Source organism: Faecalibacterium sp. An77 (assembly GCF_002161315.1).
Classification (GTDB): Bacteria; Bacillota; Clostridia; order Oscillospirales; family Ruminococcaceae; genus Faecalibacterium.
Genome location: NZ_NFHK01000005.1, coordinates 1 through 54,133, shown reverse-complemented (window position 1 = coordinate 54,133; position 54,133 = coordinate 1). Strand labels below are relative to the sequence as shown.

Below are 54,133 nucleotides of genomic sequence, written 5' to 3'. Positions count from 1 at the left end.
ACGGAAGCACACACGGCACACGCCGTACTTGCGCAGCACCGAGTGGGGCCGGCCGCAGATGCGGCAGCGGGTGTATGCGCGGGTGGAGAACTTAGCAGGGCGGGCCTGCTTGAGCTTCATAGACAGCTTTGCCATTGGTTAATCTCCTCCCTTAGTTGTTCTCGAAGGGAGCGCCCAGAGCCTTCAGCAGCTCCTTGCCCTCTTCATCGGTCTTAGCGGTGGTGACGAAGCAGACATCCATGCCGCGGACGGCGTCGACCTTGTCGAAGTCGATCTCGGGGAAGATGATCTGCTCCTTGATGCCGCAGGCGAAGTTGCCACGGCCGTCGAATGCGTTGCCGTTGATGCCGCGGAAGTCACGGACACGGGGCAGAGCGACGTTGAAGAAGCGATCGACGAACTCGTACATACGGTCGCCGCGCAGGGTGACCTTGCAGCCGATGGGGGTGCCAGCGCGCAGCTTGAAGTTAGCAACGCTCTTCTTGGCGCGGCAGACAACAGCCTTCTGGCCGGTGATCTGAGCCAGGTCCTTCATGACGGCCTCGAGGATCTTCTCGTTCTCCTTGGCCTCGCCGCAAGCGACGTTGATGACGACCTTGTCCAGCTTGGGGATCTGCATGACGCTCTTGTAACCGAACTTCTTGTTCAGAGCAGGAGCAATCTCATTGACATACTGTTCTTTCAAACGAGCCATTGTTTCCTACTCCTCTCTTACAGCTCAGCGCCGCACTTCTTGCAGACGCGGACCATCTTGCCGTCCTTCTCAACATGGCCGACGCGGACAGCCTTGCCGCACTTGGGGCAGATGGGCATCACCTTGGAGGCGTACAGAGCGCCCTCAGCCTTGACGATGCCGCCCTGCTCGCCCTGACGGCGGGGCTTGACGTGCTTGGTAACCATGTTCTGGCCTTCAACAATGACCTTGCCTTCGGAGGGGCTGACCTGCAGAACCTTGCCGGTGTGGCCCTTGTCCTTGCCGCTGATGATCATAACGTTGTCGCCGGTTTTAACATGAAGATTATTCATAAGAAAACCTCCTTACAGCGATTCCGGAGCCAGGCTCAGGATCTTGGTGTAGCCGGCCTCACGCAGCTCACGGGCCACCGGTCCAAAGATACGGGTGCCCTTGGGGCTCTTGTCAGCCATGACGATAACGGCGGCGTTCTCATCAAAACGGATGTAGGACCCGTCGTCGCGGCGGACGCCGTGCTTGCTGCGCACGATGACAGCCTTCACAACGTCGCCCTTCTTCACGGTGCCGCCAGGGGCTGCCTTCTTGACAGAGCAGACCACGACGTCGCCAATATTTGCATATCTCTTGCGGGTACCGCCCAGCACGCGGAAGCACATCAGCTCTTTGGCACCGGTGTTGTCGGCAACTTTGAGATAAGTTTGCATCTGAATCATATCAGACTTCTCCTTTCAAACTGTTCAAAGCAGCGGAGTTGAGAAAAGCTTACTTTGCCTTCTCAACGATACGGACCAGGCGCCAGCGCACATCCTTGCTCAGGGGGCGGCACTCCATGATCTCCACACGGTCGCCGATGCCGCACTCGTTCTTCTCATCGTGAGCCTTGAACTTAGCGGTGCGCTTCAGGATCTTCTTGTACAGGGGGTGCTGCACGCTGTCCTTCACGGCAACCACGATGGTTTTGTCCATCTTGTCGGAAACGACCACGCCAACGCGGGTCTTGCGCAGATTACGTTCTTCCATCGTCTGACCTCCTTACTGCTTCTCAGCCAGAACGGTCATCACACGGGCGATGTCGCGCTTGACTGCTTCGATGCGGCCGGGGTTCTCCAGCTGGTTGATGGCATGCTGGAAACGCAGGTTAAACAGCTCGGCCTTCAGGTCTGCCAGCTTGCTGGTCAGCTCTGCGGGCTGCATTTCGCGGAGTTCATTAGCCTTCATTGGTGCCATCCTCCTTCACGGAGTCCTCGCGGACAACAAATTTGCACTTGATGGGCAGCTTGTGCATAGCCAGGCGCAGAGCCTCGCGTGCGGTAGCCTCATCGACGTCCGCCAGCTCGAACAGCACGCGGCCGGGCTTAACAACTGCCACCCAGTACTCGGGCGAGCCTTTACCGGAACCCATTCGGGTCTCAGCGGGCTTCTCAGTAACGGGCTTGTCGGGGAAGATCTTGATCCAGACCTTGCCGCCACGCTTGATATAACGGGTCATGGCGACACGGGCGGCCTCGATCTGCGCAGAGGTGATCCAGGCCGGCTCCAGGGCAACAAGGCCGTACTGGCCCTGGCACACCACGTTGCCGCGGGTGGCCTTGCCGGTCATGCGGCCGCGCTGAACGCGGCGGTACTTAACACGCTTAGGCAGTAACATTACTTGTTGCCTCCTTCCTTCTTAGGAGCGCTCTTAGCGTTCTTGGCGCTCTTGAGGACCTCGCCCTTGTAGATCCACACCTTGACGCCGATGCGGCCGTAGGTGGTGGCTGCCTCTGCGAAGCCGTAGTCGATGTCGGCGCGCAGGGTCTGCAGGGGGATGGTGCCCTCGTGATAGCTCTCGGTGCGGGCGATGTCAGCGCCAGCCAGACGGCCGGAGCACATAGCCTTGATACCCTTTGCAGGGACGGTGCTGCGGTCGCGGGGGCTCATGGCATTGCGGATGCACTGCTTCATGGCGCGACGGAAGGTGACGCGGTTCTCCAGCTGACGGGCGATGTCCTCAGCCACCAGCTGAGCGTTGGTGGAGGGGCTCTTGACCTCGATGACGTTGACCACGACGGTCTTGCCATACTCCTTGGTCAGCTTGTTCTGCAGAGCGACGCGCTCCTCACCGCCCTTACCGATGACCATACCGGGCTTAGCGCAGTAGACGTTCACGGTAACGCGGGGAGCGGAGGTGGAAGAATCCACAGTGCGCTCGATCTCGATCTTGGGGACACCGGCGTCCTTGAGCAGAGCCTTCAGCTCAGTGCGGATCTTGTGGTCCTCCACCAGATTATCGCTGAAGTCCTTCTTGGAAGCAAACCAGCGGCTGTCCCAGTCTTTAATAACGCCGACACGAAGTCCGTGCGGATTAACTTTCTGGCCCATTTGTTTACCTCCTCACTTACTCTTTCTCTTTCAGAACGACGGTCATGTGGCTGGTGCGCTTCAGGATGCGGTAGCCGCGGCCCTGGGCGCGGGGCATCATCCGCTTCAGCGTGGGGCCGGGGCAGACGTAGCACTCGGCCACATAGAGGTTGTTCTTATCCATATTGAAGTTGTTTTCTGCATTTGCAGCTGCAGACTTCACCAGCTTCAGAAGGGGCTCACAAGCGGCCTTCGGGGTGTACTGCAGGATTGCCATCGCTTCGTCCAGGGGCTTGTTGCGGATGAGGTCCATCACGATCGAAACCTTGCGAGGACTAATGCGGGCATAACGAAGAATTGCCCGAGCTTCCATGTTTGTGTTCCTCCTTCTTACTTCGAATTGCCGGTGTGGCCCTTGAAGGTGCGGGTGGGCACGAACTCACCCAGCTTGTGGCCAACCATATCCTCGGTGACGTACACAGGCACATGCTTGCGGCCGTCATGGACGGCGAAAGTGTGGCCCACGAACTCGGGGAAGATGGTGGAGGCCCGGCTCCAGGTCTTGATGACCTGCTTCTTGCCAGAAGCGTTCATCGCTTCCACGTGCTTCATAAGAGCAGGCTGGACGAAAGGTCCCTTTTTAATACTTCTACCCATGGTCTACACTCCTCTCTTACTTGCCGGCACGCTTCACGATCAGCTTGTCGGAGCGCTTGTGGTGCTTGCGGGTCTTGAGGCCCAGTGCGGGCTTGCCCCAGGGGGTCATAGGACCAGAGTGGCCGATGGGGGCGCGGCCCTCGCCACCGCCGTGGGGATGGTCATTGGGGTTCATGACAGAACCACGGCTGCCGGGACGGACGCCCATGTGGCGCTTGCGGCCAGCCTTGCCCAGGTTGACGTTCTCGTGGTCGATGTTGGAAACCTGGCCGATGACAGCAGTGCAGTTCAGAGGAACGTTGCGCATCTCGCCGGAGGGCAGACGGATCAGGGCGTAGCCATTCTCCTTAGCCATCAGCTGAGCCATGTTGCCGGCGGAGCGGACCAGCTGGGCGCCGCGGCCGGGGTACAGCTCGATGTTGTGCAGGATGGTACCGACGGGGATGTTCTCGAAGGGCAGGCAGTTGCCGGGCTTGATATCAGCAGTAGCGCCGCTGATAACGGTATCGCCGACCTTCAGGCCTTCGGGGCAGATGATATAGCTCTTGACGCCGTCGGTGTACTCGATCAGGCAGATGAAAGCGCTGCGGTTGGGATCATACTCAATGGTCTTCACGGTAGCGGGGACATCCAGCTTCTGACGCTTGAAGTCGATGACGCGGTACTTGGTGCGGTTGCCGCCGCCGTGATGACGGACGGTGATGCGGCCGGTGTTGTTGCGGCCGCTGTGCTTCTTCATGGGCTCCAGCAGGCTGCGCTCAGGGGCGACCTTGGACAGAACGCTGTAGTCCGTGACGGTCATGCCGCGGCGGCCCGGGGTAGTGGGGCCGTATTTCTTGATAGCCATGTGCTATTCTCCTTTAATTTATCTCATGAATTATTATCGGGGTCATATCCCCATAGAGGGGCCCTCGGCGGGCCCGGATCTTCATCAGACCATGCTGTTGAAGAATTCGATCTCCTTGGAGTCCTTGGTCAGGGTGACGATGGCCTTCTTGGAGGCGGCGGTGTAACCGCCGTGCAGGCCCTGGCGGCGGAAACGGCCGCGCACCGAAATGGTGTTCACCTTGGAGACCTTGGTGCCGGGGAACAGAGTCTCGACTGCCTGGGCAATCTCGATCTTGGTGGCGTCGGTAGCAACCTTGAAGGTGTACTTCTTATCAGCGATGCCAGCCATGGAGTTCTCGGTGATGACCGGCTTCAGGATGATATCATGTGCGGTTTTCATTAGCCAAGCACCTCCTCGAGCTTCTTCGCTGCGCCCTCGCTGATGATCAGCTTGTCGGCGTTCAGCACGTCATAGGTGTTCACGCTGCCGGCGAAGGTGGTCTTGACGCCCTGGATGTTGGCGGCGCTCTTGACGAACATGGGATCGACGGTCTCGTTGACCACCAGGTTCTTCTTGCCGGCGCCCACGGCGTTCAGCATAGCGACCACAGCCTTGGTCTTGTAAGCCTCAACGGCCAGGCTGTCGACCACGATCATGTTGCCGTTGGCAGCCTTGTCGCTCAGCACGCTCAGCAGAGCCAGGCGGCGGACCTTATTGTTGATGTGGTAGTTGTAGCTGCGGGGCTTGGGGCCCAGAGCAACGCCGCCGTGAGTCCACTGCGGAGCGCGGATGGAGCCCTGGCGTGCATGGCCGGTGCCCTTCTGGCGCCAAGGCTTCTTGCCGCCGCCGGAGACTTCCTTGCGGATCTTGGTGTTCTGGGTGCCCTGGCGCTGGTTGGCCAGGAAGTTCACAACTGCAATGTGAACAGCCTTCTCGTTCGGGGTGATGCCGAACACGGCGTCGGAAAGCTCGATCTCGCTGACCTTTTTGCCGTTCCGATCGACTACGTCAAATTTTGCCATTGTAGCTTTCCTCCTTAGGCCTTCACGCTGTTGGCCAGGGTGACGATGGTGCCCTTGGTACCGGGGACCGCACCCTTGACAGCGATCAGATTGTTCTCGGTGTCAACCTTGACGACCGTCAGGTTCTGCACGGTGACCCGCACAAAGCCCATGTGGCCGGGCAGGCGCTTGCCGGGGAAGACGCGGCTCGGGGTCGAAGTCGAGCCGTTGGAGCCGGCATGCCGTGCGACAGGGCCGGTGCCGTGGCTCTCGCGCAGGCGGTGCTGGCCGTAGCGCTTGATAACGCCCTGGTAGCCCTTGCCCTTGGAGATGCCGGCCACGTCGATCTTGTCGCCAGCGGCGAACACGTCAGCCTTGATGACATCGCCCACATTCAGGCCGGAGACATCCTCGAGACGGAACTCGCGGAGGGTCTTCTTGGGGGCCACATTAGCCTTCTTGAAGTGGCCCGCGGCTGCCTTGTTGACCTTCTTGGCGGAAACCTCGCCGAAGCCCAGCTGAACAGCCTGATAGCCGTCGCTCTCGACAGTCTTCTTCTGCACGACGGTGCAGGGGCCTGCCTCGATGACGGTCACAGGGATGACCTTGCCGTTCTCATCGAACAGCTGGGTCATACCGACCTTTTTGCCGATAATGCCTTTAACCATTTTCTTTTCCTCCTGTAAAGGTTATTGGTTGGCGGCGCACGTCACCGCCAACATGACCCCTCGGGAAACGAGGGCATCGATGAAGCCAAGCCTTACAGCTTGATCTCGATGTCCACGCCAGCGGGGAGCTGGAGGCTCATCAGAGCCTCGACCGTCTTGTTGGACGGCTTCAGAATGTCGATCAGACGCTTGTGGGTGCGGCTCTCGAACTGCTCGCGGCTGTCCTTGTACTTGTGGGTTGCACGCAGGACGGTGACCACTTCGCGGTCGGTGGGCAGGGGGATGGGGCCGGACACGCGGGCGCCGGTGCGCTTTGCGGTCTCAACGATCTTCTCTGCTGCTGCATCGATGAGCTGAACGTCGTAGCTCTGAAGACGGATTCTGATCTTTTCCTTGACTGCCATTTGGTTGTGCCTCCTGATAATGTGTAGTATGGGCAACTCGATCAATCACTGCACACTGTTCCGGGTGTCTCACGTCTTCGCATTAGAAAAGCCGGTAAACCGCCACGCAGTTTTCCCGGAAAGAAATCTAGCAAAGACAAGTGGACATTGGTCCGCGTCGCAGCCATGCTGCGGGGACATATCCCTTCACTGTCAGTAATTCTTTCGCCCGGTTCTTAGATCGGACATACTCCGCGGAAATAACCCGACTCGGCACCGCCGGCCGGCAACCTCCCGCATCATCGCATATCGTGGCCTGCACGACTTGTATCGCACAAGCCCTTTGCAGCCGTCAAGTATTTTACCATACTTAGACCTGTTTTGCAAGACCTTTTTTGAAAAAAATCAAACTTTTTTGCGAGGGATTTTTAACCCTCTGCCGTCAAAGTCCGGCCGCGGTCCCGCGCGGCGTCCTGCCTCCCTATGATACTATAAATTGCGTTCCAGCGCAAGAGGCAAACCCACAATTTCCACAAAAAACTTGCTTTATTTTTGGCGGGCCAGACAGTTTGGGCCGCCATCCCGTCTGAACAAGCTCTCCCCCGCCCTTCCGGACAGCACAAAACCCCGCCCTGAAACCAGGGCGGGGCGGATTTCCGTTACTTTTTGTGCAGTTTGTCCATCAGGGACGGGTCGGGGGTGATGTAGGCCGTCTCGTACTTTTCGTAGAGGACCATGCCGGGCTTCAGGTCGCCGGTCTTGCGGATGTTCTTCACCTCAGTGTAGTCCACCGCCACCTTGACTCCCTTGGCCTGGCTGGAATGGAGAACCGCCAGCTGGGCGGCCTCCTCCCGGGTGCGGTCGGGAATGTCCTGGCCGTTGCTCATCACCACCGTGTGGCTGCCGGGGGCGTTCTTGGTGTGGAACCACAGGTCCTTGCCCCGGGCGGTGTGGAGGGTGAGCCGCTCGTTCTGGATGTTGTTGCGGCCCACCAGAATCTCGAAGCCGTCGGAGGAGACGTACCGGTAGTAGTCGGCGGGCTTCTGCTTTTTGTCCCGCTGCTTGTAGTACTTGAGGTAGCCCTGGCTCTTGAGCTCGGCCCGAATCTCATTCAAAGCCGCCTCGCCCGGGGCGCTCTCCACCTCATAGAGGACGGTCTCCAGATAGGCGATCTCCTTCTCGCCCTCGGACAGCAGTTCCACCAGCATCCGGGCGGCGGTCTGCTTCTTCTTGTAGGCCTTGAAGAAGTTCTGGGCGTTCTGGCTGGGGGTGTAGCGGACATCCAGCGGGATGGTCACCTCTTTGCCCTCGTCGTACCAGTTGGGAACGGTGATGCTCTGCATCCCCTTCTCGGCCTGGTAGAGGTTGGCGGACAGGAGTTCGCCGTACAGCCGCAGCTGCTCGCTCTTTTCGCTGGCGGCCAGCTCCTCTTTCCGGGCGGCCTGCTTGCGGACGGCGCGCTCGTACATATTGTGGACCGCCTTGTGCAGCTCCTTGCTCTTGGTGCGCAGCCGCTCGGCCCGGTCCTTTTCGGCGTAGTAGCCCTCCAGCATCTCACAGAAGGACCCCCACTCCCGGATTTCATAGCCCGCGCCGTACTGCTGGGGCCGGAAGAAGGTAAATTCCAGCGGCTTGCCCTCAGGGCTCACCACGCTGCAGGGAGCGCCGCCGGCGGCGTGCTCGGCCTTCAGTTCCTCGATGGCGTCCAGCAGCCGGCGGCGCTGGCCTTCGTCCAGCTCGCAGGCGGTCAGCTCCTCCGGGCCAAAGGCCCGCCAGGCCACTTCCCGGCAGACCACCGGGCCCACCCCGGCCACCGTCCGGCTCAGGGCGCTGGCCACCGGCAGGTCCTTCTGGCAGGCCAGGGCCACCATGGAGGCAGCGCTGGCGGCCAGGAAGTCGGGCCGGGCCGGCTTGGGCGGAATGGTATAGGCCAGGCCGGGCAGCAGCTGCCGGATTTCGCTGTCCTCAAAGTCCACCCGCTTGAGGGCGTCGATGATCTTCCCGCTCTGGACCAGGACCAGGTTGGAGTAGCGGCCCATCAGCTCGGCGCAGAGGGTGTTGGTCACCAGGTCTCCCATCTCGTTGGTGCAGAGGAAGTCAAAGTAGACAATCCGGTCCCCCGGCTCCATCCGCACGGCGGTCAGCCGGCCGCCGGTAAGATGCTTCCGCATCAGCATGCAGAAGGAGGGCGGGGTCTCGGGGTTTTCAAAGCTCTCGTCGGTGAGGCAGACCCGGGCCGACCCGCTGCGGGCCGACAGGAGCAGGCTGTAGGTATCGGTGCGGGTGCGCAGGGTCAGAACCAGCTCGTCCCGCGTGGGCTCAAAAATCTTTGCAATTTTGGCGTCGGTCACCACGCGGCCCAACTCGGCCGCCGTCAGTGCCAGCGTTGCGGCATCCAGTGCCATGGTGTTCCCCCTCTCGTGTTCACGGAGTCCCCTTTACAAATAGGTAAAGGGGTCACGATTTTCCCGGCTGGCCACCGCCACCAGACCGGGTACTTCCTCCTGGAGGCGGGCCGCCAGGGCAGCGGCGGCCGGGTATTCGGTGGCGTAGTGTCCCGCCGCGATCAGTCCCAGGCCCAGCCGTTTGGCGTCGCAGGCGGCGTGGTGGCTGGCCTCGCCGGTCAGCAGGCAGTCGGCTCCCACCGCCAGGGCGTCCTCAAACATACTGCCCCCTGCCCCGCTGATGACCGCCAGCCGCCGGACCGGCCGGCCGTTGTCGGTGTACTTCACCTGGACCGCCGGCCCCTCCAGGGGCGGGACGCAGAAACATCCCAGACGGTCCTGGGCCAGAGCCGCCAGCTGGGGCACCGAAATGGGGTCAATCTCCCCCACCCGGCCACAGCCATTGGCGAAGGGCTCAGGGTCCCGCATGGCGAACAGCTCTGCCAGGATCTCATTGACGCCGCCCTCGGCGGCATCGTAATTGGTGTGCATGCAGATGGCCGAGATCCCCGCCTGCACCAACAGGAAGGGCACGTCCCGGCTGCTCAGCTTTTTCAGAGGCGAAAAGATCACCGGATGGTGGGAGACAATCATCTCGCAGCCCAGCCGGGCGGCTTCCTCCACCACCTCGGGGGTGATGTCCAGGGTGGTCAGGGCCCGGGTCACCGGCCGGCCGCAGTCCACCAGCAGGCCCACATTGTCCCAGCTCTCGGCCAGCTGGGGCGGGGCCAGCCGGGCCATGGCCTCATAAACCATTTGTACTGTGATCTCCATCGGTTCAGCCTCCTTGGATCAGTCGGTCCATCTCCTCTGCCTCGGGGGTGCCGTCCGGCACACCCCGCCGCAGTTTCACCAGTTTTTCCAGCTGCTTGGCGGCATAGCCTGCGGCCTCCGGCCACTGGCCGGTCTGGCCATAGAGGGCTTCGGCCAGGGTCAGGGTGCGGCGGACGCCGTCGTATTCGGCAGCCATCACCGCATACCACCGCCCCGCCGCCTCCACCGGGCGGTCACAGCAGAGCCGGAAGCCATGTTCCCCCAGCCAGCGGCGCAGTTCGTCGTGGCGGGTGGCGGGGATCAGCACCAGACGGGGCCCCTGGGGCGAAAACACCCAGGGGGCCGCCTCCAGCATTTCCCATGCGGTCTGGGCCGACACCCCCGCGATGACCACCGTCCCCACCTCGCCCGCAGACAACACAGAAAGACCGTCGCCCAGCCGAAGCTCGACGCGGTCTTGACAGTGTGCCGTCTCTACGGTCCGGCGGGCCTTGGCCAGAGGGCCAGGCCGCAGGTCGGAACCGATTACTTTGGGGTACAGGCCCGAACAGGCCAGCGCTGCGGTCAGCTTGCCGTGGTCACAGCCGATGTCCGCCACCGGCAGCCCCGGGCGCACCAGCGCCGCGGCCGCTGCCAGCCGTGCATCCAGGACCATCTCAGCCCTGGGCTTTGCCCGACAGATGGGCGTTCAGCTTCTGGAGCAGGGCGTCACAGTCCACGCCGTGGACGGCGCAGGCCTCCTCGATGCTCTCCCCACGGGAGGCAGGGCAGCCCAGGCAGTGCATGCCGATCTCCAGGAAGTAGGGAGCGGTGGTGCTGTCCATATCCAGAATGTCGCCGATGATGGTCTGGCGGGTCACCTGGAAGGGCTCATCGCTGTGGTTCTTGCGGACGGAATTGAAAATATCAAACATGACGCAGTTCCTTTCGTGCTGTCAGTGTGTCAATCGTGCTTCTATGATACCCCAAATGCCCCCGGCTTTGCAAGTAACCGGGTCACAATCACAAAAAGAGAGCTCCCGCTGTCCGGAGGCAGCAGGAGCCCTTCAGGGTTACAACTTAGTTCTGCTTGATGCGTGCGAAGCAGTCAGAGCAGTAGACGGGGCGGTCCTCGCGGGGCTGGAAGGGAACCTTGCAGGCCTTGCCGCAGGATGCGCAGACAGCGTCGTACATCTTGCGCTCGCCGGTGCTGGCGGGACGGACACCGTTCTTGCGGGCGTCACGGCAAGCCTTGCAGCGCTGGGGCTGGTTCTCAAAGCCGCGGGATGCATAGAACTCCTGCTCGCCAGCAGTCCAAACAAACTCCTTGCCGCAGTCCTTGCAAACTAAAGTCTTGTCTTCGAACATTGTAGTATCTCCTCTTGTTTTGTTCTTGCCCGCGGAAGGATTGGAACCACACCTTGGTTTTTGGGGACCATCGCGCCGATCGTAAGCTACCAGGGGCTTGAAGCATGATATCATCCTCGGGTCGAGGACTCCCTTATTGTACCCCGCTTTCCCCAATTTGTCAACCAAAAAACAGAGTCGTGCCGCGCAAATTCCATTTCCAGCCGGAGAAGCCGTACTTTTCATTTTGGCCGCAGGGCCGCCCGCATCAAAAAGGCCGCGCGCCCATACAGGCGTGCGGCCTTGGAATGTTCAAACAGGGGTCAGTACCCGGAAGGCTGGCCCGGCCTCAGCCGGAACAGCGGCTCAGTGCTGGTTTTCCAGAACTTCCTTGGTGTCGCGGGCGATCATCAGCTCCTCGTTGGTGGCGATGATGAGGGTGCGGACCTTGGAGCCCCAGGCAGTGATCTCGCAGACATCGCCCTGAGGATCGCGGTTCTTGTCGGTGTCGATGCGGATGCCCAGCCAATCCATGTGGTGGCAGATCTTGGCGCGGATGATGTCGTCATGCTCGCCGATGCCGCCGGTAAAGACGATGGCGTCCACGCCGCCCATGGAGGCAATGTAGCTGCCCACCACCTTCTTGATCTGGTAGGTCAGCATATCGATGGCCAGAGAAGCGCGGTTGTTGCCCTCGCGAGCAGCCTTCTCCACGTCGCGCATATCGCTGGAAACACCCGAGATGCCCAGCAGGCCCGACTTCTTGTTCAGGATCTCATCCAGCTCGTGGCCGGTGATGTCCAGGGTGTACTTCAGGTAGTTGACCACCGAGGGGTCCAGGTCGCCGCAGCGGGTGCCCATCATCAGGCCGGCCAGCGGGGTCATGCCCATGGAGGTATCCACCACGCGGCCCTGGTCCACAGCGGTGATGGAAGAACCATTGCCCAGGTGGCAGGTGATCAGCTTCAGGCGGCTGATGGGCTCCTCCAGGTAGTCGGCAGCCTTGTGGCTGACGTACTTGTGGCTGGTGCCGTGGAAGCCGTAGCGGCGGACGCCGTACTTGGTGTAGTAGTCGTAGGGGATGGCGTACATATAAGCCTTCGGGGGCATGGTGCTGTGGAAGGCGGTGTCGAACACAGCCACCTGGGGCACGTTGGTGCCGAAGACCTTGCGGGCGGTCTCGATGCCCAGGATGCCGGCGGGGTTGTGCAGAGGAGCCAGGGGGCTCAGCTCACGCAGGGTGGAGATGACCTCCTCGGTGATGAGGCAGCTGGACTGGAACTTCTCGCCGCCGTGGACCACGCGGTGGCCGATGGCGTCGATCTCCTCCACGCTCTCAATGCACTTGCCGGCGCCGGTGGTCATCTTCTTGATCACTTCGTTGAAGGCCTCAGTGTGGGTGGGGAAAATCGCGGGGGTGGTGGCCTTGTTCCCGTTGGCGTCATGGGTGATCATGCTGCTCTCCATGCCGATGCGCTCGCACAGACCCTTGCAGAGCACCTTCTCGCCGTCCATATCGATCAGCTGATATTTCAGGGAAGAAGAACCACAGTTGATAACCAGAATCTTCATCTTCGTGTAGCCTCCTGTTTCACATTGCGGTCAGCGGGGCGGCGCCCCCTGACAAAAATCCTTCCAAAGAAAAGCGCCAAGAGTCTGTTCCAACACGAAAAAGGCAGGGAATTTCCCTGACTGCCGCGCTTCGCAAACCATTGCGCTCTAATTATTTACATTATATAATAGAGCCAATGTCTTTTCAAGAGAAAAACACCAAAAAGGCAAAAACTTGTGTACAACATCCAGGAGGACCCATGGATTTTGCAGGCATCATAGCAGAATACGATCCCTTTCACAGCGGCCACGGCTGGCAGCTGGAGACCGCGCGGCAGATGGGAGCCCGTCATGTGGCGGTGGCCATGAGCTGCGGCATGACCCAGCGGGGCGCGCCGCCCCTTCTTCCCGAGCCGGTGCGTACCCAAGCCGCCCTGACGGCGGGGGCCAGCCTGGTGTTTGCCCTGCCGGCCCCCTGGGCCATGTCGGGGGCCGAGAGCTTTGCCCGGGCGGGGGTGTCTCTGCTGGCGGCGGCGGGGTGCGATACCCTGGTGTTTGGCGCCGAGACCCCCGACGCCGACCTGCTGACCCGGACCGCCCGGGTGCTGGCCTCCCTTGCGTACCGGGAAGCCCTGAAAGAGCAGCTGGCCGCCGGCGCCCGCAGCTTTGCCGCGGCCCGTCAGGCGGCGGTGGAACGGGTCTGCCCCGGGGCCGGGCTGGCCGACCTGCTGGACCGTCCCAACAACAACCTGGCGGTGGAGTACTGCAAGGCCATTCTGGAGCTGGATGCCCCTCTGACCCCGGCGCCCCTTCCCCGGCAGGGCGCCAACCACGGCCAGGCCCAGACCGCAGGCCGGTACGCCAGTGCCAGCGCCCTGCGGGCCCTCTGGGCGGAGCAGGGCCCCGAGGCACTGGCCCCCTATGTGCCGGCCTCTGCCCTGCATCTCTACCGGGAAGCCTATGCCGCCGGGCAGTACACCGACTTTTCGGCGGTGAGCCTGGCAGCCCTCTCCCGGCTGCGGGCCCGGCGGGATTTCGCCGGGGTGCGGGGCGCCAGCGAAGGGCTGGAACACCGCCTGCGGGAGAGCGTCCGCTCGGCGGTAACCCTGGAAGGGCTGTGGGACGCCCTGACTACCGTCCGCTATCCCCGAGCCCGGATGCGCCGTCTGGTGATGGATGCGGTTCTGGGCTACGGCACCCCCGGGGCCGGGCCCGGCTGGCTGGCCCTGCCCTCCCTGCCCCCTTATCTGCACTTGCTGGGCGCCCGGCGGGAGGCCACCGGCCTGCTGGCCCGGGCCAGCCTTCCCCTCTCCCCCTCTCTGGCCCGGCTGGCTCAGGAGAATCCCGACTGTGCCCGGACGGTGGAGGCCCAGACTGCCGCCTCCGACTTCACCGCCCTTTGCCGCCGCGCCCCCCAGCCCATGGGGACCGCCTACACCCAGCCCCTCATCAAGCTGTAAACAAAACAGCGGAGCCCTCTTTACAGAAGGCTCCGCTGTTGTTTTCAAGACAGAAGGTCGTCCCCGGGCAGCTGGTTCCACAGGCGGTAATAAATCCCCTGTTTTGCCAGCAGTTCCTCGTGGGTGCCGTCCTCCAGAATCCCCTCCGACCCCAGAACCAGAATCCGGTCGTAGTCCTTGATGGTGGTGAGGCGGTGGGCGATGGTCAGGGTGGTGCGGCCATGGGCCAGCTTTTCCAGGCTCTGGCCCACCAGGATTTCGCTCTCGTTGTCCAGGGCGCTGGTGGCCTCATCCAGAATCAGGATGGGCGGGTTTTTCAGGAACACCCGGGCGATGGACAGCCGCTGTTTCTGGCCGCCCGACAGCTTGACGCCCCGCTCGCCCACATAGGTGTCGTAGCCGTCTTTCAGGGCCAGGATGAACTTTTCCGCTCCGGCCAGACGGGCGGCCTGGGCGATTTCCTCCCGGGTGGCTCCCGGCTTGCCGTAGGCGATGTTCTCGGCCACCGTCCCGCTGAACAGGTAGACGTCCTGCTGGACGATGCCAATGGCGCCCCGGAGGCTTTCCAGGGTCACCTTGCGGATGTCCTGGTCGTCAATGAAAATCTTGCCGGCGGTCACGTCGTAGAACCGGGGAATCAGATTGCACAGGGTGGTCTTGCCGCCGCCGGAGGGGCCCACCAGGGCCAGCCGCTGGCCCGCCGGGATGTCAATGCTGACGTTCCGCAGGACCTTGTTGTGGTCGTCGGGGTACTCAAAGCTGACGTGCTCCAGACGGATCTGTCCGGGGCCCGGCTTCAGGGGACCGGCGCCGGGGGCGTCCTGGATATCCACCGGGGTGTCCAGAATCTCAAAGAACCGCTCGATGCCGGTCATTCCCCGCTGGAACTGCTCGGCAAACTCCACAATCCGGCGGATGGTGGCGATCAGGGTGGAGACGTACAGGGAATAGGCCACCAGGTCGCCGGGGGTAATCCAGCCCTTCACCACAAAGATGCCGCCGCCCAGGATGGTCACCAGATACATCAGGCCGTCGAACATCCGGGTGGAGGTCTGGAAGGCCGCCATCACCCGGTAGCTGTTCTTTTTCAGCCGCTGGAAGGTGCCGTTGCCGGCCTCGAACTTTTCGTTCTCGGTCTTTTCGGCGCAGAAGGCCTTGACCACCCGCTCGCCCAGCAGGCTCTCCTCGATCTGGGCGTTGAGCTCGCCCACCTGGACCCGCTGGGCCCGCTGGGTGGCCCGCAGCCGGGTATTCAGCTTGATGGACACCACCGCCATCAGGGGCAGGCAGAGGAACAGCAGGGCGGTCAGGCCCAAGCTGTACCGGCTCAGGATGATGAAGCTGGCCACAATCTTCACCGCCGCGATGAAGAACTCCTCGGGGCAGTGGTGGGCGAACTCGGTGACGTCAAACAGGTCGTTGGTGATCCGGCCCATGATCTGGCCAATCTTGTTGTTGGAGTAATAGGCCACGCTGAGCCGCTGCAGGTGGGCAAAGGCATCCCGCCGCATATCCGTCTCAATGTAGACGCCCATCACATGGCCCATGTCGGCCATATAGTAGGCCGCCAGGCCGTCGATCAGCCGCAGCACAAAGTAGACAAAGCCCAGCTTGAGCACCACCCCCACCGTCAGGGCCGCCAGGTCGTTGACGGCGGTGTTGGTGATATACCGCAGAATCAGGGGCAGCACCAGGTCGCAGATACAGGTCAGGGCCGCGCAGAACAGGTCAAAGACCATGGTCCGCCAGTACTTCCGCTCATAGGGCCAGAACCGCCCCAGCAGCCGGGCCGCCGACGTATGCCGGGCGTTGGGGTCCCCATACTTGGGTTTTTCCACATCTTTCAAATCCACCATGTTGTTTCTCCCGTCGGTTTTACAAACCGTTTTCCTTTCATCCCCTCAAATGCCCGGTTTCAGCGGGTGCCATAGTCCCGGGCGCCGTAGATGGCGGTGCCGATCCGCACCAGGGTAGCCCCTTCCCGGATGGCGTTCTCATAGTCGCCGCTCATCCCCATGGAGAGGGTTTCCATCTTTACGTTGTCATAGCCCCGCTCCCCGGCCCGGACGAACAGCTTATACACCTGCGCCAGCAGGGCGCGGTTGACGTCGTCGTCCTCGTTCACCGGGGGAATGGCCATCAGACCCTTGACCCGCAGATGGGGCTGGGCCGCCGCCGTATCCAGCAGGGCCCACAGGGCTTCGGGCGGGACGCCGGTCTTGCTGGCCTCCTCCCCGATGTTCACTTCCAGCAGGATATCCTGGACCAGGTCCAGCTTGGCGGCCTCCTTTTCCAGCGCCAGCACCAGCCGTTCACTGTCCACGCTCTGGATCAGAGAGGCCCGGCCCAGCACCTTCTTGATCTTATTGGTCTGCAGGTGGCCGATGAAGTGGGCCGGCTTGCCGCAGTAGGCCCCGGCGTCGTAGTTGACGCACAACTCCTGCACATGGTTTTCCCCAAACAGATCGATGGGCAGCTGGGCGCTCAGGGCGATGGTCTCAGGGGTATGGGTCTTGCAGGCGGCGCACAGCTGGACGCTGGCCGGGTCCCGCCCGGCCTGGCGGGCTGCGTCATCCATCCGGCGGCGAATCTCCGCCACCGCCTGGGCCATTTGTTCCAAATTCCGTTCCGGCATAGCTTGTCTCAGTCCTCCTCGGTGTATTTGGCCCGTTCCCCGCCGATCAGCTTGGGGCGGGTGCGGGCGCAGAGCAGAATGGCGCGGCCAATGTGGTCCAGCGACAGCCGCACCGGCACCGCCACTGCCCGCAGGTGCATCCCGATCAGGGTGCCGCCAATGTCCATGCCCGCGTGGGCCCGGATGGCTTCCACCGCCACCGGGTGTTCAAAGTGCTTCCAGCAGGTGGTGGCCCAGCTGCCGCCGGCATGGGGCCGGGGCACCACGCAGACTTCCTCCCAGCCGTGGGCCTCGGCGGCCTGCCGTTCCAGGATGATGGCCCGGTTCAGGTGTTCGCAGCACTGGGCTGCCAGCCAGACGCCCCGCTGGGCCAGCACCGGCGCAATGCCCTCGTAGACGGCGGCGGCCGCCTCCATGCTGCTGTCGTGGCCGATGTGGCCTCCCACAATCTCACTGGAGGAACAGCCCACCACAAACACGTCCCCCGGCCGGAGGTTGGCCTGAGCCAGCAATTCCTCCACAGCCTGCCGCGCCTGGGCGGTGATCTCCATCTTTTCTTGTTCCGTCATACAAAAACGCCTCTTTTCTCAAAACCGGAAGTAATAAACATCCCGGTCTGTACCAGACATATACAAGCGATTGCCGCTGGCGGCCGCCGCCCAGCCCGCCACGTCGTCGGAGGCATAGGCCGCCTCCAGATTTCCGTCGGCGTCAAAGCTCTGGGCCGCGGTGGCGCTGTCTCCAAACAGCCCCTGCTGAACCCCCCGGGGCAGGCGGGCAGCAATCCCCCGCAGGCCCGGGTCCTGGGCCCGGCTTTCCAGCCAGTCCGCCTGGTTCCAGCGATAGGCCGCATAGACGCTGCCGTCGGCGTCCGCCGTCAGGGCGGCGGGATAGCCGGGCAGGTCCCCCGCAAAGAGTGTGCAGCCCTTGCCGCCGGCGGTCAGGTCCCGGCTGGCGGGGTCCACCGCCCAGATGCAGCGGCTGGCCAGGTCGGCCACATAGAGGGTCTCGCCGTCGGGGGCCAGGGCCAGCCCGGCCGCGCCGGCCACTTCACCCAGCACCGGCTGCACCGTCCGGGCCGCCGGGTCATAGACATAGACCCAGCCGGTGGCGGTATGGCCGATCAGCTCAGCCCGCAGGGCTTCCTCCATGGTGCCGGCTTTGGGGGTCAGGCGGACCGCCTCGGTGAAATACACCTTGCCCGCCGCGTCCACCGTCACCGCCGCCGGGTAGGACAGGGCCCGGCCGTCGATCTGGTTCACCACCTGTTCGGTGGCGGCGCCCCAGTCGTCGTGGGACACCCGGCAGAGGGCTCCGCCCTCATCGGTGAGGCGGGTGTACCAGATATCCCCCTCCCCGTCAAAGGCAAAGGAGGTGACGACCCCTTTTTCGGTCAGCACCACCGTCAGGCCAGTGCCGTCCTCCCGCATCCGCAGCAGGGTGCTGCCCTGGCCCTCCTGGGGCCGGGCGGCCAGATAGATCCAGCCGTCCTCCACCTGGATGCAGTCGGGGGTCTGGTAGCCCTCCAGGGTCAGGGAGGCCGTCTCGGCCACCGATGCCCCGCCCTGGGGCGCCTGGGCGGCGGGCAGGGTGTAGCTATGGGGTTCGGCCTCAATGGGGCGGAACCCCAGCGTATACACCAGAGCCGCCGCCATCAGCAGGGCGAACACGGCAGCCGCCACCTGGAACCGGTGCAGGATGAAATCCCGCCGGGCCCGCCGGGCTTCCTCCCAGGCGGCACGGCGGCGCGCCTCCTCGGCGCGGCTGGCCTGGAACCGGCGGGAATACCGGGACAGCCAGGCGAAAAGCCCCGGCCCGAAAATCACCAGAACGATGAACAGGATCAATACAATTTCTGTCAGTCCCAAACGCATGGATGTGGTTCCTTTCTTTTGCCTTCCGGGCCGCGGGCGCGGCAGAAAGAGTAGTCGGCTTTAGTATACCGCATCTGGGCCCTCCGGCGCAAGTGCGGCCGGGATTTTGGATTGCGCCGTCCCCGGCGGCTGTGCTACAATGAAGACAGCTCATCTCATCTTTTCCAAAGGATTCACCCAAAGTTCACACTTCTTCACATTTTCCGTATTATTATGTAATTGTGATAAGATATTGTGAAATGGGTCCGGCCGCCCCGGCCGGGCATTTCAACATCAGAAATGGAGGACCCCCGCCCTATGGCTAAGATATTGATCGTCGACGACGAACCCCGCATCCGGGAACTGATCCGGGAGCACCTGCAGTACGCAGGCTACACCTGCGAAGAGGCCGCCGACGGCTCGGCCGCTCTGGCCCAGGTCACCAGCTCCAGCTACGACCTGGTGATTCTGGACCTGATGATGCCCTTTATGGACGGCATGACCTGCCTGCGGGAAATGCGCAGCCGCCACATCAACACCCCCGTCATCATCCTGACCGCCCGCGGCGAGGAATACGACAAGCTGGCCGGCCTGGAGGGCGGCGCGGACGACTATGTGGTCAAGCCCTTCTCCCCCCGGGAGCTGGTGGCCCGGGTCAAGGCGGTGCTCAACCGCACCCTGGCCCATCCCGACACCGCCGCCACCGTCATGACCTTTGGGGAGCTGTCCATCGACACCGCCAGCCACACCGTCAAGGTGGGCGGCGAGGAAGTCAGCCTCACCCCCAAGGAGTTTGACCTGCTGGTCTTTTTGGCCTCCAACAAGGGGATCGCCCTCTCCCGTGAGAAAATTCTGCAGAAGGTTTGGAACTACGACTATTTCGGCGAGGACCGCACCGTGGACACCCACGTCAAGATGCTGCGCGGGCATCTGGGGGCCTGCCGCAGTTACATTGTGACCGTCTGGGGCATCGGCTATAAGTTCGACCCCGACGCCCACCGGTAATCCATGCACCGCCTCAAACCGCCCCGGGCCGCCACCCCAGGCATCCGCGCCCAGCTGATGCTGTTCCTCGCCTTCATCTGCCTTCTGCTGCTGGGGCTGTACTGGTTTTTGTCCACCCAGCTGCTGGAGCCCCTCTACAACCGCCGCATTGAAAACCAGCTGGCCGACCAGGCCGACGAGATCGTCACCCTCATTCAGGATACCCAGGACGAGGGCGGCATCATTTCCAGCTGGGATTTCGGCATCCTGATGGTGGACAGCACCTTCCGCACCAAGCTGTATGAGAGCCTTTCGGCCAACACCCAGCTGACCAACTTCTGTGTGGACATCTCCGACTCCACCCTCCGCAGCGTCATCACCATCGAAAACCTCTACCCCTGCCTGCTCCACAACAGCACCCTGTCCTCCAAGTCGGACAGCAGCAGCTTTTCCTGGGACAAATCCACCGTCATTGAGATGCGCCGGGCCTGCCGTTCCAACGGCAGCTGGCTCCAGGTGCTGAACACCAGCGGCGGTTCCTCCCAGGTGGTGGTGGGCCGGATGAGCCTGGACGGGACCTATTCGGTGCTGGTTTCCACCAGCCTGGTCCATGTGGCCGAGGCCGGACAGGTGCTCAGCGACATGCTGCCCCTCATCGCCATCCTGGTGTTTGCCTTTGCCCTGGCGGCGGCCTGGCTGTTCAGCCAGTGGTTCACCCGCCCCCTGCGGGAACTGTCCGCCGCGGCCCGCCAGGTGGCCCAGGGAGACTATTCGGTCCATGTGGAGCCCAACCGGCGGGACGAGCTGGGCACCCTGGCCGAGGACTTCAACCACATGGCCCGGGAGGTCCAGCGGGCGGCCCAGATGCAGCGCGACCTGCTGGCCAACGTCTCCCACGACCTGCGCACCCCCCTCACCCTCATCAAGGGCTATGCCGAGACGGTGCGCGACATCACCGGCGACGACAAGCCCCATCGGGACGAGCAGCTGAACATCATTGTGGACGAGACCGACCGTCTAACCGCCCTGGTGTCCAGCGTCATGGAGCTGAGCAAGGTGACCAGCGGCGCCGACAAGTGCGAGATGGTCCGCTTTGACATGGGCCAGCTGTGCGACGAGGTCAGCGAGCGCTACGACGCCGTCTGCGCCCAGAACGGCTGGACCCTCCAGCTGGAGCTCCCTGACCAGCCCCTGGAAGTGTTCGCCGATCCCACCATGATCGAGCGGGCCCTCCACAACCTGCTGGGCAACGCCATGCACCACATCGGCCCCGACGGCGTCTTTGTGCTGCGGGCCATGCCCTGTGAGGAAGGGGTCCGGGTGGAGGTGGAGGACCACGGCCCCGGCATCTCGGCCGAGGACCTGCCCTATATCTTCGAGCGGTACTACCGCTCCCGCTCCGACGCCGGCAAGGCCGGCACCGGCCTGGGCCTGTCCATTACCAAGGCCATCTTTGAACAGCACGGCTTCCGCTTCGGGGTCCAGAGCACGCCGGGCAAGGGTTCCACCTTCTGGTTCATCATGAAGCCCCCCGCCGGCGAGCACTAAGCCTCTCCCCCGGACGTATTGCATTCTGCGGTCCGGTTGTTGTATACTATTGGCATTCGTACTCATCCCACATCACACAGAGGGCCCCGGCGTGTCCTGCGCCCGGGCCCGGGGAGGCTGACATGCTTACCATCACTGTTGCGCGGGACGGCAGCGGCGACTTTGCCACCATCGGCGAAGCCGTCCAGGCCGTACCCTATGATCTGCCCGCCGAAATTTTGATCGGGCCGGGCACCTACCGTGAAAAGCTGGTGTGCGAAAAACAGCAGATCACCCTCAGAGGCGCCGGCATGGGCAAAACCCGCTTGGTCTGGGGGGACGGCGGCAAGCTGCCCCACATGGACGGGCGGCCCACCCACACCTTCCGCAGCTGGACTGCCTTTTTCAGCGGCGGCCAGGTGACGGTGGAAGATCTGACCATCGAAAATGACGCGGGCCCCGGCGCACAGGCCGGTCAGGCCATCGCGGCCTATGTGGACAGCCAGCAGGCGGTGTTCCGCCGGGTGCGGCTGCTGGGCAACCAGGACACCCTGTTCTGCGCTCCCCTGCCCGAAAAAGAGCGGGAGAAGGACGGCTTCCTGGGGCCCCGGGTCTTTGCACCCCGCCGGCCCAGCGCCCAGTATTACCAGGGCTGCGAGATCGCCGGTGATATTGATTTCATCTTTGGCGGCGGAGACGCCCTCTTTGAACAGTGCACCCTCCGCTCGGTGGACAACGGCGAGGGCAGCTGCCGCGGCTACGTCACCGCCCCCTCCACCGCCCCCGACGGGCTGGGCTTTGTCTTCTGGGACTGTGACTTTGTGTCGGACTGCCCCGCCGGCAGCGTCTATCTGGGCCGGCCCTGGCGGCCCGCCGGCAAAACCGCCGTCCTGGAATGCCGTCTGGGCCAGCACATCGCCCCGGCCGGCTTCTGCGCCTGGAACGGCCGTTCCGACTGGGACAAATCCACCTTTGTGGAGGAGGGCAACACCGGCCCCGGCGCCGTGGAACGGACCGGCGGCCTGGTCCGCACCCTGGACGTCACCGAGGCCGGCCGCCTGCTGAATCAGGCCCGCCGCCGCTGCCGCCCCCAATGAGAAAGGAAGTCAAACCATGAACCATCTGCCCAACTGGATGAAATGGCTGATTGTGGTCGTCGTCTTTGGGGTGATGGCCGCCCTGATGCTGGCGGTCAACGACCGGGCTTCCCGGGTGGATATGCCCGAGCCCGACACAACCTTTGGTATTTACAAATCCGCCAGCGAAACCGCATAATCGAACCAAAAAGGACCTGTCCCGGAAGGGACAGGTCCTTTTGTGTCGGTTGGTTATTTCAGGACGATCTTGCCGTCCTCGGCGTCCACCGTCAGGCTGCCGCCGCTGGTGAGCAGGCCGTCGATGATGCGGGTGGCTGCCTCGTCCTCCACCTGCTTGCGGATGATCCGCCGCAGGTCCCGGGCGCCGAACCTGCCGCCCTCGCACTGGGCCACCAGAGCCTTGACGGCTGCCGGGGTATAGCTGTAGGCGATGCCCTTGGCCTCCATGCCGGGGCGGTACTCCTCCAGCATCAGGCCGGCGATCCCCTCCAGGGTCTCGTCGCTCAGGGACTTGAAGACCACGATTTCGTCCACACGGCCCAGGAACTCAGGGCGCAGGAACTGGCGCAGGGCCTTCATGGTCTTGTCCTTGTTCATCTCCTCGGCGCTCTTGTTGAAGCCCAGACCGCCGGTGCCCTGCTCGGAAGAGCCGGCGTTGGAGGTCATGCAGATGACGGTGTTGGAGAAATCCACCGTCCGGCCCTGGGCGTCGTTGATCTTGCCCTCGTCCAGAATCTGAAGCAGGATGTTCAGCACATCGGGGTGGGCCTTCTCGATCTCGTCAAAGAGAACCACGCTGTAGGGGCGGCGGCGGACCTTTTCGGTCAGCTGGCCGGCCTCTTCATAGCCCACATAGCCCGGAGGCGAGCCGATCATCCGGGAGACGGCGTACTTCTCCATATATTCGCTCATGTCCAGCCGGATCAGCGGGTCGGGACCGGCGAACAGCTGGCTGGCCAGCTGCTTCACCAGCTCGGTCTTGCCCACGCCGGTGGGGCCCACAAAGATGAAGCTGGCGGGACGGCGGCGGCCGGCCAGGTCGGCGCGGCTCCGCTTGACGGCCTGGGCCACCAGGTGGACAGCCTCGTCCTGGCCGATGATCTTCTTTTTCAGCTCGTCTTCCAGGCCGGCCAGGCGGACGTACTCGGTCTCCCGAATCTTCACCGCCGGAATGCCGGTCCACAGCTCGATGACCCGGGCCAGATCCTCCATCGACACGGCGATCTCGCTGGCTGCGGCCTGACGGGCCGGCAGATCGGCCTCCAGCTGGGCAATGCGGGTCTTGCGCTCGGCCACCCGCTCATAGTCGATGGCCTCGTCGGTGCCCGCCGACTCCATGTCGGCCTCCTCCTGCTTCAGGGTTTCCAGCTCCTTCTGGGCTTCCAGATAGGCGGAAATCTCAGGGTGAGCCAGGTTGCAGCAGGCGCAAGCCTCGTCCAGCAGGTCGATGGCCTTGTCGGGCAGATAGCGGTCGGTAATATACCGCTCCGACAGGGTGACGGCTGCGCTGACCACCGCGGCAGGAACCTGCACATGGTGATAGTTCTCATAATAGCGCTTGATGCCGTTCATGACGGCGATGGTGTCCGAAATGCTGGGCTCCTCCACCCGCACCGGCTGGAATCGGCGCTCCAGGGCCTGGTCCTTCTCGATATACTTGCGGTACTCGGCAAAGGTGGTGGCGCCGATGACCTGAATCTCCCCGCGGGAGAGGGCGGGCTTGAGGATATTGCCCGCATTCATGGCGCCCTCGCTCTCGCCGGCGGCGGTGATGGTGTGAATCTCGTCGATGAACAGGATCACATTGCCCGCCTGACGCACTTCGTTCAGCAGGCCCTTGACCCGCTGCTCAAACTGTCCGCGGAACTGGGTGCCCGCCACCAGGGCGGTCAGGTCCAGCAGATAGATTTCCTTGTCCTTCAGCTGGGCCGGCACCTGGCCCCGGGCGATCCGCTCGGCGATGCCCTCGGCGATGGCGGTCTTGCCCACGCCGGCCTCGCCGATCAGACAGGGGTTGTTCTTCTGGCGGCGGGACAGGATCTGAATGGTGCGGTAGATCTCCCGGTCCCGGCCGATGATATCATCCAGCCGGCCGTCCCGGGCCTTGGCGGTGAGGTTCTCGCAGTAGGTGTCCAGGAACTTGCGGCGGGGCGGCTTTTTGCCGCTCTTGTTGTTTTTGCCGCCGGCATTGCCGGAACCGTTCTGGTCATCCTGCCCGGTCATGCTCAGGGGGAAAGTCGCGTTGCCGCCCGGCACAAAGCCGTCGTCTCCGCCTTCCTCGCTGCCCTCGTCGGGGGACATGCCCATCATCATGGCCAGGGGGTTGGCCCCTTCGCCCATCTCTTCCATCAGGCTGTCCATCCGGTCTTCCATGCTGTCCATGTCCTGGTCGGACAGGCCCAGCCGCTTCATCATATCTTCCACCGGCTTGATGTGCATTTCACGGGCACAGCGGAGGCAATAGCCCTCCTGCTTCATCTGCCCGTTCTCCATCCGCTGGACGAAGATGATTGCCGGTCTCTTTTTGCATCGAACGCAAGTCATAGCGTCTCCTTCCATCGTGAAACCCTCCCCCTCCTGTAAACTATACAAACGGGTTGATCTGGTTGAAAAGTTGGTACCAGAGGCTCCCGCCCAGGGCAGCCTCGTTGAGGAGGGGCAGATTGCCCCCCGAAATAATCATCAGCGCCCAGACCACGCACATTCCCAGGAACACATCGGCGAGGCCTGCCAGGGCTCCCACCACCATGCCCAGGGTGCGGTTGACGGCGCCCAGCACCGGCAGATGATTCACCAGGCCCAGCACCGTGACCAGGAGGCTGATGAGCATCCGCAGGGCGGCAAAGCAAAGAAAAAACAACACCAGCGAGAAAACCGGCGTCAACAGCGGACGAATCACATCCTGAACGATGGTGTCCGCCACCACCAGGGCGTTGTCGGTCAAAAGGCCGTCCAGCGCCCGCTGGCAGGCCTCCACCACCTGGCGGCGGATGCTCTCGGGCAGAAAGCCCGCGTACTGCTGGGCGATCCGGTTGAGGTCCACGGCGCCGCCCTCCGACAGGCTGACGGCGATCCGCTCCCGAAAACTGCCGGCAAAGAACCGGTCGAACAGGGCGCCCGATCCCCAGGATGCCAGCTGATGGGCCCCGATCAGGCTCAGCAGGTTGCCGCCGATCTGAACCACGGCGGCCAACAGTCCTTTGCGGGCGTAGTGAATGGCAAGGCCCAACCAGACTGCCGTACAAATAATATCAAAAAGAAATGACGGATTCATGAACATAGACGAAATTCTTTATCAGACAAGGTGTCAGAGTGCCAAAAGGCACTCCAGCCGGCATACCCTCCTCCAATGTTTCCCCAAAGCAGCCCATTTACCCCGGCCGCCTCACGCCGCAGGGGCAGCCGATGCCTCCGACGAGGCCGCATCCCCGGAGGTGTCCGGCGGGGTGATCCGCTGGACCATGTTGTCGGTAAAGACATACAGCCCGCTGCTGTTTGCCAGCATGGCGTGGGGCCGGGCCGACAGCGGAACGCTCCACTGATAGGTGCCGTCCATCCCGAAGCATTCCACCGAGCTGTCGCAGAGCAGGTAGAAGGCGTCGGTGCCCCGGGCGATGCCGTGGGCGGTGGGGACGGTGCCCTCATACTGGATGTTGAGTCCGCTGTCCATCAGCACCACGCTGCTGGACTGTCCGCTGCCGAACAGCACCGCCAATCCGCCGTTGGCGGTGGACAGACCCGCCACCGCCGCGCCGCCGAAGTCCCGGCGGCCCTGGGCGCTGCCGTCCGAGCCATAGAGGGCCGCGTGGCTGTCATAGACCGCCAGCAGCCGGGCATTGGACTGCCATTCCAGTTCCAGCGGCATGCTGCCCGCCTCGGCGGCCAGCAGCTGGGGTTCACCCACCCGCAGGTTCAGCAGATACAGGTTGGACACCACCTGTCCATCCTGGGCGGTGACGGTGGCCACCGCCAGCTGGGTGCCGTCGGGCGAAAAGGCCATCCGCATGGGGATGCCCTCGGTGGTGGTGAGGCTCCAGGTCAGCATCTCATCCCGGGCGTTGTCGTAGACCGTCAGCAGGGCCAGCTTGCGGACGTCGTCGGTGACCACCGCCAGCTCGCCCCCGTTGCTGAGGGCGCAGAGGAAAATCCCCCCGCCGGTCTGGCGGGTGTACAGTTCCCGGGTGCGGCTCTCCACCCGCAGCTCACTGCCCGAGCGGTTGTACAGTACAAAGCTGTTTTTCCCTGCCGCCAGGGCCGGCCGGGCATAGCCGGTGCCGATGTTGTTGAGGCGGGCGCCGCTGTTGGAGTAGACGGCGCAGCCGTCCTCCCCCAGCACCACAAAGCTGCCTCCCAGGGCCTCCACCTGATACACCGCTCCGGTGCCGGTCTGCTGGGGGAACCCCCGCTCCGGCATCAGGGCAATCCGCACCGTGTCGGCGAAGTCCTCCAGCGCCATCACCGAGGTATTCACCACGCCGGTGAGGTAGATGACCATTGCCGCCACCAGAATCACCAGCAGGGCGGTGCGCCGCAAACGGCGGTTCCGCAGGCGCTGGCGGGCCGCCTCGATGTATTCGATCCGCCCCGCAGACATCTCCTCTCTGCGGGCGCTCCGGCCGGTCTTTCTCATCCCTCTGCTTCCTTTCCTTGCGGCTGTACTCAGTTACAGCACGCCATAATCCACATGGTGCAAAAACAACCCCTTAGCCGGCAGGGTAGGCCCGGCGTTTTTGCGGTCGCGGCTGGCCAGAATGGCCGGCACCGCGTCGGGGTCCATCCGGCCCGCTCCCACCTCGCAGAGGGTGCCGGCCAGAATCCGGACCATATTGTACAGGTAGCCGTCGGCGGTCACCGTGATGCTGACGGTATCCCCCTGCCGGGTCACCTGACAATCGGTGATGGTGCGGACGGTGTCCCCGTGGGCCGCCGCCGAGCTGTGGGCCGCACACAGGGCCAGAAAATCGTGTTTGCCCACGAAATGGGCCGCCGCCTGCTGCATCCGGCCCTCGTCCAGGCGGCCGGGCATCCGGCAATAGTACCGCTCCTCAAAGGGGGAGTCGATGGGACTGTTGTGGATGCGGTAGAGATAGGTTTTGGTGTGGGCGGCGTACCGGGCGTGGAAGCCGTCCGGCACCTGCCGGGCCTTCAAAACCCGGATATCCCGGGGCAGCCTGGTATTGAGGGCCAGGGGGAATTTTTCGGGCGGGATGCGCACATCCGCCTCAAAGCTGAGGGCGAAACCCAGCGCATGAACCCCCGCGTCGGTGCGGCTGCACCCCTTGATGTCGGGGCGGAAGCCGATCACCGCCTCCAGTCCGTCCTGAAAGGCAGCCGCCACGCTCTGCCCGTTGGGCTGAACCTGAAAGCCGCAGTATTCGGTGCCGTCAAAGGCCAGTGTCAACAGCCAGGTCACAGGCCGCGCCTCCTTTCAAACTATCACAAATGCGGGGCGAAAAGGGGGAGATTTGCTCCCCCGTCCAAAAACAGGGCCGCCGGGCAGGCCCGGGGCCCCGTAACGCTGCATCAATAGTTGGGGAACACCAGCCGGGAGGCCAGAATCACCCCAAAGCAGACCAGGCAGAACACCAGGTCCAGATAGTCCTGGCGGCAGCACCGCAGGACCTTCAGACGGGTACGGCCCTCGCCGCCCCGGTAGCACCGGCACTCCATGGCCATGGCCAGCTCGTCCGCCCGGCGGAAGGCCGAGATGAACAGCGGAATCAGCACCGGCACCAGGGCCTTGACCCGGTCGGTGAGCTTGCCGGTGTCCAGCATGGCGCCGCGGGCCTTCTGGGCGTTCATGATCTTGTCGGTCTCCTCAATCAGGGTGGGGATGAACCGCAAAGCAATGCTCATCATCATGGCCAGCTCATGCACCGGGAAGTGCAGTTTGGCCAGGGGCCGCAGCAGGGCCTCGATGGCATCGGTGAGGACGATGGGGCTGGTGGTGTAGGTCAGCAGGCTGGTGCCCGCAATCAGGGCCGCCACCCGGACGCCCATGACGATAGCATAGCGGACGCCCTCGGCGTAGATGGTCAGAAAGCCCATCTGGAACAGCGGGTCCCCCTCGCCGCTGACGAAAAAGACGTTCAGCACCGCGGTGAACAGGATGATGGGCAGGATGGGCTTGAGGCTCCGGCCAATCATCTTGAGGGGGATCTGGGCCACCAGGTACATGGCGGCCAGAAAGACCACCGACAGCGCCAGGCCCAGAGGGTTGGAGGCGGCAAACAGCACCGCAATATAGACGATGGTCAGCACCAGCTTCAGCCGGGGGTCAAAGCGATGAACCGGGCTGTTGCCGGGGAAGTGCTGGCCAATGGTAATATCCCGAATCATTCAGCACAGCCCCCTTTCTCGGCGGCATGGGGCGCGCGGGACAGAGTCAGGCTCTCCCCCGCGTCGCGGCGGGCCTTGGCCTCCACGATCTTCTTGACCGCATAGGGAATGGTGTAGACGTCCGCCGGGACGTCAATCCCCATTTCCCGCAGTTTCAGGAAAATCTTGGTGACCTGGGGCACCGACAGACCCAGGGCCAGCAGTTCCTGGGCCCGGGCAAAGACATTCTCCACCGTGTCGTACATGGCCACATGCTTCTGGGCCATCACCAGCACCTTGTCCGCATAGCGGGCAATGTCCTCCATGCTGTGGGACACCAGCAGAACGGTGGTGCCGGTCTTTTTGTGGTAGGCCTTGATGGCCGAGAGGATGGAATCCCGTCCCTCGGGGTCCAGGCCGGCGGCAGGCTCGTCCAGCACCAGGATGCGGGGCTCCATGGCCATGACGCCCGCCACCGCCACCCGGCGCTTCTGGCCGCCCGACAGCTCAAAGGGGCTGCGCTGGAGCAGGGCCTGGTCCAGCCCTACGAATTTGGCGGCCTCCTGCACCCGGCGGTCCACTTCTTTGTCGTCCAGGCCCATGTTTTTGGGACCAAAGGCGATGTCTTTATAGCAGGTCTCCTCAAACAGCTGGTACTCCGGATACTGGAACACCAGGCCGGTGAGGAAGCGGAAATCCCGGATTTTGGCGGGGTCCTCCCAGACGTCGCGGCCATCGATGATGATTTTGCCGCTGGTGGGACGGTTGAGGCCGTTCATGTGGCCGATCAGGGTGCTTTTGCCCGAACCGGTGGCCCCGATGATGCCCACGAAGTCCCCTTCTTCCACCTCGAAGCTGACGTCGTCCAGCGCGGTGACCTCGCCGGGCATCCCCTTGTTGTAGATATAGGAAAGGTGTTCCACCTTGATGATGCTTGCCATATTGCCCTCCCTCACTTCAGCAGCTCGTAGAGAGCCTGTGCACATTCGCCGGGGTCGATGATGCCCTCCGGCATGGGGATGCCGGCCTTCACCAGCTCGTCCCGCAGCTCGGCGGCCTGGGGCACGTCCAGGTGCAGGGCCCGGACTTCCTCGGTGCGGCTGAACACCTCTTTGGGGGTGCCCTCCATCACGATGTGGCCGCGGCTCATGACGATGACCCGGTCGGCCTGGGCGGCCTCCTCCATATAGTGGGTGATAGCCACCACGGTGATCCCCATATCCCGGTTCAGCCGGTGGATGGTCTGCATCACCTGTTCCCGGCCCCGGGGATCCAGCATGGCGGTGGCCTCGTCCAGCACGATGCAGTCGGGGCTCATGGCCACGATGCCCGCAATGGCCACCCGCTGTTTCTGGCCGCCCGACAGGTTGTGGGGAGCCCGGGTGCGCATCTCATAGATGCCGGTCATCTTCATGGCGTCGTCGATGCGGCGGCGCATTTCTTCGGTGGGGACGCCCAGGTTTTCCAGGGCGAAAGCCACGTCCTCCTCCACCACGGTGGCTACAATCTGGTTGTCCGGGTTCTGGAACACCATGCCCACCTTCTGGCGGATGTCGTACAGCTTGTCATCGTCGGCGGTATCCATCCCCTCCACCGTGACCGTGCCGGTCTCGGGCAGAAGAATGGCGTTGAAGTGCTTGGCCAGGGTGGATTTGCCGCAGCCGTTGGCCCCCAGCACCGCCACAAACTCGCCCCGCTTCACAGCGGCCGAAACGCCGTTCAGGGCGTAGCTGGCTCCCTCCGGGTCATACCGGAAGTGCAGGTCCTTGGCCTGCAGAATTGTTTCGTTCATTTGTCCTTCTCTTTTCTGGTGGCACGCCCGTCCGGCCCTTGGCCCCGGGCTGCGCCCCATGCTCAGGTTGGTGTGTTGATTTTCGTTCACAGCGACTCCCAGATCGCGGTGGAGCCGCAGGGCACCACGCCGCCGGTTTCCTTCACCGGCAGGCCGATCTCGTCGCAGCTGGTGGCGCCCCCGAACCGGGGCGTCAGGGTGGTCTTGAGGATATACTCCATCACCGCCGGGGACAGGCCCGCCGTGTAGCTGTTGACCGCAAAGAACAGCGGATGGTCGCTCAGCACGTCGGCGCACTGGCAGATCAGGTCATAGATGCAGTCCTCCAGCTTCCACACCTCGCCGCCGGGACCTCGGCCATAGCTGGGCGGGTCCATGATGATGGCGTCGTAGGTGTTGCCGCGGCGCTTTTCCCGGGCCACGAACTTGCTGCAGTCGTCCACCAGCCACCGGATGGGCCGGTCGGCCAGGCCGCTGGCCACAGCGTTTTCCTTGCCCCACTGGACCATGCCCTTGGATGCGTCCACATGGCAGACCGAGGCCCCCGCCGCAGCGCAGGCCAGGGTGGCGCCGCCGGTGTAGCCGAACAGGTTCAGCACCCGGATGGGGCGGCCGGCGGCCCGGATTTTCTGGTCATACCAGGCCCAGTTCACCGCCTGTTCCGGGAACACGCCGGTGTGCTTGAAGCCGGTGGGGCTGACGATCAGGGTCAGCCGCCCGGGGCCCTCTCCGCAGTGAATCTGCCAGCGCTCGGGCAGGGGGCGGCGATGTTCCCAGCTGCCGCCGCCCTGGTTGGAGCGGTGATAGATGGCGTCGGCCCGGGCCCACAGGGGGCTCTGGGGCGCACTTTTCCAGACCACCTGGGGGTCAGGCCGGACCAGAAGGGCTTCCCCCCACCGCTCCAGCCGGTTGCCCCCGGTGGCGTCCAATAATTCGTAATCCTTCCAGCTGTCGGCTGCTCTCATGGTCTTCCTCTTTCAGAAACGTCTTAAAAACAGGTTATCACTTTTTCAGAATGCGGCGGTTGATCCGCTCCACAATCCGCTCGGCGCAGGCCCGGATCTCCTCCAGGTTTTCGCCCTCCACCATGACGCGGATTTTGGGCTCGGTGCCCGACACGCGGACCAGAACCCGGCCCATCCCCATCAGCTTCTGCTGCTCGTTCTCGATGAAGCCAGCCAGCACCTCGTCCTCCTTGTAGGCGGCCTTCTGGGCGGCGTTGGCTTCCACATTGATGAGCACCTGGGGGAACTGGGCATAGATGCCGTTGAGCTCGCTCATCTTCTTGCCGCTCTCGGCCAGCAGGGTCAGCAGCTTGCCGGCGGTCAGCTCGCCGTCGCCGGTGGTGGCGTGGTGGAGCAGAATCACATGGCCGCTCTGCTCGCCGCCGATGGCATAGCCGTTCTCCCGCATATTCTCCAGCACGTACCGGTCGCCCACGGCGGTCTTTTCGGTGCGGATGCCCTGGCGCTCCATGAACTTCACAAAGCCCAGGTTGGACATGACCGTCACCACAGCGGTGTCGGCGTCCAGCTTGCCCTTGGCCTTCATCATCATGGACAGCAGGGCGATGATCTTGTCGCCGTCGATCTCCTGGCCCTTTTCGTCGCAGGCCAGGCAGCGGTCGGCGTCGCCGTCAAAGGCGATGCCGCAGTCATAGCCGCCGTCCACCACGGCTTTTTCCAGTTTTTCCAGATGGGTGCTGCCCACCCCATCGTTGATGTTCTTGCCGTCGGGGGTGACGCCCAGGAAGGTGCACTTGGCCCCCAGACGGGGGAACAGCTTCTGGGCCACCGCAGCGGCGGCGCCGTTGGCGCAGTCGATGCAGACATTCAGGCCGGTCAGGTCCCCTTCCACCGACTCATACAGGTGGTCCACATAATCCCGCAGGCCGTCGGTCCGGAAGGACACCTGGCCCACCCCGGCGCCAGTGGCCAGAGGGATATCCTTGCAGTCGTTGTCGATGTGGGCCTCGATCTGGGCCTCCACCTCGTCGGGCAGCTTGTAGCCGGTGGAGGCAAAGACCTTGATGCCGTTGAATTCCATGGGGTTGTGGGAGGCCGAAATCACCACGCCGGCGTCCGCCTTGTACTTGGTGACCAGGTAGGCCACCGCCGGGGTGGGCAGAACGCCCAGAGCCTCCACGTCGGCGCCCACGCTGCACAGGCCGGCGGTGAGGGCGGCCTCCAGCATATCGCCCGACTGGCGGGTGTCCTTGCCAATCAGAATGCGGGGCTTGCGGCCGGTGCTGTCGGTCAGGACCGCCGCCACGCCGCGGCCCAGCTTCATCGCCAGCTCACAGGTCAGGTCAACGCCGGCAATGCCCCGCACGCCGTCGGTTCCAAAATACTTTCCCATACCATCAGATCCCTTCTTGCAGGCCGCAGAGCGGCACTCTCTATAGACGTTTTTATGCGGCGGTCCTCAGAACATGCTCTGCTGGCCGCCGTCCTCGGCACAGTCGGTCTCGGGGGGACGCATGCCCAGATGCTCATAGGCCAGATGGGTCACGCACCGGCCCCGGGGGGTCCGGGTCAGAAAGCCCATCTGCATCAGATAGGGCTCGCACAAATCCTCCAGGGTGACGGCTTCCTCACCCAGGGCGGCGGCCAGGGTTTCCAGGCCCACCGGCCCGCCGCCGTACATCTCAATGATGGCCCGCAGCAAACTGCGGTCCAGCTCGTCCAGCCCCAGGGCGTCCACATCCATCCGGCGCAGGGCCATCAGGCAGACGTCCTGGTCGATGACGCCGTCCCCCAGCACGGTGGCAAAGTCCCGCACCCGCTTGAGGAAGCGGTTGGCCACGCGGGGGGTGCCCCGGCTGCGCTTGGCCAGCTCATAGGCACCCTCGGGGGTGATGGGCTGGTCCAGAATGCCGGCGCTGCGGCGGATGATCTTGGCCAGCTCGTCGGGGCTGTACAGCTCCAGCTTGAGCAGGACGCCGAACCGGTCCCGCAGGGGGCCGGTCAGCTGGCCGGCCCGGGTGGTGGCGCCCACCAGAGTGAAATGGGGCAGGTTGATCCGGATGCTCTGGGCGCTGGGGCCCTTGCCGATGATGATATCCAGGGCGTAGTCCTCCAGGGCCGGATACAGCACTTCCTCCACCTGGCGGGACAGCCGGTGGATCTCATCAATAAAGAGGACGTCCCCTTCCTGCAGGTTGGTGAGCAGGGCCGCCAGGTCTCCCGGCTTCTCGATGGCGGGGCCGCTGGTGATGCGGATCTGCACCCCCATCTCGTTGGCAATGATGCCGGCCAGGGTGGTTTTGCCCAGGCCCGGCGGGCCGTAGAGCAGCACATGGTCCATGGCCTCTCCCCGGCGGCGGGCGGCCTCCAGGTAGACTTTCAGGTTCTGCTTGACCTTTTCCTGTCCGATGTAGTCCTCCAGATGCTGGGGGCGGAGGTTGTTTTCCTCGCTGTCCGCCGCCGTCAGGCCGGGCTGCATCATTTTTGCGCCATAAAGTGCTTCGTCCTGCATGGATTATCTCCCCCCTGCCATGCCCCGCAGCGCCAGGCGGATGATCTCCTCCACCGGCAGCGCAGGATCAATCTTGGAAATGGCCAGGGCGGCCTCGCTCTGGCTGTAGCCCAGGGACACCAGCGCCGCAATGGCCTGGCTGCCGCTCTGGCCCGACGTGGTGGACGCCACGCCGGACAGGTCTTCCATGGTGGCCGACCCGGCAGCGCCCTTGGCCACCTTGTCTTTCAGTTCCAGCACAATCCGCTGGGCCAGCTTGGGGCCCACGCCGTTGGCGGCCTTGAAGGCCTTGTGGTCCCCTGCCGACACCGCCAGGTACACCCGGTCCGGCTCCATGACGCTCAGGATGGCCAGGCCCACCTTTGGGCCCACCCCCGACACGCCCGTCAGCAGTTTGAAGCAGTTCTGCTGTTCCTCGGTGGCAAAGCCATAGAGGCTGATGTCATTTTCGGTGACGTTCAGAACGGTATAGAGGGTGGCCTCCGACCCGGCTCCCGGCATGGCCGCCGCCACATTGGAGGGGCACTGGGCGCAATAGCCCACCCCGCCGCAGGAAATGACCACACTGTCCAGCGTTTTCTTGATGATTTTTCCGCTCAGGCAATAAATCATAGTGTATCCTCAAAACGATCTTTCCGGGCGGCTCAGATGGGCCCGATTCGCCGGGCCGACAGGCGGCTCAGCTGGTTGGCATGGGTATGGCAGAAGGTGATGGCCATGGCCAGCGCGTCGGCGGTGTCGTCGGGCTTGGGGATGGCGGGCAGATGCAGCAGGATGCGGGTCATCTCCTGCACCTGTTTTTTGACCGCCTTGCCGTAGCCGGTGACTGCCTGCTTGACCTGCATGGGGGTATACTCATACACCGGCAGGCCCGCCTGGGCCGCCGCCAGCAGAATCACCCCGCGGGCCTCGGCCACGCCGATGACGGTGGTCTGGTTGTGCTGGTAGAACAGTTTTTCGATGGCCAGCACCTCCGGCTGGGTGCGGTGAATCACATCGCAGACGCCCTCGTACACGTCCCGCAGCCGGCCTTCAAAGGGACGGCCTGCGTCGGTGGTGACGGCCCCGAAATCCACCGGCGCAAACCGGTTTCCTGTATATTCCACGACGCCCCAGCCCACAATCGCGTAGCCGGGGTCAATGCCCAAAACTCTCACCCTCTGCCTTCTGCCTGCCTTTCCCGTTCCGGCGCATTTTGACCGGAAGTTATACTGTTATAGTATAGCACAGCGGCGCGGGAATGGCAATTAAGGGCGCAGGACTCACAATTTTTTTATTTTTGTCTTTTTCCTCTTGCTTTTTCTTCTGAAATGTGCTATCATAACAAAGCCGCGACAAACGGCACAAAAGAAGAGTTGGACGGTTAGCTCAGCTGGTAGAGCATCTGCTTGACGTGCAGGAGGTCACAGGTTCGAGTCCTGTACCGTCCACCAAAAGCCCGGAACTTCGGTTCCGGGCTTTTTTCCGGCTTTTTCGAGAAAAAGCCTTGCAAAAAGCTTCACTGTGTACCATGAAGTTTCCGGGTCTCCGACGCTTCCGCGGGGCCGTTCCGCTCCGGCTCGTTCCCGGCGTTTGGGGCTGTGCCCCGGTACGATGCAAACTGCCTCATAGCCTGATTTTCTGACCCGCAGAAAAGCTGCATAAAATCAAAACTCCCCGCTTTCCTTTATGGGAACGGGGAGTTTTTATGATCCAGGCCCCACAACAAACAATGCGAGGGCCAGCTCGTGAGAGCCGGCCCTCGCAGAGGGACCCTATCTTTCGTGACGCAAAAGTTCTTTTGTTTTGGTGCGATCAACAACAGAAGGAATATTGGTTAGACATTCCCCTTTGTCGCCACATCGGATGGGTTATTTACCCGAACCTCAGGCGGTCTCTTGCCCGAGATTCCTTACATCACGCCCAGTCATGGTGCTACTGGGGTGTTATAAGTAAATTAGAATTTTTTAGGACTCATTAGCCCTTGGTAGCCTTGCTGGGAACGCGAGTCACAGTCAGAGCAACAACATAAGAAGTGCCGTTATCGCCAACCACCTTGGTAACTGCCATGGTGCCAGTGTACTTGAAGGTGTAGTAGTACTTGCTGCCATTCTCCTCGAAGTCCTTGTTGTTATAAGACACCAGCTCAGCAGCGGTCTGAGTGGCATTGATCTTATCATCATCAGAATCAGCAATCTTCAGATCATTAACTTCCTTAGCCAGAGCCTCAACAACAGCGGCATCGGTATACTTGCTGTAATCCACATCGTCCAACACAACAACACGAGTGATGCTGTTGTTCTCAGCCTTCTTGTACCATTCCTCGCTCTTAACATCATCAATCTTGTTGGCACACAGAACGCCTGCATCAACCAGAGTAGTATCGAACTTGGTCAGATCTTTGCGGTTGATTTCACCAATCTTCTCAGTACCAACGTACTGAACAGCCTTCTCCAGAGTGGTCTGCAGAGAAGAAGAAGCAGTGAAGGTAACCTTATCGGTGACTTTCTTATCCAGAGCAGCAATCACGGTAGTAGCGTTCACACCGGTAGCGGGCTCTTCGGGCTTAGTCTCGCCCTTGCCAGAGCAGCCAGCCAGCATGCTGATGGCCATGATGCCAGCGAGCATCAGAGAAGCAATTTTCTTGAGTTTCATTTGAATTTTTCCTCCTTAAATGGTGTAAAAGATAGAGACCCAAAACAGGTTCAAAGGAAGGTCCTTTCCTTTGTGTGCCTATAATACCATACCCCCCCGTGTCAAGACCCGATTTCAAGATTTTCCATTTTTGCTTAATTTTATATAGTTGGGAAAGGCCCATCTTGGATACAAGACGTTTTGGGGACGGGAAGGCCGGAGGAAATCTACCCAGATTTGACTGTGAAACGCAAAAATCCCCCATTCCGCCCTCACGGGCAGAATGGGGGATTTATGTTACTTATGGTTCAGGGGATTACTGGATGGGGCTTTTCCACTTGCGCATGACGCCCACCCCCAGGGCATGGGGGCCGGTGTGAACGGCAATGGTGGCGCCGATCTGCAGCATTTCCACATCGCACTCACTGGCGGGGTACTTGGCACGCAGGGCGGCCCGCAGCTGCATCCAGAAGCGGCGGCCTTCGTCCGCGTCATAGCCGTAGCCCACAAGGATGCGGTAGTCGTCGGGGTCGGCGTTCCGCTCGGCCAGGTAGCCCAGCAGCTGCTCGATGGCTTTTTCCATGCTCTTCTGCCGGCCGCGGGCCATGCCGCCCGAGAAGATCTCGCCGTCGGCAAAGTGGATCATGGGCTTGACGTTCAGCAGGTTGGCCGCACGGCCCGTCACCTTGCCGATTCGTCCGCCCTTGATGAGGTAGTCCAGATTGCCCACGGTGAAGAAGATCTGGTTGGTGGGGCGGGTGCCGTTGAGCCAGGTGAGGGTCTCGGCCAGGGTGCAGCCCGCAGCCCGCATGGCGGCTGCGTTTTCCACGGTGGCCGCCTCGCTGACAGTGGCTGCGCCGGTGTCCACCACCTCGATGACTGCATCGGGATAGTCCTCCAGCACCAGCTCACGGGCGTTGCGGGCGCTGCCCACACCGCCGCTCATCTTGCCGGTGAAGCACAGACAGAGCACATCGCGGCCCTCCTTGGCCTTCTCCCGAAAGACCCGCTCAAAGTCCTCCAGGGAGGGCAGGCTGGTCTTGGGCAGAATGTCGGGGCGGTCCACCATGAACTGGTAGAAATCCCGCACCGCCATTTCCTGGCCCTCTTTCAGATAGGTCTGGCCGTCAATGGACACGTAGAACGGCACCACGGTCAGCCCCAGCTGATGGATCATTTCCTGCGTCAGGTCGCAGGCGCTGTCTGTAATGATATCGAACATGGTTTTCTCCCCGTTTCTCAGGTACGATGGATGTAAGCCTCCCGCTCAGCGCCCACCGAAATATAGGTGATCTTGCAGCCCACGGCCTTTTCCAGATAGAGGATATAGTTCTGTGCCTCAGCGGGCAGGTCCTCCCAGCGGCGGGCGGCGGTGATGTCGCAGTGCCAGCCGGGCAGGTACTCCACCACCGGCTTGGCGGTGTCCAGAGCCTTGCCCATGGGGAACCGGGTGGTGGTGGTGCCGTCTTCCAGAGTATAGGCGGTCACCACGGGCACCTTCTCCATATAGTCCAGCACGTCCAGCAGGGTCAGAGCCACTTCGTCGCAGCCCTGGCAGGACACGCCGTACCGGCTGGCCACCAGGTCGATGGGGCCGACGCGGCGGGGACGGCCGGTGGCTGCGCCATACTCGTGGCCGGCCTCCCGCAGGAAGTGCTTTTCCTCCTCGGTCATGGCCAGCTCGGCGGTGAAGGGGCCGTCGCCCACGCAGGACGAATAGGCCTTCATGATGCCCACCGAGTGGTCCAGCTTCCGGCCCGGGATGCCTGCGCCGATGGGGGCGTAAGCGCCGATGACGTTGGAAGAGGTGGTGTAGGGGTAAATGCCGAAGTCCACATCCCGCAGAGCGCCCAGCTGAGCCTCAAACAGGATCTTCTTGCCGGCCTGGTCGGCCTCGTCCAGGTAAGCGCCGGCGTCGCAGATGTAGTCCTTGAAGATGGCGGCGTACTTCTCCAGCCAGGCCCACATCTCATCCACGCTGATGGGCTCGGCGTTGTAGCTGCCCTCCATCACCAGGTTTTTGGATTCCACCATGGTTGTCAGGCGCTTGCGGACCGAGTCGTCCAGATGGAGCAGATCCCCCATGCGCAGGGTCTTCTTCATATATTTGTCGCCGTACACATAGGCGATGCCCCGCTTGGTGGAGCCGAACTGTGCGCCGGTCTTGGACAGGCGGGCTTCCTCCAGGCCGTCCTGCAGGACGTGGTAGGGCATGGTGATGGTGGCGCGGTCCGAAATCTTCAGGTTCTCGGGGGAGACGGTAATCCCCTGCTCGCGCAGGCTGGCGATTTCACCATCCAGATGATGCGGGTCGATGACCATGCCATTGCCCATGACGCAGACAATGTTGGGCCGCAGAATGCCCGAGGGCAGCAGGTTCAGGACGAACTTGCCCCGCTCATTTTTGACGGTGTGGCCGGCGTTGTTGCCGCCCTGGTAGCGGACCACGATGTCGTAGTCCTGGCTCAGCAGGTCGACCATGCGGCCTTTGCCCTCGTCGCCCCAGTTGATCCCTGTGATTGCAGTAAGCATAATTGATGACCTCTTTACTGAACTGAAGAACAGCCTTTTCCGTGCACCTTGCCCGGGATACGCTGCCCTGGATCCGGACCGCCTGTCCGGGGTTTCCTCCCCCGGCCTGTGCCGGCGTCCGCCCGCACATTTCTATTATACCATGTATTGCCGTCCAAACAAGTCCCAAATCCGATGGAAACGGTTTTGTTTCGTCCAAAACCTTCAGCTCTTGGGCTGTTTGGGCTTGGGGCTGCGGGCCAGGCGATGACGGGTGCCGTCCGGCTCCTGGATCACGGTGTGGTCCAGCTGATCCCGGAAGGACCGGCGCACCTCCTCCAGATACTCCTGCCGGAGGGCCTGCTGTTCGGCCTTTTCGGCGGGGGTCAGGCCCTCGGGGGTTTTGCTCTTGCGGGCCAGCTCGTTGATGCGGGCGATTTTTTCCTGTGTCATGGTGTTCTCCTTTTGCGCTGGACCAGCGCTTGTGCTATACTCTGCTGTGAGAGGTGATACTATGCCGAATGTTCCCAACTATTCCCGGGAAATGGACGCCGTGCTCCGCGGCCTCAACGGCCGGCGGCCCCGGCTGCTGCTTCACGCCTGCTGCGGGCCCTGTTCCAGCGCGGTATTGGAGCAGCTGTCCCAGTATTTTGAGATAACCATTCTGTACTATAACCCCAACATCTGGCCGGCAGAGGAATACCACCGCCGGGAGGAGGAGCTGGAGCGGTTTGTGGCCCAGGCGCACCCCCTGGGTGTGACGGTGGTGGAGGACCGGTACGATCCCCAGGAGTTCTACGACGCCGCCCGGGGCCTGGAAGACGAGCCCGAACGGGGCCAGCGGTGCACCGCCTGCTACCGGCTGCGGATGCGCCGGGCCGCCCAGTACGCCGCCGAACACGGCTTCGACTGGTTTACCACCACCCTGTCCATCAGCCCCCACAAGGACGCCGTCCGCATCAACCAGATCGGCCAGGAGCTGGCCGCCGAGTTCGGCGTCCCTCACCTGCCCTCGGATTTCAAGAAGAAAAACGGGTATCTCCGTTCCCTCCAGCTGTCGGCGGAGTACGGGCTGTACCGGCAGGACTACTGTGGCTGTGTGTTCAGCGCCCGGCCCCGCGGCCAGGAAGAGGGCTGAGCGCTCAGACTGCTTCCTCCTCGGGCAGGCGGGCCACCAGAACCGCAAAGGCCAGCATGTCCAGGCAGGGCACAATGTTGGAGGCCATGCCTGCGGTCAGGCTCACCGCCTCGGCCACCATGCCAATGATCCAGGGCATGACGATGGCGCCCAGGCTGGCCGCCGGCAGCAGAATGGCGATGCTGGTGACCGAGGTCATCCGGCCGGCGGCTGCCACCGCGGTGGGGTTCATGCCCGCCATGGCGAAGGCGAACAGGAACAGCAGGACGATGGCCGGGGTCTGGCTGCGGGCCAGCATCAGGCCGATGTAGGCCACCAGGCAGCCTGCGCCCATCCCCACCATGGCGCGGCGGGGATTCTTAAAGGGAAAGACAAAGGCGATCAGCAGCCGCCCGATCAGGGTGGCGCCCCACATGACGGTGACGGTGTAGGTGCTGAGCATCCCCGCAATGATGCCGCTGTCCTTGAAATAGGTGACCATCCAGCCGGTGACGCTGGTTTCGGTGGCGTTCTGGCAGAAGATCAGGCCGGTGAGCAGCCAGAAACGGCGGCTGCGCAAAAAGCTCCAGTCGATCTTTCCCCCGGCCTTTTTGCCGCCCTGACCCATGGGGGTGAGGGCAAAGGCCAGCCACAGGGCTGCGCCCAGCAGGGCCAGCAGGAACAGCGGGGCTTTGGCCCCGGCCCGGCCGGCCGCCGCAATCACAAAGGGACACAGCAGCGCGCCGCAGGCATAGCAGCTGTGCATCAGGTTCATGCCCCGGGTCCGGTCAGGACTGCTGTCCCCCACCAGGATGGTGCAGGTGTTGATAACCTGGCCCTTGGCGGCGCCCACCAGGAAAAAGCCCAGGCCCAGCAGAGCCACCGCCCCGGTAAAGCCCATCAGGCTGTAGCCCACCAGGTATCCCAGGGACAGCAGCAGGACGCTGCGCTTCATGCCGCCCAGCATCCCGGGCAGAATCCCCGACAGAAAGCCCGCCACCAGGTTGCCAATGTTCATCAGGCTCAGCAGGGTGCCGGTGATGCCGTAGGCGAAGCCGTACTGCTCCTGCAGCAGGCTCACCACCACGCCGCTGGAGATGGCGCAGATCCCGCTGAAGAAAAAGGCCGTAAATCCCGCGTTCCGCCGCCGGGCCAAGATCTGTTGTTCATCCATACCGTTTCTTCCTCACTGAAAAGCCCCCGCAAGGGCCGGCATGGCCGGGTGTCCTGCGGGGGTGTTGTTGTTTGTATCGAGCCCGGAGACCGTCTTAGCCGTTCTTCTTGAGCGGGTAGGTGATGATCTTCTTGGGGCACTTGGCGACACAGGTGCCGCAGCCGGTGCACTTGTCGTAGTCGATGCGGGCCAGGTTGTCGGTGACGTGGATGGCGTCCGACGGGCAGTTGCGCTGGCACATGCCGCAGGCGATGCAGGCGGTGGCGCAGGCTTTCATGGCCACCGGGCCGCGGTCGCAGTTGGAGCACATGACCACCGGCTTCTCGGGGCCGGCCGTCTGGATCATGATGACGTGCTTGGGGCAGACGGCAGCGCAGGCGCCGCAGCCGGTGCACTTGTCCTGATCCACCACAGCCACACCGTTGACGATGTGGATGGCGTCGAACTTACAGGCCTTGACGCAGTCGCCCAGGCCGGTGCAGGCAAAGGAGCAGTCCTTGGGACCGCCGTACAGGGCAGCGGCAGCGGCGCAGCTCTGAATACCCTTGTACTCATAGCTGGGCTTGCAGTTGTCCTTGTTGCCCTGGCACTGAACCACGGCCTTCTTGGCCACGGCAGACACCTGGGCGCCCATGATCTTGCCGATTTCGGCGGCAGCCTTGGGGCCGCCGGGAGCGCACTTGTCGCAGAGCTCGCCGTCCATGACGATGGCCTTGGCGTAGTCGGCGCAGCCCGCGTAGCCGCAGCCGCCGCAGTTGGCGCCGGCCAGGCAGCCCGTCACCTGCTCGATGCGGGGATCTTCCTCCACTGCCATAAACTTGGATGCGGCCACCAGAATGATGGCGCCCAGGGCACCCACGACGGTACAGAGGACAACAGCCAATACGATACTCATATCCCGTTTCCTCCTCCCTTACAGTGTGACGTTAAACAGGTTCTCGACGATGCCGCCAAAGCCCATGAAGGACAGGCTGGTGATCGCCGCGGCGACCAGGGTGATGGGCAGGCCCTTCATGGGGCCGGGCGCGTCGCAGACTTCCACCCGCTTGCGCACGCAGCTGAACATACACATGGCCAGCATGAAGCCGACGCCCGCGCCCACGGCGCAGACCAGCGACTCGATGTAGGCCCAGCCGAAGCCCAGGGCAGCCACATCCGCGCCGTAGTCGTCCACGACCAGGATGGCCACGCCCAGCACGCAGCAGTTGGTGGTGATCAGGGGCAGGTAGACGCCCAGGGCGTTGTACAGCGAGACCATATACTTTTTCAGGAAGATCTCGATGAACTGCACCAGCACCGCGATGACCAGAATGAACACGATGGTTTGCAGATAACCCAGCCCGGCCGGGTCAAGGACATAGATCTGGATGGGGAAGGTGACGGCCGTCGCCATGAACATGACGAAGATGACCGCGCCCGACATACCCAGCGAGGAGTCCAGCTTTTTGGACACGCCCAGGAACGGGCAGATGCCAAGGAACTTCACCAGCACGTAGTTGTTGACCAGGATCATGCTGAAGAAGATAGCCGCAAGTTTAACGATCATTTGTTATCCTCTCCTTCCTGCAGATCCTTCATGGGCTGGCAGCCGATCTTGCGCTCGATGCGGGCGTCCAGCTTGCCCTCCACCCAGATGCACAGGCCCATCAGCAGGCCAAAGCAGAGGAAGGCGCCGGGAGCCTGGGTCATGATGCCGATGGTGACAAAGCCTTCGGGCATGACCTGGAAGCCCAGCCAGGTGCCGTTGCCCAGGATCTCGCGGATGGTGGACATGAGCAGCAGCGTCAGGGTGTAGCCGATGCCCATGCCGATACCGTCGATGGCCGAGTCAACGACGGTGTTCTTGCAGGCGAACATCTCGGCGCGGCCCAGAATGATGCAGTTGACGACGATCAGGGGGATGAACACGCCCATGGCGTCGTACAGGCTCTGGGTGAAAGCCTGCATCACCATCTGGACGATGGTGACGAAGCTGGCGATGATGACGATGTAGCAGGGCAGGTGGACCTTGGCGGGGATGATGTTGCGCAGCATGGCGATGATCACGTTGGACAGCACCAGCACGAAGGTGAACGCCGCGCCCATGCCGAAGGCGTTCGAGACCGAGGTGGTCAGCGCCAGGGTGGAGCAGGTGCCCAGCACCAGGCGGAGGACCGGGTTCTCCTTGATGATACCATTGGTAAGGATGCTTACCTTGGAGACTTTTTCTTGTGCCATTGTATTGATTCAGCCTCCTTTATGCGAGCTCGTTGTAGCAGTTGATGCAGTCGTTGATGGCTGCGAAGAGGGCGTCGGTGGAGTAGGTCGCGCCGGTCACGGCATCGTAGCCCTGACCCTTGGCGATGTTCTCGCCGGCGGTCAGCCCGTCGAACTGGGCCAGATAGTCGGGCAGCGCCACATTGGTGCCGATGCCGCTGGTCTGGCTCGAAGCGTCCACGTGGATGCCGGTCATGGTGCCGGTGGTGTCAAAGCCGACGATGACATTGACCATGCCGCCGTTGTAGCCGCTCTCGGACGCCTGCATGGCGATGGAGCCGTCGGGGGCGCGGACGGCGCCGGTGATGCCGGCGGTGGTGTAGTCGGTGATCTCTTCCAGCTCGGCAGCGTCGGAAACGGTGGGCAGCACCTCCACGTAGGCCACCAGGGTGGCGGCCTTCTGGTTGGCCTCGATGACCGGCGCGGTGACCGAGTTGACCAGGGCCAGCAGGAGGCTGGCCACCAGGGAGCTGAGGGTCAGCACCAGGATCGGTTTGATGGTTCTCTCCCAGTTAGAAGATTTCGTCATTTGGAAGCGCCCTCCTTTCCTGCCTTTTTGCCCGGCTTGACATAGCCGTAGGGGACCTGGCGGGTGGCGTCATTGATGAAGGGCACCCACAGGTTCATGAACAGCAGCGCGAAGGAGACGCCCTCGGTGTAGCTGCCCCAGTAGCGGATGGCAAATGTAACAACGCCCAGGCAGATGCCGTACAGCAGCTTGCCCTTCAGGGTAAAGGGGCTGGTGACATAGTCGGTGGCCATAAAGACGGCGCCGAACAGCAGACCGCCGGACAGGACCTCCACCAGGCTCTCATGGACGCTGCCGGTGGCGATCATATAGAAGACAAAGACGCTGCCCACATAGGTCAGAGGGATGGAGGGGCTGATGGTCTTGGTGACCACCAGGTAGACAAAGCCCAGCAGGATGGCCAGGGCGCAGGTCTCGCCCAGGACGCCGCCATGGATGCCCATGAACAGGTCCAGCAGGTTCAGACGGCCGGGATCAGCCACCTGCAGCGGGGTTGCGCTGGCCAGCTGGTCCACCGCAGCGTCGGGGAACACCCAGGCGTTCATCTCGTTGGTGAAGCTGAGGAACAGGACAATGCGGCCCACCAGGGCGGGGTTGGCAAAGTTCATGCCGATGCCGCCGAACAGCTGCTTGGTGATGAGGATGGCTGCCACAGCGCCCACGGCCACCTGGCCCAGGGGCATATTGACAGGCACGTTCATGGCCAGGATGATGCCGGTAACCACGGCGGACAGATCGCCGACGGGGGTGGGCTTTTTGAGCAGCTTGCAGTACAGCCACTCCAGGGCCACGCAGATCACCACCGAGAAGGCGGTGACCAGCAGAGCCCGCAGGCCAAAGATGACCGCCGAAGCGACCACCACCGGGCACAGGGCGACGATGACGTTGGCCATCAGGCCCCGGGTGGTCTCATCCGACCGGACGTGCGGGGAGGCCGAAACAATAAGCTTGGTGTCCATGATTACTTATTGCCTCCTTTTTTGATTTGATCGAGGTAGTAGGCCTTGGCCAGACCCATCATCTGGGTGCAGGGGCGCTTGGCCGGGCACACGAAGGTGCAGGAGCCGCAGTTGAAGCAGTAGTCCACGTGCAGCTTGCCCAGCTCCTCCACGTCGCGGGCGGCGTAAGCTCCATTGACTTCCACCGGGGCCAGGCCCATGGGGCAGTACTCAATGCAGCGGCCGCAGCGGATGCAGGGCTCGGCAGCGGGCGGCGTGGCGGCGGCCTTGCTCAGCAGGATCAGGCCCGAGCAGGTCTTGGTGGTGGGATAGCTCAGATCCTCCACGGCGGGGCCCATCATGGCGCCGCCTGCCACCACCTTGCCCAGGGTGACGTCCGGCTTGAGGCCGGCTGCGTTGACGATATCCTGGTAGGATGCGCCCACCGGGACAATCATGTTCTGGGGCTGGGCGCAGGCGTCGCCGTCCACGGTGACCACCCGCTCCACCACCGGCATACCGGTGGCCAGGTACTTGCCCAGCATGCTGACCGAGGTCACGTTCATGACGATGGCGCCGGCGTCGGCGGGCAGGCCGCCGTGGGGCACTTCGCGGCCCAGGCACTTCTCGATCAGGATCAGCTCTGCGCCGGTGCCGTAGACACTGGGCAGCGGCTTGACGTCGATGTTGGCGATGTCCTTGGTCTTCTGGCACAGCAGGTCGATGCACTCGGGCTTATTCTTCTCGATGCCGATGATACAGCGCGGAATGCCAGTGTACTGGAGCACTGCCTGGATGCCGCGGACGATGTCGTCCGGGCAGGTGAGCATCTCCTGGGTGTCGCTGGTCAGCCAGACCTCGCACTCCGAGGCATTGATCAGCAGGGTATCCACCGGGCTCTTGGGCTGGAGCTTGACGTCGGTCGGGAAACCGGCGCCGCCCAGGCCCACCAGGCCGCTGGCCCGCACGGCTGCCAGGAAGCTGGCCTTGTCGGTGACGACAGGCGGCTGGACCGACGGGTCCACCGTCTGCTTGCCGTCGGTCTCGATGACCACCGAATCACACAGCTTGCCGTTGGACAGGCGGTAGGGCTCCACCGCTTTGACCGTGCCCGAAACGCTGGAGTGGATGTTGGCCGACACAAAACCGCCGGCCTCACCGATCAGCGTGCCAACACAGACCGCATCGCCCTTCTTGACCGTGGCTTTCGCCGGGGCGCCGATATGCTGGCTCATCAGGATGCGCACCTGCGCGGGCAGGGGCATCGGGACAGGCTTGCTTGCAGCGGTTGCTTTGTCATGCGGCGTATGCGCGCCAAGCGCCGCACGTTTCAGCTTGTTCAACATGAACTATACAATCCCCCATTCTGCTTATTGCCGCAGGGCCCTGTCCCAAAAGGGCGCAGTTGTCCCGCGGCTGCTGCTTGACATATTTTTATTGTATCATTTCCCCGGTTTAAGTCAACGCCCAACTGGTCAGAAATTTGATGAAAGAGAAATTTTTTCGCTGTTCGCAGCATTCTGCACGGATATTCCGCATGAATTTTGGTCAATTTTCTCTTTTTCACCCGGCGGCGATTTCCTGATTCTTCCGGCGGTCCGGGTTTGCCAACCGCCGCCGAGTATGCTATACTATAACTATCTTACACCACGCTCCGTGAGGAACGCAGGGCGGGCCGATTTTGCCGCCGCCCGCCTACCACCATAAGGAGGTCCAGACATGAAAGTTCTCAAAGCAATGCTCGTTTTCTTCACTGCTCTTGCCGTCGCAGCAACGGCGCTGCTGCTCTTCTGCCAGGCCAAAAATGCTCCCCACTATATCCGCATCTACGGCGGCGAGGATGAAAACTGACAAAAAATGCACCAAGGGCCTGCTGCGGCAAAGCGGCAGGCCCTTTTCTTGTTTTTCCGGCGCCGCCCTCCCCTGCGGCCATGCGTGATTCAATAGCGTTCCAGCCGCAGGACGGCGGCGGTGATATCGTCGGTACGGCTGTCCTGGCTGGCCCGGGTCCGGGCGGTCTCCACCAGCGTCTGGGCGATCTGTTCGGGGCTGTCCCCTGCAGCCGCCGACAGTTCCAGCTGTTTCAGCACCCAGCCCGGGCCGTCCACCAGCAGGCCGTCCGACACCAGCACCGCCACGTCTCCGGCCGCCAGCCGCACCATCCGGCTCTGGCCGTTGACGCCGCCCAGCACCCCCACCGGGAGGCCCGCCTCCCCTACCGTCCGGGCCTGGCCCTCATGGACAATGAAGCCGGGGGCCGCTCCGGCCTTGAAGATCCGGGCGGTGCCGGTGTAGAGATCCACGCTCAGCAAATCCAGGGTGGCCCCGCTCTCCTCTTCGCTCTTGAGGGCCAGGGCCACATTCACCAGGCGGGCCGCCAGCTCGGCGGTGAACCCCGCCCGCAGCAGCCGTCCCGTCAGGTCGGCAGCCAGATTCCCGTCCACGGCGGCGGGGCGCCCGGTGCCCATTCCGTCGCAGAGGATCATCTGGGCCGCGGTGGGGCTGCAAAACTGCTGCACGGCGTCCCCCGACACGTCCCCCTGGGCGGCGGCCCCCGCCCAGCCGAACACCGCCCGCAGCAGGGGCTTTTCGGTAAAGAGAAGGGTGGTGACCCCCTTGCAGCTCAACTTCTGGGGTGTCTCAAAGCTGCGGCGGCAGAGTTTGCCCACCTCCCCCGCCAGAGCGGACAGTTCTCCCTGACTGAACCGGGCCCGGGGCAGGGTCACCGCCGCCCGGGTGCGGCCCAGATCGTCCAGGGTGACGGCACATTCCAGGGGCGGCATCCCCAGCGAGGAGAAAAACGCCGCCACCCGGCCTGATTTATAGGGCTCGGGGCTGCCCGGGCTGCCTATCTGATCTCCCAGGGCGCTGAGGGCCTGGGCCACGGCGCTGTATTGTTCGGTGAGGGCCGTCCGCATGGCCTCGGCATGGACCCGGGCCTCCTGCCGGCTCTTGTAGAGGGCAAAGGAACGGGTCACCGTCCCCGACAGGGCCGCCGGATGGACGCACCGGGCCAGCTGGCCCGGCAGGTCCTGGGCCTCCACCTGTTGTTTTTCTTCCAGGATGGGCCGCAGCGCCTCAAAGCCCTCCATGGTGACGGTATATTCCTCCTTCCAGCAGGCCTCCTTCCGGCCGCAGTTGGCACAGAGGGCGTCATGGGTGTTGTCCACCACCCACCGCCAGCCCTCCTGGCGGCGGGGCAATCCTTCATAGACCCGGTTGACGGTGTCCGCCAGGGAGGACAGGCTCTCGGCGGCCGCGTTCAGACGGGTGGCTGCCGCCGACAGCTGGGGCCCTTCGGCCCGCTCGGCGGGGTCGTGGGCCAGACTGGGGTCCCGCATCAGAAGCCGCCGGGGCAGGACCAGACAGGCCCCGGCCCCCGCTCCCAGGGCCGCCAGATATCCAAAGGCCATTCCGGGCGGCTGGACCGCCAGAATGCCCAACAGCGCCCCGCCCCCATAAAAGGCCATACAGACCAGTTTGTCCCCCTGGGCCAGCAGGCCCAGAGCGGTACCGCAGCACAGGCCCACCGCGCTGCAGGCCAGGGCGCTGTCGGCGCAGACCAGACCGGCGGCCGCTACCGCCGCGCTGCTGAGAGCGGGCTGGATTTTTCCACGGCAGGCCAGCACCAATGTGTAAAACATGGCGGCAGCCAGCCCCAGATTCACCGCTCCCAGACTGAGAGGGCCCAGGGCCGCTGCCCCGCACAGCACCAGCATCAGCCGGCCTGCCCCCGGTTTTTCGGCGGGCCACCGCCGCAGGATGAAGCCAATCCCGGCGGCCAGCACCGCCTCCGCCCCCGAGAACAGCAGCCCGTCCCCGCCGATGTACATTCGGAAACAGAAGGCGCTGCCCAGCAACAGCACGCATCCCGCCGCGGCCGCCGGCAGATACCGCCGGGGCCAGAGCCACCGGGCCACCACGGCGCCGCCCACCGCACAGATGAGGCAAACCGTCCGCACCCCCTGTCCCCGCAGCAGCAGGGCCAGCACCGCCCCGGCCCCGCAGGCCGCAAAGCAGTCCTCCCCCAGGCCCAGCACCAGGCCCAGGGCAAAGGGGTTCAACTGCCCATACAGCATGGCCCAGCCCCCGGCCAGCCCCGCCAGCAGCCCATAGATCTGCCGCAGCACCGCCCCAATCTGTCCGCGGCGCGCCAGCGCTGCCCCGTCCTGTTCCCGCACCGGCAGCGGCGTGCTGGCCGGACCAAAACCCACAAAACTCTTTTCCATATGTAACGCCCCCTGTAAAAATCATGCATTCCAAAGCTGCTCTGTGCATATACTCTAACAGGGCCGCGCCGCGCTTTTTGCCGCATCTGGCAACAATGACCCAAACAGGCAAAAGAATATAAAAAGGTCCCTGCACCGCCGTTTTGGGCCATGCAGGGACCTTTTTGGTTTGGATTTTTTCTCTTGTCCGGCTTTGAGCGGTTATTCGTCCGCCTTCGCCTGCAGACGCTGGATGGCCAGACGCAGGCGCTCCACCGTCTTTTCCCGGCCCATCATGCAGGCCAGGTCCACGCCGCCGCCCGGGGTCCGCTGTTTGCCCGACAGGGCGATGCCCAGGGGGTACAGCAGCCAGCCGTTCTTCTTCTCCATCCGCTCGGCCAGGGCCTTGCAGGCGTCAAACAGGCCGTCGCGGTCGTTGTAGTCGGTGCCTTCGTCCGACAGCAGCAGTTCCAGAGCGGTCAGGGCTTCCAGAGCCGAGGCCGGGGTGGTCTTCTGCTTCTTGTTGGTGTACAGGCTCAGGTCATAGTCGGGCAGGGCGTCGAAGAAGTCCACCTGCTCGGGGATATCGCTGAGCATCTCGCACCGGGGCTGCAGGTTGGCGCATAGCAGCTCCTTGTTCACCGGGCAGTGCACCGCGCTGTCGATCCAGGAGTCGGCCTTGGCCCGGAACTCCTCGGGGCTCAGGCGGCGGATATATTCGGCGTTGATAGCCCGCAGCTTGAGGGGGTCAAAGATGGCCGGAGACTTGGAAATGCCGGCGGGGTCCCAGATCTTGACCAGCTCGGGCAGGGTGAAGATCTCCTGCTCGGCGTATTCGCCCTTGGGGCTCCAGCCCAGCAGACAGATATAGTTCAGGATGGCCTGGGGCAGGCAGCCCTTGGCGATCAGGTCCTGATAGCTGGCGTCGCCGTTGCGCTTGGACAGCTTGTTCTGGGCGTCCTTCATCACCGGCGGGCAGTGGATGTAGGCGGGAATCTCCCAGCCGAAGGCCTCATACAGCAGGTTATACTTGGGGGTGGAGGACAGGTACTCGCTGCCGCGGATGACGTGGGTAATGCCCATCAGGTGGTCGTCCACCACGTTGGCGAAGTTGTAGGTGGGCATGCCGTCGCTCTTGATGAGGATCTGGTCGTCCATCTCGCAGTTGTTCACCTCGATGTGGCCGTAGACCAGGTCGTCAAAGCCGGTGACGCCGGTGCGGGGGATCTTCTGACGGATGACATAGGGCTCTCCGGCGGCCAGACGGGCCCGCACTTCCTCGGCGGGCAGGTCGCGGCAGCAGCCGTCGTAATGGGTCATCTCGCCCCGGGCCCGCTGCTCGGCGTGGAGGGCGTCCAGACGCTCGTTGGTGCAGAAGCAGTAATAAGCTTTGCCGTCGGCCACCAGCTGTTCGGCGTACTGCTTGAACAGGCCCATCCGCTCGCTCTGGACATAGGGACCCACCGGGCCGCCCACGTCGGGGCCTTCGTCCCACAGCAGGCCCGCCTCACGGCAGGTATTGTAAATCACATCCACGGCACCGTCCACATAGCGCTCCTGGTCGGTGTCCTCAATCCGCAGGATGAAGGTGCCGTCGGTGTGCTTGGCGGTCAGGTAGGCGTACAGAGCAGTGCGCAGATTGCCCACATGCATATACCCGGTGGGTGAAGGGGCAAAACGGGTGCGTACTTTCTTTTCCATGACGATTTCTCCTCTATCATAAAACTGCAAAAAACAGCGTCCTCACAAAAAGACAGTCTTAGTTTACCCGCTTGCAGGGCGTTTGTCAATCGCTGGCAGAGGCTTTCCTATTTTATAATGCTTTCCACTTGACAAATGGCATACATCTGAATACAATAGCATCTGTGAGCCGCATCGGCGCGGCGACGGCATGCGCCGGACGCAGCTTTTTACGCTGACCCCAAACCCCGGTATCCTGCGTGGATGCCGGGTTTTTTGCGGCGGTGGCTCACCGGCCGGACAGGCTCTGCCCGGCCCGACACAAAGAAGGGTTTTTGGGAAAAAGGAGATTCAACCACATGAAAAAGAACAAGATTTTGGCTCTCTGCCTGGCTGTGCTGATGGCAGCCGGCCTGGCAGGCTGCGGCAGTTCCGCAGGCGCATCCGACGTGCCCGACGGCGACGGTGATCCCACCACTCTGACGGTGGCCATGGAGTGCGCTTACGCCCCCTACAACTGGACCCAGAGCGACGACGCCAACGGCGCCGTTCAGATCCGCGATTCCAGCGACTACGCCTATGGCTACGACGTCATGATGGCCAAGAAGATCGCTGAGGCCCTGGGCCAGGACATCAAGATTGTCAAGCTGGACTGGGACAGCCTGATTCCCGCCGTCATGAGCGGTGACGTGGACTGCGTCATCGCCGGCCAGTCCATCACCAGCGAGCGCGCCCAGAAGGTGGACTTCACCGAGCCCTACTACTACGCCTCCATCGTCACCCTGACCAAGAAGGACAGCGCATACGCCTCCGCCACCTGCGTGGATGACCTGGCCAACGCCGTCTGCACCAGCCAGCTGGGCACCATCTGGTACGACATCTGCCTGCCCCAGATCCCCGGCGCAGAGATTCTGCCCGCGCAGGAGACCGCTCCCTCCATGCTGGTGGCCCTGAACAGCGGCGCCTGCGACATCGTGGTCACCGACCGTCCCACCGCACAGGCTGCCCTGGTGGCCTATCCCGACTTCACCCTGCTGGACTTCGGCGGCGGCGAGGGCGACTTTGAGGTCAGCGAGGAAGAGATCAACATCGGCATCTCCCTGAAGAAGGGCAACACCGCCCTCAAGGACGCCATCAACGAGGTGCTGTCCACCATGACTGAGGACGATTACAACGCCATGATGGATGAGGCCATCAAGGCCCAGCCCCTGAGCAACCAGTAAACCCACACAACCACACAGTTTTCGTGCCCCGGCCGGGTGTTCTGCCTGGCCGGGGCCGCGGCTGTCTCTGGCTTTTGGCCGGACGTGCAAAGGAGTTTCCCCATGTACACATTTATCAACGAGTGTGCCTCCATCCTGCAGCAGTATGGCATGTCCTACCTGCGGGGCGCAGGCACCACCCTGCTGCTGGCCCTGGTGGGCACCCTGATCGGCTGCCTCATCGGCTTTGCCGTGGGCACCCTCCAGACCATCCCCATTGATCCCAACCGGGACCCGCTGTACAAGCGGATTCCCCTGCGGCTGCTGCGGATTGTGCTGCGGTGCTATGTGGAACTGTTCCGCGGCACCCCCATGATGATCCAGGCGGTTTTCATCTACTACGGCATGATGCAGATTTTCAACGTCCACATGGAGATGTGGACGGCCGGTTTCCTGATTGTCTCCATCAACACCGGCGCCTACATGGCCGAGACGGTCCGCGGCGGCATCGTGTCCATTGACCCCGGCCAGACCGAGGGCGCCATGGCCATCGGCATGACCCACTGGCAGACCATGCTTCACGTCATCATGCCCCAGGCTCTGCGGAACATTGTGCCCCAGATCGGCAACAACTTCATCATCAACATCAAGGATACCTCGGTGCTGTCGGTCATCTCCATCACCGACCTGTTCTTTGTCCACAAGAGCGTGGTGGGCGCCCTGTACACTTATTTTGAGAGCGCCACCATCGTGATGCTGATTTACCTGACCATGACCCTGGTGTCCAGCTATCTGCTGCGGCTGTGGGAGAAGAAGCTGGACGGGCCCCAGAACTACGACCTGAACACCACCGACACCCTGGCCTACACCAGCGGGATGTACAACGCCCCCGAGCCCAACCATGCGTCCCAGAATCTTGACATGAAGGAGGGTGCAAGCCATGTCTGAGCCCATCATTGAGGTCCGCCACCTGTCCAAGAGCTTTGGCACCCACGTAGTGCTGCGGGACGTGGATTTCACCGTCAAGCCCGGCGACGTCACCTGCGTCATCGGCGCATCGGGCAGCGGCAAGTCCACCCTGCTGCGCTGCATCAACCTGCTGGAGACGCCCACCAGCGGCTCCATCCTGTTCCACGGCCAGGACATCACCGACAAGCGGTTTGATCCCTGCGGATACCGCGCCCGTGTGGGGATGGTGTTCCAGAGCTTCAACCTGTTCAACAACATGACGGTTCTGGACAACTGCACCGCCGGCCTGCGGTACGTCCTGCATCAGGACAAGGAGACCGCACGCCGCACCGCCCTGTCCAACCTGGAAAAGGTGGGCATGGCGCCCTACATCAATGCCCGGCCCCGGCAGCTGTCGGGCGGACAGAAGCAGCGCGTCGCCATTGCCCGGGCCCTGTCCATGCAGCCGGAAGTCCTGCTGTTTGACGAGCCCACCAGCGCCCTTGACCCCCAGATGGTGGGTGAGGTTCTGTCGGTCATGCGGAAACTGGCCGCCGACGGTCTGACCATGATTGTGGTCACCCACGAGATGGCCTTTGCCCGGGATGTTTCCAGCCACGTGGTCTACATGGCCGACGGCGTTATTGCCGAGGAAGGCACGCCCCAGGAGATCTTTGATCATCCCCAGAACCCCAAAACCACCGAGTTCCTCACCCGCTTCCTCTCCCGCTAACTTACTTTTCTGGAAGAAAAGTAAGCAAAAGACTTTCACTGGGTACCATCAACTTTCCGGATCTCCGGCAGTTCCGCGGCGCCTTTACGCTCTGGCTCGTTCCCAGCGTTTGCGCCTGCGGCGCGGTACGATGCAAACTTATCGAAAAAGCACGCAAGAACTCCTTCCTCGCCCCTTTGGGGGCGGGGATTTTTTATTTGGCCTGCAAAATCGCCGCCCCCATGCCCTGGCCTGCCGCTGCCGGATTTTGGCTCGCTCATTTTCCACCACAAAGGGTAGCGCTGCAGCACAACATCGTAAGCGCTCCATAATCCCCCGTGAGGGATAAAGAAAAGAGCTCCCATAAGGAGCTCAAATCGGTTAAAATTATTTGAGTTTGCAATACTCGGGAAGGCTTTCAGCCCAGGGGAGCAG

General features: G+C 62.9%; 61 protein-coding genes and 1 tRNA gene (1 of these 62 cut by a window edge). 11 read left to right on the top strand and 51 right to left on the bottom strand.

Features of this window, described 5'->3' with window-relative positions; all coding sequences use genetic code 11:
- The 21 genes from B5G28_RS03405 to B5G28_RS03305 form a co-directional block, all read right to left on the bottom strand.
- Positions 1-135, bottom strand: partial view of a type Z 30S ribosomal protein S14 gene (locus tag B5G28_RS03405; RefSeq protein WP_087231894.1) — the 5' portion only. 51 nt of this gene lie to the left of the window's left edge; 135 of the gene's 186 nt are visible here — the first part of the coding sequence; its start codon is at positions 133-135; the stop codon falls past the left edge of the window.
- A gap of 16 nt (positions 136-151) precedes the next feature.
- Complete coding sequence (gene rplE / locus B5G28_RS03400; RefSeq protein WP_087246326.1) at positions 152-694, bottom strand: 50S ribosomal protein L5; 543 nt, start codon at positions 692-694, stop codon at positions 152-154.
- Positions 695-711: 17 nt separating this feature from the next.
- Positions 712-1,026, bottom strand: a complete 315-nt coding sequence (rplX, locus tag B5G28_RS03395) for a 50S ribosomal protein L24 (RefSeq protein ID WP_087246325.1) — start codon at positions 1,024-1,026, stop codon at positions 712-714.
- A gap of 12 nt (positions 1,027-1,038) precedes the next feature.
- Positions 1,039-1,407, bottom strand: a complete 369-nt coding sequence (rplN, locus tag B5G28_RS03390) for a 50S ribosomal protein L14 (protein ID WP_087246324.1) — start codon at positions 1,405-1,407, stop codon at positions 1,039-1,041.
- Between the two features lie 49 nt (positions 1,408-1,456).
- Positions 1,457-1,714: a 30S ribosomal protein S17 gene (rpsQ, locus tag B5G28_RS03385; RefSeq protein WP_087246323.1), complete on the bottom strand. Its 258-nt coding sequence runs from the start codon at positions 1,712-1,714 to the stop codon at positions 1,457-1,459.
- Positions 1,715-1,726: 12 nt separating this feature from the next.
- Positions 1,727-1,912, bottom strand: coding sequence for a 50S ribosomal protein L29 (gene rpmC, locus B5G28_RS03380; RefSeq protein ID WP_087246322.1), 186 nt, complete (start codon positions 1,910-1,912; stop codon positions 1,727-1,729).
- Positions 1,902-2,342, bottom strand: coding sequence for a 50S ribosomal protein L16 (rplP, locus tag B5G28_RS03375; protein WP_087231879.1), 441 nt, complete (start codon positions 2,340-2,342; stop codon positions 1,902-1,904). Before rplP ends, rpmC begins: the two co-directional genes overlap by 11 nt.
- Positions 2,342-3,055: a 30S ribosomal protein S3 gene (rpsC, locus tag B5G28_RS03370; RefSeq protein ID WP_087246321.1), complete on the bottom strand. Its 714-nt coding sequence runs from the start codon at positions 3,053-3,055 to the stop codon at positions 2,342-2,344. The genes rplP and rpsC overlap by 1 nt, the downstream gene beginning before the upstream one ends.
- 16 nt (positions 3,056-3,071) lie before the next feature.
- Positions 3,072-3,407: a 50S ribosomal protein L22 gene (gene rplV / locus B5G28_RS03365; RefSeq protein ID WP_087231873.1), complete on the bottom strand. Its 336-nt coding sequence runs from the start codon at positions 3,405-3,407 to the stop codon at positions 3,072-3,074.
- Between the two features lie 17 nt (positions 3,408-3,424).
- A complete protein-coding gene (rpsS, locus tag B5G28_RS03360) occupies positions 3,425-3,691 on the bottom strand; it encodes a 30S ribosomal protein S19 (protein WP_087246320.1) in 267 nt (88 codons plus the stop codon).
- 16 nt (positions 3,692-3,707) lie between these two features.
- A complete protein-coding gene (rplB, locus tag B5G28_RS03355) occupies positions 3,708-4,538 on the bottom strand; it encodes a 50S ribosomal protein L2 (RefSeq protein WP_087246319.1) in 831 nt (276 codons plus the stop codon).
- Between the two features lie 84 nt (positions 4,539-4,622).
- A complete protein-coding gene (gene rplW, locus B5G28_RS03350) occupies positions 4,623-4,919 on the bottom strand; it encodes a 50S ribosomal protein L23 (protein WP_087231864.1) in 297 nt (98 codons plus the stop codon).
- Positions 4,919-5,542 (bottom strand): 50S ribosomal protein L4, encoded by a 624-nt coding sequence (gene rplD, locus B5G28_RS03345; protein ID WP_087246318.1) that lies wholly within the window; start codon positions 5,540-5,542, stop codon positions 4,919-4,921. Before rplD ends, rplW begins: the two co-directional genes overlap by 1 nt.
- Positions 5,543-5,556: 14 nt before the next feature.
- Complete coding sequence (rplC, locus tag B5G28_RS03340; RefSeq protein ID WP_087246317.1) at positions 5,557-6,189, bottom strand: 50S ribosomal protein L3; 633 nt, start codon at positions 6,187-6,189, stop codon at positions 5,557-5,559.
- Between the two features lie 92 nt (positions 6,190-6,281).
- A complete protein-coding gene (rpsJ, locus tag B5G28_RS03335; RefSeq protein WP_087231854.1) occupies positions 6,282-6,593 on the bottom strand; it encodes a 30S ribosomal protein S10 in 312 nt (103 codons plus the stop codon).
- Between the two features lie 638 nt (positions 6,594-7,231).
- Positions 7,232-8,977, bottom strand: coding sequence for an NFACT RNA binding domain-containing protein (locus B5G28_RS03330; protein WP_087246316.1), 1,746 nt, complete (start codon positions 8,975-8,977; stop codon positions 7,232-7,234).
- Between the two features lie 33 nt (positions 8,978-9,010).
- Positions 9,011-9,790 (bottom strand): Nif3-like dinuclear metal center hexameric protein, encoded by a 780-nt coding sequence (locus B5G28_RS03325; protein ID WP_087246315.1) that lies wholly within the window; start codon positions 9,788-9,790, stop codon positions 9,011-9,013.
- A 4-nt stretch (positions 9,791-9,794) separates the two neighbouring features.
- Positions 9,795-10,445: a class I SAM-dependent methyltransferase gene (locus B5G28_RS03320; protein WP_087246314.1), complete on the bottom strand. Its 651-nt coding sequence runs from the start codon at positions 10,443-10,445 to the stop codon at positions 9,795-9,797.
- Between the two features lies 1 nt (position 10,446).
- Positions 10,447-10,704: a DUF1858 domain-containing protein gene (locus tag B5G28_RS03315; RefSeq protein WP_087246313.1), complete on the bottom strand. Its 258-nt coding sequence runs from the start codon at positions 10,702-10,704 to the stop codon at positions 10,447-10,449.
- A gap of 145 nt (positions 10,705-10,849) precedes the next feature.
- Positions 10,850-11,137 carry a zinc-ribbon domain containing protein gene (locus B5G28_RS03310; RefSeq protein ID WP_087246312.1) on the bottom strand — a complete coding sequence of 96 codons (288 nt, stop codon included), beginning with the start codon at positions 11,135-11,137 and terminating at the stop codon, positions 10,850-10,852.
- A 345-nt stretch (positions 11,138-11,482) separates the two neighbouring features.
- Positions 11,483-12,688, bottom strand: a complete 1,206-nt coding sequence (locus tag B5G28_RS03305; RefSeq protein WP_087246311.1) for an acetate kinase — start codon at positions 12,686-12,688, stop codon at positions 11,483-11,485.
- Between the two features lie 239 nt (positions 12,689-12,927).
- On the opposite strand from B5G28_RS03305, the gene B5G28_RS03300 reads away from it, so the two are divergent.
- A complete protein-coding gene (locus tag B5G28_RS03300) occupies positions 12,928-14,127 on the top strand; it encodes a nucleotidyltransferase family protein (RefSeq protein ID WP_087246310.1) in 1,200 nt (399 codons plus the stop codon).
- A 44-nt stretch (positions 14,128-14,171) separates the two neighbouring features.
- On the opposite strand, the gene B5G28_RS03295 is transcribed toward B5G28_RS03300, so the two are convergent.
- The 4 genes from B5G28_RS03295 to B5G28_RS03280 form a co-directional block, all read right to left on the bottom strand.
- Complete coding sequence (locus tag B5G28_RS03295; RefSeq protein WP_242967449.1) at positions 14,172-15,866, bottom strand: ABC transporter ATP-binding protein; 1,695 nt, start codon at positions 15,864-15,866, stop codon at positions 14,172-14,174.
- Between the two features lie 176 nt (positions 15,867-16,042).
- Entirely contained in the window at positions 16,043-16,762 is a 720-nt protein-coding gene (locus B5G28_RS03290; protein WP_087246308.1) for a YggS family pyridoxal phosphate-dependent enzyme, read from the bottom strand.
- Between the two features lie 8 nt (positions 16,763-16,770).
- Positions 16,771-17,331 (bottom strand): TIGR01440 family protein, encoded by a 561-nt coding sequence (locus tag B5G28_RS03285; protein WP_087246307.1) that lies wholly within the window; start codon positions 17,329-17,331, stop codon positions 16,771-16,773.
- A gap of 18 nt (positions 17,332-17,349) precedes the next feature.
- Positions 17,350-18,636 (bottom strand): SMP-30/gluconolactonase/LRE family protein, encoded by a 1,287-nt coding sequence (locus B5G28_RS03280; RefSeq protein WP_087246306.1) that lies wholly within the window; start codon positions 18,634-18,636, stop codon positions 17,350-17,352.
- 297 nt (positions 18,637-18,933) lie between these two features.
- Here B5G28_RS03280 and B5G28_RS03275 point away from each other — a divergent pair, with 297 nt between their 5' ends.
- The 4 genes from B5G28_RS03275 (at position 18,934) to B5G28_RS14790 (ending at position 22,401) form a co-directional block, all read left to right on the top strand.
- Positions 18,934-19,620: a response regulator transcription factor gene (locus B5G28_RS03275; protein ID WP_087246305.1), complete on the top strand. Its 687-nt coding sequence runs from the start codon at positions 18,934-18,936 to the stop codon at positions 19,618-19,620.
- Positions 19,621-19,623: 3 nt separating this feature from the next.
- On the top strand, positions 19,624-21,147 hold the full coding sequence (locus B5G28_RS03270; protein ID WP_087246304.1) for a HAMP domain-containing sensor histidine kinase: 1,524 nt from the start codon (positions 19,624-19,626) through the stop codon (positions 21,145-21,147).
- 122 nt (positions 21,148-21,269) lie between these two features.
- Entirely contained in the window at positions 21,270-22,223 is a 954-nt protein-coding gene (locus tag B5G28_RS03265) for a pectinesterase family protein (protein ID WP_087246303.1), read from the top strand.
- A gap of 16 nt (positions 22,224-22,239) precedes the next feature.
- Positions 22,240-22,401 (top strand): hypothetical protein, encoded by a 162-nt coding sequence (locus tag B5G28_RS14790; RefSeq protein WP_204228802.1) that lies wholly within the window; start codon positions 22,240-22,242, stop codon positions 22,399-22,401.
- 53 nt (positions 22,402-22,454) lie between these two features.
- Here B5G28_RS14790 and B5G28_RS03260 read toward each other — a convergent pair whose 3' ends face one another.
- The 12 genes from B5G28_RS03260 to ruvC all read right to left on the bottom strand — a co-directional run bounded on the left by B5G28_RS03260 (position 22,455) and on the right by ruvC (position 34,967).
- The gene (locus B5G28_RS03260) at positions 22,455-24,767 is read right to left on the bottom strand and encodes an ATP-dependent Clp protease ATP-binding subunit (protein WP_087246302.1); all 2,313 of its coding nucleotides are present in this window, start codon (positions 24,765-24,767) and stop codon (positions 22,455-22,457) included.
- 40 nt (positions 24,768-24,807) lie between these two features.
- On the bottom strand, positions 24,808-25,452 hold the full coding sequence (locus B5G28_RS03255) for a hypothetical protein (protein WP_242956752.1): 645 nt from the start codon (positions 25,450-25,452) through the stop codon (positions 24,808-24,810).
- A gap of 156 nt (positions 25,453-25,608) precedes the next feature.
- A complete protein-coding gene (locus B5G28_RS03250; protein WP_204228801.1) occupies positions 25,609-26,853 on the bottom strand; it encodes a DUF5711 family protein in 1,245 nt (414 codons plus the stop codon).
- Between the two features lie 33 nt (positions 26,854-26,886).
- Positions 26,887-27,636 carry a tRNA pseudouridine(38-40) synthase TruA gene (gene truA / locus B5G28_RS03245; protein WP_087246300.1) on the bottom strand — a complete coding sequence of 250 codons (750 nt, stop codon included), beginning with the start codon at positions 27,634-27,636 and terminating at the stop codon, positions 26,887-26,889.
- Between the two features lie 110 nt (positions 27,637-27,746).
- Positions 27,747-28,562, bottom strand: coding sequence for an energy-coupling factor transporter transmembrane component T (locus B5G28_RS03240; protein ID WP_087246299.1), 816 nt, complete (start codon positions 28,560-28,562; stop codon positions 27,747-27,749).
- Positions 28,559-29,482 carry an energy-coupling factor transporter ATPase gene (locus B5G28_RS03235; RefSeq protein ID WP_087246298.1) on the bottom strand — a complete coding sequence of 308 codons (924 nt, stop codon included), beginning with the start codon at positions 29,480-29,482 and terminating at the stop codon, positions 28,559-28,561. The genes B5G28_RS03240 and B5G28_RS03235 overlap by 4 nt, the downstream gene beginning before the upstream one ends.
- Positions 29,483-29,493: 11 nt before the next feature.
- Positions 29,494-30,333: an energy-coupling factor transporter ATPase gene (locus B5G28_RS03230; RefSeq protein ID WP_087246297.1), complete on the bottom strand. Its 840-nt coding sequence runs from the start codon at positions 30,331-30,333 to the stop codon at positions 29,494-29,496.
- Positions 30,334-30,419: 86 nt separating this feature from the next.
- Entirely contained in the window at positions 30,420-31,298 is an 879-nt protein-coding gene (locus tag B5G28_RS03225) for a class I SAM-dependent methyltransferase (protein WP_087246296.1), read from the bottom strand.
- 37 nt (positions 31,299-31,335) lie between these two features.
- The gene (glmM, locus tag B5G28_RS03220) at positions 31,336-32,691 is read right to left on the bottom strand and encodes a phosphoglucosamine mutase (protein ID WP_087246295.1); all 1,356 of its coding nucleotides are present in this window, start codon (positions 32,689-32,691) and stop codon (positions 31,336-31,338) included.
- A 66-nt stretch (positions 32,692-32,757) separates the two neighbouring features.
- Positions 32,758-33,810: a Holliday junction branch migration DNA helicase RuvB gene (ruvB, locus tag B5G28_RS03215; RefSeq protein WP_087246294.1), complete on the bottom strand. Its 1,053-nt coding sequence runs from the start codon at positions 33,808-33,810 to the stop codon at positions 32,758-32,760.
- A 3-nt stretch (positions 33,811-33,813) separates the two neighbouring features.
- Positions 33,814-34,422, bottom strand: coding sequence for a Holliday junction branch migration protein RuvA (gene ruvA, locus B5G28_RS03210; protein ID WP_087246293.1), 609 nt, complete (start codon positions 34,420-34,422; stop codon positions 33,814-33,816).
- Positions 34,423-34,454: 32 nt separating this feature from the next.
- Positions 34,455-34,967, bottom strand: coding sequence for a crossover junction endodeoxyribonuclease RuvC (gene ruvC / locus B5G28_RS03205; RefSeq protein WP_087246292.1), 513 nt, complete (start codon positions 34,965-34,967; stop codon positions 34,455-34,457).
- Positions 34,968-35,167: 200 nt separating this feature from the next.
- On the opposite strand from ruvC, the gene B5G28_RS03200 reads away from it, so the two are divergent.
- Positions 35,168-35,243, top strand: a tRNA-Val gene (locus B5G28_RS03200).
- A 523-nt stretch (positions 35,244-35,766) separates the two neighbouring features.
- On the opposite strand, the gene B5G28_RS03195 is transcribed toward B5G28_RS03200, so the two are convergent.
- From B5G28_RS03195 to B5G28_RS03180, 4 genes are all read right to left on the bottom strand, one after another.
- The gene (locus B5G28_RS03195; RefSeq protein ID WP_087246291.1) at positions 35,767-36,444 is read right to left on the bottom strand and encodes a hypothetical protein; all 678 of its coding nucleotides are present in this window, start codon (positions 36,442-36,444) and stop codon (positions 35,767-35,769) included.
- A gap of 295 nt (positions 36,445-36,739) precedes the next feature.
- Positions 36,740-37,645: a DegV family protein gene (locus B5G28_RS03190; protein WP_087246290.1), complete on the bottom strand. Its 906-nt coding sequence runs from the start codon at positions 37,643-37,645 to the stop codon at positions 36,740-36,742.
- A gap of 17 nt (positions 37,646-37,662) precedes the next feature.
- Positions 37,663-38,955, bottom strand: a complete 1,293-nt coding sequence (locus B5G28_RS03185; protein ID WP_087246289.1) for an adenylosuccinate synthase — start codon at positions 38,953-38,955, stop codon at positions 37,663-37,665.
- Between the two features lie 204 nt (positions 38,956-39,159).
- Positions 39,160-39,387, bottom strand: a complete 228-nt coding sequence (locus tag B5G28_RS03180; RefSeq protein WP_087246288.1) for a DUF896 domain-containing protein — start codon at positions 39,385-39,387, stop codon at positions 39,160-39,162.
- Between the two features lie 61 nt (positions 39,388-39,448).
- Between B5G28_RS03180 and B5G28_RS03175 the strand changes: the two genes are divergently transcribed.
- On the top strand, positions 39,449-40,072 hold the full coding sequence (locus B5G28_RS03175; protein ID WP_087246287.1) for an epoxyqueuosine reductase QueH: 624 nt from the start codon (positions 39,449-39,451) through the stop codon (positions 40,070-40,072).
- 4 nt (positions 40,073-40,076) lie between these two features.
- Here B5G28_RS03175 and B5G28_RS03170 read toward each other — a convergent pair whose 3' ends face one another.
- The 7 genes from B5G28_RS03170 to B5G28_RS03140 all read right to left on the bottom strand — a co-directional run bounded on the left by B5G28_RS03170 (position 40,077) and on the right by B5G28_RS03140 (position 46,294).
- Complete coding sequence (locus B5G28_RS03170; RefSeq protein WP_087246286.1) at positions 40,077-41,225, bottom strand: MFS transporter; 1,149 nt, start codon at positions 41,223-41,225, stop codon at positions 40,077-40,079.
- A 94-nt stretch (positions 41,226-41,319) separates the two neighbouring features.
- Complete coding sequence (locus B5G28_RS03165; RefSeq protein ID WP_087246285.1) at positions 41,320-42,120, bottom strand: RnfABCDGE type electron transport complex subunit B; 801 nt, start codon at positions 42,118-42,120, stop codon at positions 41,320-41,322.
- A gap of 18 nt (positions 42,121-42,138) precedes the next feature.
- Complete coding sequence (locus B5G28_RS03160) at positions 42,139-42,771, bottom strand: Rnf-Nqr domain containing protein (protein WP_087246284.1); 633 nt, start codon at positions 42,769-42,771, stop codon at positions 42,139-42,141.
- Positions 42,768-43,442 carry an electron transport complex subunit E gene (locus B5G28_RS03155; RefSeq protein WP_087246283.1) on the bottom strand — a complete coding sequence of 225 codons (675 nt, stop codon included), beginning with the start codon at positions 43,440-43,442 and terminating at the stop codon, positions 42,768-42,770. Before B5G28_RS03155 ends, B5G28_RS03160 begins: the two co-directional genes overlap by 4 nt.
- 19 nt (positions 43,443-43,461) lie before the next feature.
- The gene (locus tag B5G28_RS03150) at positions 43,462-44,010 is read right to left on the bottom strand and encodes an FMN-binding protein (RefSeq protein ID WP_087246282.1); all 549 of its coding nucleotides are present in this window, start codon (positions 44,008-44,010) and stop codon (positions 43,462-43,464) included.
- Positions 44,007-44,969 carry an RnfABCDGE type electron transport complex subunit D gene (locus B5G28_RS03145; protein ID WP_087246281.1) on the bottom strand — a complete coding sequence of 321 codons (963 nt, stop codon included), beginning with the start codon at positions 44,967-44,969 and terminating at the stop codon, positions 44,007-44,009. Before B5G28_RS03145 ends, B5G28_RS03150 begins: the two co-directional genes overlap by 4 nt.
- Before the next feature lie 2 nt (positions 44,970-44,971).
- Positions 44,972-46,294 (bottom strand): RnfABCDGE type electron transport complex subunit C, encoded by a 1,323-nt coding sequence (locus tag B5G28_RS03140; RefSeq protein WP_087246280.1) that lies wholly within the window; start codon positions 46,292-46,294, stop codon positions 44,972-44,974.
- 373 nt (positions 46,295-46,667) lie between these two features.
- On the opposite strand from B5G28_RS03140, the gene B5G28_RS15125 reads away from it, so the two are divergent.
- Positions 46,668-46,799, top strand: a complete 132-nt coding sequence (locus tag B5G28_RS15125) for a hypothetical protein (protein WP_255396766.1) — start codon at positions 46,668-46,670, stop codon at positions 46,797-46,799.
- 89 nt (positions 46,800-46,888) lie between these two features.
- Here B5G28_RS15125 and B5G28_RS03135 read toward each other — a convergent pair whose 3' ends face one another.
- The gene (locus tag B5G28_RS03135; protein ID WP_087246279.1) at positions 46,889-49,177 is read right to left on the bottom strand and encodes a PP2C family protein-serine/threonine phosphatase; all 2,289 of its coding nucleotides are present in this window, start codon (positions 49,175-49,177) and stop codon (positions 46,889-46,891) included.
- 201 nt (positions 49,178-49,378) lie between these two features.
- A complete protein-coding gene (gltX, locus tag B5G28_RS03130) occupies positions 49,379-50,857 on the bottom strand; it encodes a glutamate--tRNA ligase (RefSeq protein WP_087246278.1) in 1,479 nt (492 codons plus the stop codon).
- A gap of 338 nt (positions 50,858-51,195) precedes the next feature.
- On the opposite strand from gltX, the gene B5G28_RS03125 reads away from it, so the two are divergent.
- The 3 genes from B5G28_RS03125 to B5G28_RS03115 all read left to right on the top strand — a co-directional run bounded on the left by B5G28_RS03125 (position 51,196) and on the right by B5G28_RS03115 (position 53,719).
- Positions 51,196-52,059 carry a transporter substrate-binding domain-containing protein gene (locus tag B5G28_RS03125; RefSeq protein ID WP_087246277.1) on the top strand — a complete coding sequence of 288 codons (864 nt, stop codon included), beginning with the start codon at positions 51,196-51,198 and terminating at the stop codon, positions 52,057-52,059.
- A 102-nt stretch (positions 52,060-52,161) separates the two neighbouring features.
- Positions 52,162-52,986 carry an amino acid ABC transporter permease gene (locus B5G28_RS03120; protein WP_087246276.1) on the top strand — a complete coding sequence of 275 codons (825 nt, stop codon included), beginning with the start codon at positions 52,162-52,164 and terminating at the stop codon, positions 52,984-52,986.
- On the top strand, positions 52,979-53,719 hold the full coding sequence (locus tag B5G28_RS03115; RefSeq protein ID WP_087246275.1) for an amino acid ABC transporter ATP-binding protein: 741 nt from the start codon (positions 52,979-52,981) through the stop codon (positions 53,717-53,719). Before B5G28_RS03120 ends, B5G28_RS03115 begins: the two co-directional genes overlap by 8 nt.
- A gap of 35 nt (positions 53,720-53,754) precedes the next feature.
- On the opposite strand, the gene B5G28_RS14785 is transcribed toward B5G28_RS03115, so the two are convergent.
- The coding region (locus B5G28_RS14785) for a hypothetical protein (RefSeq protein WP_204228800.1) at positions 53,755-54,133 on the bottom strand (379 nt) is incomplete at its 5' end.

Bases quoted from the DNA above. Each gene is read 5' to 3' on its own strand.
- B5G28_RS03150 (WP_087246282.1), bottom strand. From the start codon at position 44,010: ATGACGAAATCTTCTAACTGGGAGAGAACCATCAAACCGATCCTGGTG.
- B5G28_RS03250 (WP_204228801.1), bottom strand. From the start codon at position 26,853: ATGAGAAAGACCGGCCGGAGCGCCCGCAGAGAGGAGATGTCTGCGGGG.
- B5G28_RS03165 (WP_087246285.1), bottom strand. From the start codon at position 42,120: ATGAGTATCGTATTGGCTGTTGTCCTCTGTACCGTCGTGGGTGCCCTG.
- rplE (WP_087246326.1), bottom strand. From the start codon at position 694: ATGGCTCGTTTGAAAGAACAGTATGTCAATGAGATTGCTCCTGCTCTG.
- rplP (WP_087231879.1), bottom strand. From the start codon at position 2,342: ATGTTACTGCCTAAGCGTGTTAAGTACCGCCGCGTTCAGCGCGGCCGC.
- B5G28_RS03120 (WP_087246276.1), top strand. From the start codon at position 52,162: ATGTACACATTTATCAACGAGTGTGCCTCCATCCTGCAGCAGTATGGC.
- B5G28_RS14790 (WP_204228802.1), top strand. From the start codon at position 22,240: ATGAACCATCTGCCCAACTGGATGAAATGGCTGATTGTGGTCGTCGTC.
- B5G28_RS03265 (WP_087246303.1), top strand. From the start codon at position 21,270: ATGCTTACCATCACTGTTGCGCGGGACGGCAGCGGCGACTTTGCCACC.
- B5G28_RS03175 (WP_087246287.1), top strand. From the start codon at position 39,449: ATGCCGAATGTTCCCAACTATTCCCGGGAAATGGACGCCGTGCTCCGC.
- B5G28_RS03125 (WP_087246277.1), top strand. From the start codon at position 51,196: ATGAAAAAGAACAAGATTTTGGCTCTCTGCCTGGCTGTGCTGATGGCA.
- B5G28_RS03155 (WP_087246283.1), bottom strand. From the start codon at position 43,442: ATGGCACAAGAAAAAGTCTCCAAGGTAAGCATCCTTACCAATGGTATC.
- B5G28_RS03170 (WP_087246286.1), bottom strand. From the start codon at position 41,225: ATGGATGAACAACAGATCTTGGCCCGGCGGCGGAACGCGGGATTTACG.
- B5G28_RS03275 (WP_087246305.1), top strand. From the start codon at position 18,934: ATGGCTAAGATATTGATCGTCGACGACGAACCCCGCATCCGGGAACTG.
- rpsC (WP_087246321.1), bottom strand. From the start codon at position 3,055: ATGGGCCAGAAAGTTAATCCGCACGGACTTCGTGTCGGCGTTATTAAA.
- rpsJ (WP_087231854.1), bottom strand. From the start codon at position 6,593: ATGGCAGTCAAGGAAAAGATCAGAATCCGTCTTCAGAGCTACGACGTT.
- glmM (WP_087246295.1), bottom strand. From the start codon at position 32,691: ATGGGAAAGTATTTTGGAACCGACGGCGTGCGGGGCATTGCCGGCGTT.
- B5G28_RS03290 (WP_087246308.1), bottom strand. From the start codon at position 16,762: ATGCCGGAACGGAATTTGGAACAAATGGCCCAGGCGGTGGCGGAGATT.
- B5G28_RS03180 (WP_087246288.1), bottom strand. From the start codon at position 39,387: ATGACACAGGAAAAAATCGCCCGCATCAACGAGCTGGCCCGCAAGAGC.
- B5G28_RS03270 (WP_087246304.1), top strand. From the start codon at position 19,624: ATGCACCGCCTCAAACCGCCCCGGGCCGCCACCCCAGGCATCCGCGCC.
- rplB (WP_087246319.1), bottom strand. From the start codon at position 4,538: ATGGCTATCAAGAAATACGGCCCCACTACCCCGGGCCGCCGCGGCATG.
- B5G28_RS03310 (WP_087246312.1), bottom strand. From the start codon at position 11,137: ATGTTCGAAGACAAGACTTTAGTTTGCAAGGACTGCGGCAAGGAGTTT.
- B5G28_RS03305 (WP_087246311.1), bottom strand. From the start codon at position 12,688: ATGAAGATTCTGGTTATCAACTGTGGTTCTTCTTCCCTGAAATATCAG.
- B5G28_RS03260 (WP_087246302.1), bottom strand. From the start codon at position 24,767: ATGACTTGCGTTCGATGCAAAAAGAGACCGGCAATCATCTTCGTCCAG.
- B5G28_RS03140 (WP_087246280.1), bottom strand. From the start codon at position 46,294: ATGTTGAACAAGCTGAAACGTGCGGCGCTTGGCGCGCATACGCCGCAT.
- B5G28_RS03190 (WP_087246290.1), bottom strand. From the start codon at position 37,645: ATGTTCGATATCATTACAGACAGCGCCTGCGACCTGACGCAGGAAATG.
- rplV (WP_087231873.1), bottom strand. From the start codon at position 3,407: ATGGAAGCTCGGGCAATTCTTCGTTATGCCCGCATTAGTCCTCGCAAG.
- B5G28_RS03115 (WP_087246275.1), top strand. From the start codon at position 52,979: ATGTCTGAGCCCATCATTGAGGTCCGCCACCTGTCCAAGAGCTTTGGC.
- B5G28_RS03225 (WP_087246296.1), bottom strand. From the start codon at position 31,298: ATGAGAGCAGCCGACAGCTGGAAGGATTACGAATTATTGGACGCCACC.
- B5G28_RS03160 (WP_087246284.1), bottom strand. From the start codon at position 42,771: ATGATCGTTAAACTTGCGGCTATCTTCTTCAGCATGATCCTGGTCAAC.
- B5G28_RS03195 (WP_087246291.1), bottom strand. From the start codon at position 36,444: ATGAAACTCAAGAAAATTGCTTCTCTGATGCTCGCTGGCATCATGGCC.
- ruvA (WP_087246293.1), bottom strand. From the start codon at position 34,422: ATGATTTATTGCCTGAGCGGAAAAATCATCAAGAAAACGCTGGACAGT.
- B5G28_RS03315 (WP_087246313.1), bottom strand. From the start codon at position 10,704: ATGTTTGATATTTTCAATTCCGTCCGCAAGAACCACAGCGATGAGCCC.
- B5G28_RS03325 (WP_087246315.1), bottom strand. From the start codon at position 9,790: ATGGAGATCACAGTACAAATGGTTTATGAGGCCATGGCCCGGCTGGCC.
- B5G28_RS03285 (WP_087246307.1), bottom strand. From the start codon at position 17,331: ATGACGGAACAAGAAAAGATGGAGATCACCGCCCAGGCGCGGCAGGCT.
- ruvB (WP_087246294.1), bottom strand. From the start codon at position 33,810: ATGCAGGACGAAGCACTTTATGGCGCAAAAATGATGCAGCCCGGCCTG.
- rpmC (WP_087246322.1), bottom strand. From the start codon at position 1,912: ATGAAGGCTAATGAACTCCGCGAAATGCAGCCCGCAGAGCTGACCAGC.
- rplD (WP_087246318.1), bottom strand. From the start codon at position 5,542: ATGGCAAAATTTGACGTAGTCGATCGGAACGGCAAAAAGGTCAGCGAG.
- B5G28_RS03185 (WP_087246289.1), bottom strand. From the start codon at position 38,955: ATGCTTACTGCAATCACAGGGATCAACTGGGGCGACGAGGGCAAAGGC.
- B5G28_RS03320 (WP_087246314.1), bottom strand. From the start codon at position 10,445: ATGGTCCTGGATGCACGGCTGGCAGCGGCCGCGGCGCTGGTGCGCCCG.
- B5G28_RS03280 (WP_087246306.1), bottom strand. From the start codon at position 18,636: ATGCGTTTGGGACTGACAGAAATTGTATTGATCCTGTTCATCGTTCTG.
- B5G28_RS03135 (WP_087246279.1), bottom strand. From the start codon at position 49,177: ATGGAAAAGAGTTTTGTGGGTTTTGGTCCGGCCAGCACGCCGCTGCCG.
- B5G28_RS03230 (WP_087246297.1), bottom strand. From the start codon at position 30,333: ATGAACGAAACAATTCTGCAGGCCAAGGACCTGCACTTCCGGTATGAC.
- rplN (WP_087246324.1), bottom strand. From the start codon at position 1,407: ATGATTCAGATGCAAACTTATCTCAAAGTTGCCGACAACACCGGTGCC.
- rplC (WP_087246317.1), bottom strand. From the start codon at position 6,189: ATGGTTAAAGGCATTATCGGCAAAAAGGTCGGTATGACCCAGCTGTTC.
- B5G28_RS03300 (WP_087246310.1), top strand. From the start codon at position 12,928: ATGGATTTTGCAGGCATCATAGCAGAATACGATCCCTTTCACAGCGGC.
- B5G28_RS03295 (WP_242967449.1), bottom strand. From the start codon at position 15,866: ATGGTCTTTGACCTGTTCTGCGCGGCCCTGACCTGTATCTGCGACCTG.
- B5G28_RS15125 (WP_255396766.1), top strand. From the start codon at position 46,668: ATGAAAGTTCTCAAAGCAATGCTCGTTTTCTTCACTGCTCTTGCCGTC.
- B5G28_RS03145 (WP_087246281.1), bottom strand. From the start codon at position 44,969: ATGGACACCAAGCTTATTGTTTCGGCCTCCCCGCACGTCCGGTCGGAT.
- rpsS (WP_087246320.1), bottom strand. From the start codon at position 3,691: ATGGGTAGAAGTATTAAAAAGGGACCTTTCGTCCAGCCTGCTCTTATG.
- rpsQ (WP_087246323.1), bottom strand. From the start codon at position 1,714: ATGGAAGAACGTAATCTGCGCAAGACCCGCGTTGGCGTGGTCGTTTCC.
- gltX (WP_087246278.1), bottom strand. From the start codon at position 50,857: ATGGAAAAGAAAGTACGCACCCGTTTTGCCCCTTCACCCACCGGGTAT.
- B5G28_RS03330 (WP_087246316.1), bottom strand. From the start codon at position 8,977: ATGGCACTGGATGCCGCAACGCTGGCACTGACGGCGGCCGAGTTGGGC.
- B5G28_RS03235 (WP_087246298.1), bottom strand. From the start codon at position 29,482: ATGGCAAGCATCATCAAGGTGGAACACCTTTCCTATATCTACAACAAG.
- B5G28_RS03240 (WP_087246299.1), bottom strand. From the start codon at position 28,562: ATGATTCGGGATATTACCATTGGCCAGCACTTCCCCGGCAACAGCCCG.
- rplX (WP_087246325.1), bottom strand. From the start codon at position 1,026: ATGAATAATCTTCATGTTAAAACCGGCGACAACGTTATGATCATCAGC.
- rplW (WP_087231864.1), bottom strand. From the start codon at position 4,919: ATGAAAACCGCACATGATATCATCCTGAAGCCGGTCATCACCGAGAAC.